At 68.7% G+C, this 56043-nt stretch carries 53 protein-coding genes, 3 tRNA genes and 1 other RNA gene (1 of these 57 only partly in view); 44 read left to right on the top strand and 13 right to left on the bottom strand.

Going from position 1 to position 56043, the window contains the following annotated elements:
• The 3 genes in view from F620_RS0109925 to F620_RS0109915 are tightly spaced (at most 18 nt apart) and all read right to left on the bottom strand, a layout consistent with a single transcriptional unit that may run on beyond the window.
• Positions 1-906, bottom strand: partial view of a calcium/sodium antiporter gene (locus F620_RS0109925; RefSeq protein ID WP_019570433.1) — the 5' portion only. 69 nt of this gene lie to the left of the window's left edge; 906 of the gene's 975 nt are visible here — the first part of the coding sequence; the start codon lies at positions 904-906; the stop codon falls past the left edge of the window.
• 18 nt (positions 907-924) lie between these two features.
• On the bottom strand, positions 925-1872 hold the full coding sequence (locus F620_RS0109920) for an NAD-dependent epimerase/dehydratase family protein (RefSeq protein ID WP_019570432.1): 948 nt from the start codon (positions 1870-1872) through the stop codon (positions 925-927).
• A 4-nt stretch (positions 1873-1876) separates the two neighbouring features.
• The gene (locus F620_RS0109915; protein ID WP_019570431.1) at positions 1877-2962 is read right to left on the bottom strand and encodes an LLM class flavin-dependent oxidoreductase; all 1086 of its coding nucleotides are present in this window, start codon (positions 2960-2962) and stop codon (positions 1877-1879) included.
• 99 nt (positions 2963-3061) lie between these two features.
• On the opposite strand from F620_RS0109915, the gene F620_RS0109910 reads away from it, so the two are divergent.
• The 11 genes from F620_RS0109910 to hisC all read left to right on the top strand — a co-directional run bounded on the left by F620_RS0109910 (position 3062) and on the right by hisC (position 12438).
• Positions 3062-3682 (top strand): hypothetical protein, encoded by a 621-nt coding sequence (locus tag F620_RS0109910; RefSeq protein WP_019021451.1) that lies wholly within the window; start codon positions 3062-3064, stop codon positions 3680-3682.
• Between the two features lie 103 nt (positions 3683-3785).
• A complete protein-coding gene (locus tag F620_RS0109905; protein WP_019570430.1) occupies positions 3786-4619 on the top strand; it encodes an ABC transporter ATP-binding protein in 834 nt (277 codons plus the stop codon).
• On the top strand, positions 4612-5394 hold the full coding sequence (gene mlaE, locus F620_RS0109900) for a lipid asymmetry maintenance ABC transporter permease subunit MlaE (RefSeq protein ID WP_018869845.1): 783 nt from the start codon (positions 4612-4614) through the stop codon (positions 5392-5394). The genes F620_RS0109905 and mlaE overlap by 8 nt, the downstream gene beginning before the upstream one ends.
• A gap of 17 nt (positions 5395-5411) precedes the next feature.
• Complete coding sequence (gene mlaD / locus F620_RS0109895; protein WP_018869846.1) at positions 5412-5870, top strand: outer membrane lipid asymmetry maintenance protein MlaD; 459 nt, start codon at positions 5412-5414, stop codon at positions 5868-5870.
• A 35-nt stretch (positions 5871-5905) separates the two neighbouring features.
• Complete coding sequence (locus F620_RS0109890) at positions 5906-6598, top strand: phospholipid-binding protein MlaC (RefSeq protein ID WP_019021449.1); 693 nt, start codon at positions 5906-5908, stop codon at positions 6596-6598.
• Complete coding sequence (locus F620_RS0109885) at positions 6595-6927, top strand: lipid asymmetry maintenance protein MlaB (RefSeq protein WP_018869848.1); 333 nt, start codon at positions 6595-6597, stop codon at positions 6925-6927. The genes F620_RS0109890 and F620_RS0109885 overlap by 4 nt, the downstream gene beginning before the upstream one ends.
• Before the next feature lie 99 nt (positions 6928-7026).
• The gene (gene murA / locus F620_RS0109880) at positions 7027-8286 is read left to right on the top strand and encodes a UDP-N-acetylglucosamine 1-carboxyvinyltransferase (RefSeq protein WP_019021448.1); all 1260 of its coding nucleotides are present in this window, start codon (positions 7027-7029) and stop codon (positions 8284-8286) included.
• 1 nt (position 8287) lies between these two features.
• Positions 8288-8938, top strand: coding sequence for an ATP phosphoribosyltransferase (gene hisG / locus F620_RS0109875; RefSeq protein ID WP_018869850.1), 651 nt, complete (start codon positions 8288-8290; stop codon positions 8936-8938).
• A gap of 11 nt (positions 8939-8949) precedes the next feature.
• The gene (locus tag F620_RS0109870; protein ID WP_019570429.1) at positions 8950-10017 is read left to right on the top strand and encodes a 3-deoxy-7-phosphoheptulonate synthase; all 1068 of its coding nucleotides are present in this window, start codon (positions 8950-8952) and stop codon (positions 10015-10017) included.
• 22 nt (positions 10018-10039) lie between these two features.
• On the top strand, positions 10040-11344 hold the full coding sequence (gene hisD / locus F620_RS0109865; RefSeq protein ID WP_019570428.1) for a histidinol dehydrogenase: 1305 nt from the start codon (positions 10040-10042) through the stop codon (positions 11342-11344).
• A 32-nt stretch (positions 11345-11376) separates the two neighbouring features.
• Entirely contained in the window at positions 11377-12438 is a 1062-nt protein-coding gene (hisC, locus tag F620_RS0109860; RefSeq protein ID WP_051081245.1) for a histidinol-phosphate transaminase, read from the top strand.
• Positions 12439-12479: 41 nt separating this feature from the next.
• Here the strand turns inward: hisC and F620_RS0109855 are convergent, their stop codons facing one another.
• The gene (locus F620_RS0109855) at positions 12480-13601 is read right to left on the bottom strand and encodes a trypsin-like peptidase domain-containing protein (protein WP_026331407.1); all 1122 of its coding nucleotides are present in this window, start codon (positions 13599-13601) and stop codon (positions 12480-12482) included.
• A 125-nt stretch (positions 13602-13726) separates the two neighbouring features.
• Between F620_RS0109855 and F620_RS0109850 the strand changes: the two genes are divergently transcribed.
• The 6 genes from F620_RS0109850 (at position 13727) to F620_RS0109825 (ending at position 18625) form a co-directional block, all read left to right on the top strand.
• Positions 13727-14473: a Nif3-like dinuclear metal center hexameric protein gene (locus F620_RS0109850; protein ID WP_018947391.1), complete on the top strand. Its 747-nt coding sequence runs from the start codon at positions 13727-13729 to the stop codon at positions 14471-14473.
• Between the two features lie 233 nt (positions 14474-14706).
• On the top strand, positions 14707-15312 hold the full coding sequence (gene petA, locus F620_RS0109845) for a ubiquinol-cytochrome c reductase iron-sulfur subunit (protein ID WP_026289008.1): 606 nt from the start codon (positions 14707-14709) through the stop codon (positions 15310-15312).
• On the top strand, positions 15312-16721 hold the full coding sequence (locus tag F620_RS0109840; RefSeq protein WP_019570425.1) for a cytochrome b N-terminal domain-containing protein: 1410 nt from the start codon (positions 15312-15314) through the stop codon (positions 16719-16721). Before petA ends, F620_RS0109840 begins: the two co-directional genes overlap by 1 nt.
• Positions 16721-17464 (top strand): cytochrome c1, encoded by a 744-nt coding sequence (locus tag F620_RS0109835; protein WP_019570424.1) that lies wholly within the window; start codon positions 16721-16723, stop codon positions 17462-17464. Before F620_RS0109840 ends, F620_RS0109835 begins: the two co-directional genes overlap by 1 nt.
• Positions 17465-17564: 100 nt before the next feature.
• Positions 17565-18191 carry a glutathione S-transferase N-terminal domain-containing protein gene (locus F620_RS0109830; RefSeq protein ID WP_019021441.1) on the top strand — a complete coding sequence of 209 codons (627 nt, stop codon included), beginning with the start codon at positions 17565-17567 and terminating at the stop codon, positions 18189-18191.
• Positions 18188-18625, top strand: coding sequence for a ClpXP protease specificity-enhancing factor (locus tag F620_RS0109825; RefSeq protein WP_018869860.1), 438 nt, complete (start codon positions 18188-18190; stop codon positions 18623-18625). The genes F620_RS0109830 and F620_RS0109825 overlap by 4 nt, the downstream gene beginning before the upstream one ends.
• A gap of 9 nt (positions 18626-18634) precedes the next feature.
• Here the strand turns inward: F620_RS0109825 and F620_RS0109820 are convergent, their stop codons facing one another.
• Genes F620_RS0109820 through F620_RS0109810 form a run of 3 tightly spaced genes read right to left on the bottom strand, consistent with a single transcriptional unit; the run spans position 18635 to position 22184 of the window.
• Positions 18635-20008, bottom strand: a complete 1374-nt coding sequence (locus F620_RS0109820; RefSeq protein WP_019570422.1) for an FAD-binding oxidoreductase — start codon at positions 20006-20008, stop codon at positions 18635-18637.
• Positions 20005-20361: a YraN family protein gene (locus F620_RS0109815; RefSeq protein WP_019570421.1), complete on the bottom strand. Its 357-nt coding sequence runs from the start codon at positions 20359-20361 to the stop codon at positions 20005-20007. Before F620_RS0109815 ends, F620_RS0109820 begins: the two co-directional genes overlap by 4 nt.
• Positions 20361-22184: a penicillin-binding protein activator gene (locus F620_RS0109810; protein ID WP_019570420.1), complete on the bottom strand. Its 1824-nt coding sequence runs from the start codon at positions 22182-22184 to the stop codon at positions 20361-20363. The genes F620_RS0109815 and F620_RS0109810 overlap by 1 nt, the downstream gene beginning before the upstream one ends.
• A 105-nt stretch (positions 22185-22289) precedes the next feature.
• On the opposite strand from F620_RS0109810, the gene rsmI reads away from it, so the two are divergent.
• The 19 genes from rsmI (at position 22290) to lpxC (ending at position 42489) form a co-directional block, all read left to right on the top strand.
• Positions 22290-23186, top strand: coding sequence for a 16S rRNA (cytidine(1402)-2'-O)-methyltransferase (rsmI, locus tag F620_RS0109805; RefSeq protein WP_019570419.1), 897 nt, complete (start codon positions 22290-22292; stop codon positions 23184-23186).
• 51 nt (positions 23187-23237) lie between these two features.
• Positions 23238-23592, top strand: an RNA gene (gene rnpB, locus F620_RS14670) — RNase P RNA component class A.
• Positions 23593-23866: 274 nt separating this feature from the next.
• Positions 23867-24307, top strand: coding sequence for a division/cell wall cluster transcriptional repressor MraZ (mraZ, locus tag F620_RS0109800; protein ID WP_019021436.1), 441 nt, complete (start codon positions 23867-23869; stop codon positions 24305-24307).
• Entirely contained in the window at positions 24307-25242 is a 936-nt protein-coding gene (gene rsmH, locus F620_RS0109795; protein ID WP_019570418.1) for a 16S rRNA (cytosine(1402)-N(4))-methyltransferase RsmH, read from the top strand. Before mraZ ends, rsmH begins: the two co-directional genes overlap by 1 nt.
• A complete protein-coding gene (ftsL, locus tag F620_RS0109790) occupies positions 25242-25526 on the top strand; it encodes a cell division protein FtsL (protein ID WP_019570417.1) in 285 nt (94 codons plus the stop codon). Before rsmH ends, ftsL begins: the two co-directional genes overlap by 1 nt.
• Positions 25514-27226, top strand: a complete 1713-nt coding sequence (locus F620_RS0109785) for a penicillin-binding protein 2 (protein ID WP_019570416.1) — start codon at positions 25514-25516, stop codon at positions 27224-27226. Before ftsL ends, F620_RS0109785 begins: the two co-directional genes overlap by 13 nt.
• On the top strand, positions 27223-28740 hold the full coding sequence (locus F620_RS0109780) for a UDP-N-acetylmuramoyl-L-alanyl-D-glutamate--2,6-diaminopimelate ligase (RefSeq protein WP_019570415.1): 1518 nt from the start codon (positions 27223-27225) through the stop codon (positions 28738-28740). The genes F620_RS0109785 and F620_RS0109780 overlap by 4 nt, the downstream gene beginning before the upstream one ends.
• Complete coding sequence (gene murF / locus F620_RS0109775; protein ID WP_018869870.1) at positions 28737-30110, top strand: UDP-N-acetylmuramoyl-tripeptide--D-alanyl-D-alanine ligase; 1374 nt, start codon at positions 28737-28739, stop codon at positions 30108-30110. Before F620_RS0109780 ends, murF begins: the two co-directional genes overlap by 4 nt.
• The gene (gene mraY, locus F620_RS0109770) at positions 30091-31173 is read left to right on the top strand and encodes a phospho-N-acetylmuramoyl-pentapeptide-transferase (protein WP_019021431.1); all 1083 of its coding nucleotides are present in this window, start codon (positions 30091-30093) and stop codon (positions 31171-31173) included. Before murF ends, mraY begins: the two co-directional genes overlap by 20 nt.
• Positions 31173-32525, top strand: coding sequence for a UDP-N-acetylmuramoyl-L-alanine--D-glutamate ligase (murD, locus tag F620_RS0109765; protein ID WP_019570414.1), 1353 nt, complete (start codon positions 31173-31175; stop codon positions 32523-32525). The genes mraY and murD overlap by 1 nt, the downstream gene beginning before the upstream one ends.
• A complete protein-coding gene (ftsW, locus tag F620_RS0109760; protein ID WP_018947373.1) occupies positions 32522-33730 on the top strand; it encodes a putative lipid II flippase FtsW in 1209 nt (402 codons plus the stop codon). The genes murD and ftsW overlap by 4 nt, the downstream gene beginning before the upstream one ends.
• Positions 33727-34824, top strand: a complete 1098-nt coding sequence (gene murG, locus F620_RS0109755) for an undecaprenyldiphospho-muramoylpentapeptide beta-N-acetylglucosaminyltransferase (protein ID WP_019570413.1) — start codon at positions 33727-33729, stop codon at positions 34822-34824. The genes ftsW and murG overlap by 4 nt, the downstream gene beginning before the upstream one ends.
• Complete coding sequence (gene murC / locus F620_RS0109750; RefSeq protein WP_019570412.1) at positions 34821-36245, top strand: UDP-N-acetylmuramate--L-alanine ligase; 1425 nt, start codon at positions 34821-34823, stop codon at positions 36243-36245. The genes murG and murC overlap by 4 nt, the downstream gene beginning before the upstream one ends.
• Positions 36242-37216 carry a UDP-N-acetylmuramate dehydrogenase gene (murB, locus tag F620_RS0109745; protein ID WP_019570411.1) on the top strand — a complete coding sequence of 325 codons (975 nt, stop codon included), beginning with the start codon at positions 36242-36244 and terminating at the stop codon, positions 37214-37216. The genes murC and murB overlap by 4 nt, the downstream gene beginning before the upstream one ends.
• On the top strand, positions 37213-38163 hold the full coding sequence (locus F620_RS0109740) for a D-alanine--D-alanine ligase (protein WP_019570410.1): 951 nt from the start codon (positions 37213-37215) through the stop codon (positions 38161-38163). Before murB ends, F620_RS0109740 begins: the two co-directional genes overlap by 4 nt.
• A gap of 47 nt (positions 38164-38210) precedes the next feature.
• Positions 38211-38939: a cell division protein FtsQ/DivIB gene (locus tag F620_RS0109735; RefSeq protein ID WP_026331404.1), complete on the top strand. Its 729-nt coding sequence runs from the start codon at positions 38211-38213 to the stop codon at positions 38937-38939.
• Positions 38940-38953: 14 nt separating this feature from the next.
• Positions 38954-40189 (top strand): cell division protein FtsA, encoded by a 1236-nt coding sequence (gene ftsA / locus F620_RS0109730; RefSeq protein WP_018869879.1) that lies wholly within the window; start codon positions 38954-38956, stop codon positions 40187-40189.
• A gap of 90 nt (positions 40190-40279) precedes the next feature.
• A complete protein-coding gene (ftsZ, locus tag F620_RS0109725) occupies positions 40280-41449 on the top strand; it encodes a cell division protein FtsZ (protein ID WP_019021424.1) in 1170 nt (389 codons plus the stop codon).
• Between the two features lie 119 nt (positions 41450-41568).
• Positions 41569-42489, top strand: coding sequence for a UDP-3-O-acyl-N-acetylglucosamine deacetylase (gene lpxC, locus F620_RS0109720; protein ID WP_081617416.1), 921 nt, complete (start codon positions 41569-41571; stop codon positions 42487-42489).
• Positions 42490-42495: 6 nt separating this feature from the next.
• On the opposite strand, the gene F620_RS0109715 is transcribed toward lpxC, so the two are convergent.
• Complete coding sequence (locus tag F620_RS0109715) at positions 42496-42939, bottom strand: DciA family protein (protein WP_019021422.1); 444 nt, start codon at positions 42937-42939, stop codon at positions 42496-42498.
• A 51-nt stretch (positions 42940-42990) separates the two neighbouring features.
• Here F620_RS0109715 and F620_RS0109710 point away from each other — a divergent pair, with 51 nt between their 5' ends.
• From F620_RS0109710 to F620_RS0109695, 4 genes are read left to right on the top strand one after another with little or no spacing between them, the layout of a single operon-like run.
• Positions 42991-43860 carry a M23 family metallopeptidase gene (locus F620_RS0109710; protein ID WP_019570407.1) on the top strand — a complete coding sequence of 290 codons (870 nt, stop codon included), beginning with the start codon at positions 42991-42993 and terminating at the stop codon, positions 43858-43860.
• A 58-nt stretch (positions 43861-43918) separates the two neighbouring features.
• Positions 43919-46723 carry a preprotein translocase subunit SecA gene (secA, locus tag F620_RS0109705; protein ID WP_019570406.1) on the top strand — a complete coding sequence of 935 codons (2805 nt, stop codon included), beginning with the start codon at positions 43919-43921 and terminating at the stop codon, positions 46721-46723.
• Between the two features lie 24 nt (positions 46724-46747).
• On the top strand, positions 46748-47965 hold the full coding sequence (argJ, locus tag F620_RS0109700) for a bifunctional glutamate N-acetyltransferase/amino-acid acetyltransferase ArgJ (RefSeq protein WP_019570405.1): 1218 nt from the start codon (positions 46748-46750) through the stop codon (positions 47963-47965).
• Positions 47946-48932: a Nudix family hydrolase gene (locus F620_RS0109695; RefSeq protein ID WP_026331403.1), complete on the top strand. Its 987-nt coding sequence runs from the start codon at positions 47946-47948 to the stop codon at positions 48930-48932. The genes argJ and F620_RS0109695 overlap by 20 nt, the downstream gene beginning before the upstream one ends.
• A gap of 28 nt (positions 48933-48960) precedes the next feature.
• Here F620_RS0109695 and zapD read toward each other — a convergent pair whose 3' ends face one another.
• Genes zapD through pilB form a run of 5 tightly spaced genes read right to left on the bottom strand, consistent with a single transcriptional unit; the run spans position 48961 to position 54242 of the window.
• Entirely contained in the window at positions 48961-49731 is a 771-nt protein-coding gene (gene zapD / locus F620_RS0109690; RefSeq protein ID WP_018869887.1) for a cell division protein ZapD, read from the bottom strand.
• A gap of 55 nt (positions 49732-49786) precedes the next feature.
• Positions 49787-50398 carry a dephospho-CoA kinase gene (coaE, locus tag F620_RS0109685; protein WP_019570403.1) on the bottom strand — a complete coding sequence of 204 codons (612 nt, stop codon included), beginning with the start codon at positions 50396-50398 and terminating at the stop codon, positions 49787-49789.
• A gap of 8 nt (positions 50399-50406) precedes the next feature.
• Positions 50407-51273 carry an A24 family peptidase gene (locus F620_RS0109680; RefSeq protein WP_019570402.1) on the bottom strand — a complete coding sequence of 289 codons (867 nt, stop codon included), beginning with the start codon at positions 51271-51273 and terminating at the stop codon, positions 50407-50409.
• A 22-nt stretch (positions 51274-51295) separates the two neighbouring features.
• On the bottom strand, positions 51296-52507 hold the full coding sequence (locus F620_RS0109675) for a type II secretion system F family protein (protein ID WP_018869890.1): 1212 nt from the start codon (positions 52505-52507) through the stop codon (positions 51296-51298).
• Between the two features lie 19 nt (positions 52508-52526).
• Complete coding sequence (gene pilB, locus F620_RS0109670) at positions 52527-54242, bottom strand: type IV-A pilus assembly ATPase PilB (RefSeq protein WP_019570401.1); 1716 nt, start codon at positions 54240-54242, stop codon at positions 52527-52529.
• Positions 54243-54502: 260 nt separating this feature from the next.
• Here pilB and F620_RS0109665 point away from each other — a divergent pair.
• The 4 genes from F620_RS0109665 to tuf all read left to right on the top strand — a co-directional run.
• A tRNA-Tyr gene (locus F620_RS0109665) sits at positions 54503-54587 on the top strand.
• 53 nt (positions 54588-54640) lie between these two features.
• Positions 54641-54714 (top strand) — tRNA-Gly (locus F620_RS0109660).
• A gap of 20 nt (positions 54715-54734) precedes the next feature.
• A tRNA-Thr gene (locus F620_RS0109655) sits at positions 54735-54810 on the top strand.
• 70 nt (positions 54811-54880) lie between these two features.
• On the top strand, positions 54881-56043 hold a 1163-nt coding region (gene tuf, locus F620_RS0109650), incomplete at its 3' end, for an elongation factor Tu (RefSeq protein WP_019570400.1).

Raw genomic sequence — 56043 nt, 5'->3', positions numbered from 1 at the left:
CCCGTGCCAGCGGGTGATGCGGCCGGCACCGAAGCGGGCGGCCAGCAGCACCGCCACGGTCAGGGCCAGCATCACCGGATAGTCACGGGTGAGCACTGCGGGTTCCACGGCCAGCGGCGCGATCACGGCGGGCACCGCCAGCACCGCCAGCAGGTTGAACAGGTTGGAGCCGACGACGTTGCCGAGGGCCATGCCGGTTTCGCGCCGCAGTGCGCTGGCCACGGTGGTGGCCAGCTCCGGCAGACTGGTGCCGATCGCGACCAGGGTCAGGCCGATCAGCAGTTCGCCGGCGCCCAGGGCGGTGGCGATCTCGACTGCCCCCCAGACCAGCGCCTGGCTGCTCGCCAGTAACGCCACCAGACCGCCGGCGAGCCACCACAGGGCCGCCGGGAGACCGCCGGGCGTGGCCGCCGGCGGGCGCGGGGTCAGCCCGGGGTCGGACTCCGGGGGCGCACCGGGGTGGCGGGCCGCGCGGATCATCCAGACCACGATCGCGATCAGACCGGCCAGCATGATCACCCCTTCCGCCCGCGCCAGGCGGCCGTCCAGCAGCAGCAACAGCACGCCCAGTGTGGCCAGCAGCAACAGTGGCAGTTCGCGTCGTACCAGCCCGTGACCGGCGATGACCGGGGCGATCAGGGCGGCCAGTCCGAGCACCAGTCCCAGGTTGGCGATGTTCGAGCCGATTGCGTTGCCCACCGCCAGCCCCGGCGCTCCCTGCAGGCTGGCCAGCAGCGAGACGATGATCTCCGGGGCCGACGTGCCGAAGGCGACTACGGTGAGGCCGATCAGCACCGGCGAGACCCCGAGCCCGCGCGCCAGGCCGGCGGCGCCGAACACGAAGCGATCGGCGCTGGCGGCGAGCAGTACGAGACCACCGACGACGGCGAGCAGCGGCAGCAGCATGCGCGGTCCGGTCGCCCCCTATCGATGGCCGGCCCGCAGGCGCTCGAGGCACTCCGGGGTCGTGACCCGGGGTTGCCAGTCGAGTTCCCGGCGTGCGCGGGTGCAGTCCAGGAGCAGCGGGCCGTCGAGTCCGCGCACCCAGCCCGGATCGCCGGCGCGCGCGCTCAGGCGCCAGGCCAGCGGGTGCAGTCTGCGGATGAGGCCGGCGGGCACCGGCAGGGTCAGGCGCCGACCGTGACGGGCCATGGCGCGCAGCGACCACACCGGTTCGGTGCCCAGGTTGAAGCAGCCCGGGGCACGGCGGGCGACTGCGGCGGCGATCGCTCGCGCGGCGTCCTCCTCCCACAGGATCTGCACCGGTGCGTCGATCCCGGCGGGGTGAAGGCGGCTGCGGGCGATCCGTTGCAGCAACGGGTGGGCATGTGGCCCGACCACCGCGGGCGGCCGCAGCACGGTGGTCACCAGCTCCGGATGCTCGCGGTCCAGAGCCTCCAGGGCCTGTTCGGTGGCGACCTTGTCCTCGGCATAGGGGAAGCGCGGGCGCGGCGGCTGGTCCTCGCCCAGGGGGACGGGCGAGTCCGGCCACGGGCCGTAGACCGCGGCGCTGGAGAGGAACACCACATGGCGGACACCGGCATGCGCGGCGGCCGCGAAGACCGAGCGCGACAGGTCCACGTTCTGCCGGCGCACCCAGTCGCGGTCGTGGCGCCGGCGTCCGCCGTGCCCGCCCATCAGCTGGAAGGCCAGGTGCACCAGGGTATCGGTCCCGGCGAGGTCTTCGGGCGTCAGTTGCGCCAGATCCTTCTGGCGCAGGTCGTAGCGGTCCGCCGGCAGGGTCGCGGCACCGGGGAAGTCGGCCGGTTCGCGATCCAGGGCAATGATTCGCTCGACCTCCGGGGTGTGCAGCAGTTCGGGCAGCAGGACCCGGCCGATGCGACCCGCCGCACCGGTGACGGCCACGCGCATGCGGTTATCCGGTCGGGGCGGGGCCATCGAGGAATTCCGGCATGACCTCTGCGGCGAAGCAGCGCATGGACTCCTCCGCCAGTTCGCGCGGCACGGCCCCGGCGCCGAAGGCCAGCAGCAGGTGGTCCACGCCCGACTCGCGCAGGGCCTCGATGCGCTCGCGGCATTCCTCGGGGGTGCCGACCAGCGTCATGCCCAGCATGTCGAGGATCTTCAGATTGATCCCGGCCTTGACCAGGTGGCGGAAGCGGCCCAGCGAGCGGTAGTAGTCGTAGCCCTCGATCAGACGTTCCAGCACCGGCAGGGTCTGCCGGAACATGTTGCGGTAGAACCATTCGAACGCGGGCTTGGCCTCGCGTCGGGCACGCTTGCCGTCCGGCAGGCACAGCACGCCGAGGGTCATGCCGACCCGGGGCGGGTGCGGGGTGTCGCCGGCGGCATGGGCCCAGCCCTCGCGATACAGGCGGATGTCCTCGCGGATCATCTGCCACGGCTTGAACGGGCCGGCCAGCGCACCGATGCCCTGTTCCGCCGCCCAGGTGAACGACTCGGGACTGACCGCGGCGGTCCACAGCGGCGGGTGCGGGTCCTGCAGCGTTGCCGGCATCACCGGGACGTCGTCGAGGTGGTGGAAGGGCCCGTGCTGGGTGATGCGGCCGGTGGCGAAGGCCTGGCGCAGGGCGTCCAGTCCGGCATCCACACGGGCGCGGCCTTCGCTCATCTCGGCGCCGAATGTGGCATATTCCGGCGGCGAGAAGCCGCGGCCGATGCCCAGCTCCAGGCGTCCCCCGGAGAGCTGGTCGAGCATGCCGACGCGCTGCGCGACCCGCAGCGGGTGGTGATAGGGCAGAGGCACGACCCCCAGGCCCAGGCGCAGGTTCCGGGTGCGCTGGCTGGCCGCGGCGAGCACGAGATCCGGCGCGGTGGAATGCGAGAACTCCGGCATCAGGTGGTGTTCCACCAGCCACGCGGTGTTGAATCCGAGGGTGTCGGCGAGATCCCACAGTGCCAGGGTGTCCTCGATCGCGCGGTGTTCGTCGATACCGAGGAATTCGGGGACCGAGATCTCGTGGAAGAGGTCGAAGTGCATCGGGAAACTGTGCCGCGCCACCGGGGTGCTGGCAAGTCGCAACGGGGGAGATACATGACGGCAGGAGATCCATCGGACGCGGCAACCGAAGGGAGGCGCGTGCAGCTTCAGCCGGCCGCGGTCGCCCGGCCGGGTACGCCGGCCTGGGACGGGTATTTCCCGGCCAGTCTGCCGCTGGACTGGCAGCTGGCCTATCTCGGCCATTTTCGTTCGCGGGTGTTCGTGCCCGGGGTGCTGGGGGCCGACGGGGCGCTCTCCGCTCCGTTCGGGGACTGGGACGACGCCGTGCCGCTCAACCTGCGCGTGACCGTCAGCTGGCCCGCGGACGTGCCCGCGGAGGCGGGGACCGCCGCTCTGGCCCGCCTCGCCGCGACCCTCGGCGAGCGTCTCGAGGGGGTCGCGTTCGAGCCGGGGGCGGCCGTCGAGGCGGCGGTTGCCGGGCTGCGGGGCGCGGGCCTGGAACGCCTGCAGGCGACAGGTCCGGGCGAATCCGTGGGGTTGCCCGGGGTGGACGAGGCGATCTGGTACCCGCAGCTCCATGCCGGCGAGGGGCCGGGGCTCTGGCGTCTGCGTCCTGCGGGCGAGCCGGATCCCGCCGGCTGGCGCGTGCTGGTGGAGGCACTGGCCGGATGCAGCCCCGCCGGGACGGTGCCGGTGTTCCTCGAGGCCTCGCCGGGCGTGCTCGACGATGTGCGCACCATCGCGAAACTGTTGACGTGATTCACGCTGGTTTGACGCACCGTGCGGCCGGGGCCAGACTCCGGCGTCCATGCCTGCGCCGCGCCGCGAGGGTCGTCGCGCCCGCATCCCGGGAGACTCGAATGTGAGCCAGTCCGCATCCGCCGAAACGCCGCACATCGTGGTGGAGGACCTGCATTTCCGCCGTGGCCGGAAGCCCGTGTTTGACGGGCTTTCGCTGGAGGTGCCGCGCGGGCGCGTGACCACCGTGATGGGCCCCAGCGGCAGTGGCAAGACTACGCTGCTGCGGCTGATCGGTGGCCAGCTGCGCCCGGATGCGGGACGCATCCTGGTCGACGGCGAGGAGATCGGGCGGCTGTCGACACGCCGCCTGTACGCGGTGCGCAAGCGCATGGGGCTGCTGTTCCAGACCGGGGCCCTGCTGACCGACCTGTCGGTGTTCGAGAATGTGGCCTTCCCGCTGCGCGAGCACACCGATCTGCCCGAGGATATCCTGCGTACCCTGGTGCTGATGAAGCTGGAGGCGGTCGGCCTGCGCGCGGCCCGCGACATGGACCCGGCCGAGCTGTCCGGCGGCATGGCCCGGCGCGTGGCGCTGGCGCGGGCGCTGGCGCTGGATCCGGAACTGATCATGTACGACGAGCCGTTCACCGGTCTCGACCCCATCACCATGGGCCAGATCGTGACCCTGATCCGGCGCACCAACCACAGCCTCGGGCTCACCAGCGTGCTGGTGTCGCACGACGTGAACGAGGCCATGAGTATCTCCGATCACGTGGTGCTGATCGCCGAGGGACGCGCGGTGGACGCCGGCCCGCCGGATGCGCTGCAGGCGCGGGCATCCGACTGGTCCGCCCAGTTCCTGGAAGGTCGGCCGGACGGGCCGGTGCCGTTCCATTATCCCGGGGACTCGTATCAGGACGACCTGCTGGACGCGGGAGGGCGCAACCATGATTGACGCGATCGCGTCGGTCGGGCGCTTCAGCCTGAATGCCCTGGCGGTGCTGGGGCGGGCCTCGATGTTCCTGCTGCGGACCTTCGCCGCGCTGGATGCGGTGGTGCGGCGCTTCGGCCTGACCGTGTGGCAGGTCTATTCGGTGGGCGTGCGCTCGCTGCTGATCGTGGTCGTCTCGGGGCTGTTCGTGGGCATGGTGCTGGGCTATCAGGGCTATATCACCCTGGTGGACTTCGGCGCTGCCGAGGCCCTGGGCGGGGTGGTCGCGCTGTCACTGGTGCGCGAGCTGGGGCCGGTGGTGACCGCGCTGCTGTTCGCCGGACGCGCCGGCTCCGCGCTGACCGCGGAACTGGGCCTGATGAAGACCACCGAGCAGCTCTCGGCGATGGAGATGATGGCGGTGAATCCCTACCGCAGGGTGTTCGCGCCGCGCTTCGTTGCCGGCTTCCTTTCCATGCCGCTGCTCGCCGCGATGTTCAGCGCGGTAGGCGTGATGGGCGGTTACATCGTCGGGGTCGGGCTGCTGGGCGTCGACAGCGGGGCCTACTTCTCGCAGATGCAGGCGGTCACCGACTGGAACGAGGATGTCCTCTCCGGGGTCATCAAGAGCATCGTGTTCGGCTTCGTGGTCACCTGGATCGCGGTGTTCCAGGGCGTGGACGCCTCGCCGACCTCGGAGGGCATCTCGCGCGCGACCACGCAGACGGTCGTGGTCTCCTCGCTGGCCGTGCTGGGGCTCGATTTCATCCTGACCGGCCTGATGTTCGGCGGGGACTGAGAAGTGGAGAAGCAATCATGAAGATGCGTTTCGTCGAGCTGGCCGTCGGGGTGTTCGTGCTCCTGGGCGTGGCGGCGCTGTTCTATCTGGCGGTGCAGGTCAGCAACATCACCGAATACCGCGACGGCGACACCTACGAGGTAACCGCCTACTTCTCCAACGTGGGCGGGCTGAAGGTGCGCGCGCCGGTCAACATCTCCGGGGTGCGGGTCGGCCGCGTGGCCGACATCCGCTACGACCCCGAGGCCTTCGAGGCGAAGGTAACCCTGGCGATTCGTTCGGAACACGACTACCTGCCGGCGGATACCCAGGCGAGCATTCATACTGCGGGCCTGCTGGGCGAGCAGTACGTCGCGCTGGAGCCGGGTGGCGACTACGATACCCTGCAGGACGGTGACCGGATCCTGTTCACCCAGTCGGCCGTGGTCCTCGAGAACCTGATCGGTCGGTTCATGACCAACATGGGGGATGACTGAGTCATCCCGGCCACCCAACCCCGAGGGAGTGTGCCATGCGTTTGTTGCCGAATTTCGTTCGTTCCCCGCGTACCGCGCCGGCATGGCTGGCCGCGGCGGCCCTGCTGCTGGCGACGCTGGCCCCGGCCGCTCAGGCCGAAAGCCCGGTGCAGATGATGGAGCGCTCGGTGAACGAGGTGTACGAGGTCCTGCGCGAGAACGAGGAGCGCGCGCAGGAAGAGCCCGAGTTCGTGATCGAGGTGCTGCGCGAGCGGGTGCTGCCGCATGTCGACGTGGACGGCATGGCACGGCTGGTACTGGCGCGCCACTGGCGCGATGCGTCCGACGAGCAGCGCAGCCGCTTCACCGAGGCCTTCACCACGACCCTGCTGCAGGTCTACGGGGTGCAGCTGGCGGATCACCTGGACAAGGAAGTGCGCATCATCGAACGGCGCTCGCGCGAGGACGACCGCATGGCGGTGGTGGCCAGCGAGATCGTGATGGGGTCCGGGCAGTCCAACCTGCAGGTCAATTACCGCCTGCGTCCGGTCAATGGCGAATGGAAGGTGTTCGACGTGGAGGCCGAGGGGCTGTCGTTCGTGGGCAATTTCCGCAGCCGCTTCGGTGACGAGATCTCCCGTGACGGGCTCGAGGAGCTGATCGTGCGCCTGGAGGATGGCGACGAGGAGCTGATCGAGGAGGCGGTGGACGACGTGGCCGAGGAGACCGGCGCTGCGGAGGACCGGTGAGCGACGCCCGGATTACCGCCGATGACGCGGGCCTGGTGCTGCGCGGTCATCTGACCTTTGTGACCGTGCCGGGGCTGGAACGCCAGGTGCGGCCGCTGTGGCAGGGCCTGCCCGAACATGCCCGGGTGGCGCTGGACGACACCGGGCGCATTGACAGTGCCGGTCTGGCGTTTCTGGTGACCCTGTGGCGCCAGGCCCGGCACCGGGGGCATTTCCTGGTGTTCGAGCCGGTGCCCGCACGGCTGGCGCCCCTGCTGGAACTGTACGACCTGCGGGGCGTGATCAGTGAATCCGCGGCGAAGGCGGCGGATCCGCCCGGCTGCCACTGACCGGCCCGGGGCGGGGCGCCGCGCGCCGGCGACGCAGTTTCGTTATCATTGCGGGTTTTGCCGGTCCGCTCCTGGCCCGGCGTGCGAACCGGGCAATACATGGACAAGCTCATCATCACCGGCGGCGAGCCCCTGGACGGTCAGGTCTGGGTCTCCGGCGCCAAGAACGCGGTACTCCCCATCCTGTCGGCGACGCTGCTGGCCGACAGCCCCATGGTGATCGGCAACGTACCGCACCTGCAGGACGTGACCACCACCATGGAACTGCTGGGGCGCATGGGCGTGAGCCTCACGGTGAACGAGCGCATGCGCATCGAGGTGGATCCCGCCACCCTGACCCAGTGCGTTGCGCCCTACGATCTGGTCAAGACCATGCGCGCGTCCATCCTGGTGCTGGGGCCGCTGCTGGCGCGCTTCGGCGAGGCCGAGGTGTCCCTGCCCGGGGGCTGCGCGATCGGTTCGCGGCCGGTGAATCTGCATCTGCGCGGGCTGGAGGCGCTGGGCGCCGAGATCGACGTCGATGGTGGCTACATCCATGCGCGGGCCGGGCGGCTGCAGGGCGCGCGGGTGGTGTTCGACCAGGTCACCGTCACCGGCACCGAGAACCTGCTGATGGCGGCGACCCTGGCCGAGGGCGAGACCCTGATCGAAAACGCCGCCCGCGAGCCGGAGGTGGTGGACCTGGCCGACTGCCTGACCGCGATGGGGGCCAGGATCCGCGGCGCCGGGACCGACACCATCCGGGTCGAGGGCGTGGAGCGCCTGCATGGCTGCGATTACGACGTGATGCCCGATCGCATCGAGACCGGGACTTTCCTGGTCGGAGCCGCGATGACCCGGGGGCATGTGTGCACCCGCAACACCCGGCCGGAGCTGCTCGATGCGGTGCTGGCCAAGCTGGACGAAGCGGGCGCCCGGGTGGAGACCGGTCCGGACTGGATCGATCTGGACATGCGGGGGCGTCGCCCGCGGGCGGTGAATCTGCGGACCGCGCCGTTTCCCGCGTTTCCGACCGACATGCAGGCGCAGATGATGGCGATGAACACGGTCGCCGAGGGAACCGGTTCGGTGGTGGAGACGGTGTTCGAGAACCGCTTCATGCATGCGCTGGAACTGCAGCGCATGGGCGCCCGGATCACCATCGAGGGGAACACCGCGATCGTCGAGGGTGTGGAACAGCTGGTGGGTGCGCCGGTGATGGCCACCGACCTGCGCGCCTCGGCCAGCCTTATCCTCGCCGGTCTGGTCGCTGAGGGCGAGACCGCCGTGGAACGTATCTACCATATCGATCGCGGTTATGAATGCATCGAGGAAAAACTGAGCCAGATCGGCGCAACGATTCGCCGGGAGCCTGCCTGACATGATGGACGCCAACACCCTGACCATTGCCCTGTCCAAGGGCCGCATCCTCGAGGACACCCTGCCGCTGCTGGCACAGGCGGGGATCGAGCCGCTGGAGGATCCGGACAGGACGCGCAAGCTGATCCTCGACACCACCCGCGAGGACGTGAAGATCGTGGTGGTGCGGACCACCGACGTGCCGACCTACGTGCAGCACGGTGCCGCCGCGGTGGGAGTGGCCGGCAAGGACGTGCTGATGGAGCACGGGGCCGCCGGGCTGTACGAGCCGCTCGACCTGGGCATCGCCCGCTGCCGCATGATGCTGGCGGGCCACCCGGGGCAGCAGCCGGACCCGGGCACGCGCCTGCGCATCGCGACCAAGTTCGTGAATATCACGCGCAACTATTTCGCCAGCCAGGGGCGCCAGGTGGAGATCGTCAAGCTGTATGGCTCGATGGAACTCGCGCCGCTGGTAGGGCTGGCCGACTACATCGTGGATCTGGTGGATACCGGCAATACGCTGCGCGCCAACGGCCTGGAGCCGCTGGAGGAGATTACCCCCATCAGTTCCCGGTTGATCGTGAATCAGGCAGCCATGAAGATGAGACATGGACTGATTCAAAATCTCATTGAGAACCTGCGCGAGGCCGTGACGCCCGCGACGACGTAACCGAGACTGCCATGACCGCCGATACCGACGACCTCAGGATCCGTGACATCCAGGAGGTGTCCGCTCCGGACACCGTGCGCGACGAACTGCCGATCACCGATGCGGCATCCGACACGGTGTACGAGGCCCGCCAGGCCTGCCATCGGATCCTGCATGGCGAGGACGACCGCCTGCAGGTGATCGTGGGCCCCTGCTCGATCCACGACGTGGATGCCGCGCTGGACTATGCCGACCGCCTCAAGCCTCTGCGTGACGAGCTCTCCGATGCGCTGAACATCGTGATGCGGGTGTATTTCGAGAAACCGCGCACTACGGTGGGGTGGAAGGGCCTGATCAACGATCCGGATCTGGATGGTAGCTTCCACATCAACAAGGGCCTGCGGGTCGCGCGCGGCCTGCTGCGGGATCTCGCGGTCAAGGGCATGCCGGCGGCCACCGAGTACCTCGACCTGATCAGCCCGCAGTACATTGCCGACCTGGTCGCCTGGGGCGCGATCGGCGCCCGCACCACCGAGAGCCAGGTGCATCGCGAGCTGGCCTCCGGGCTGTCGTGCCCGGTGGGCTTCAAGAACTCCACCGACGGCAGTCTGCGTGTGGCGATCGACGCGATCCGGTCGGCGTCGCGGCCGCACCACTTCCTGTCGGTGACCAAGGCCGGGCGCTCGGCGATCTTCTCCACCACCGGCAACGACGACTGTCACATCATCCTGCGCGGTGGCAAACAGCCCAACTACGATGCCGAGAGCATCGACCAGGCGTGCCGGGAGCTGCAGATGGCCGAGCTGCCCGAACAGGTGATGGTGGACTGCAGCCATGCCAACTCGCGCAAGGACCCGGCGCAGCAGACGGAGGTCGCGCGGGTGCTGGGCGAGCAGATCGCCGGGGGGGATCGGCGGATCATCGGGGTGATGCTGGAAAGCCATCTCCTCGGCGGGCGCCAGGATATCCTCCCGGGGCAGCCGCTGAACTATGGCCAGAGCATTACCGACGCCTGCATGGGCTGGGATGACTCCGAGGCCACCCTGCGCGGGCTGGCGGAAGCCGTGCGCGCGCGCCGCAAGCACAACACCCCGGCCTGACGCCCGGGCACGAGGACACGCCATGCCTTCGATCAAGCGACTCGATACGCGGGAGACCGGATTCGTAACCGAGCTGGAGCGCCTGCTCGCCTGGGAGTCGGGCGAGGAGGCCGGGGTGCGCGACGCGGTGCGCGAGATCCTCGACGCGGTGAAGGCCGAGGGGGACGCCGCGGTGCTGCGTTACACCGAGCGCTTCGACCGCCTGGAGCGCGACTCGGTCGCCGGGCTGGAAGTGCCGCAGCAACGCCTGCAGGCGGCGCTGGAGGCGATACCCGCTGCGCAGCGCGAGGCGCTGGAGACGGCCGCCGAACGCATCGGCGAATACGCCCGACACCAGTCGATGCAGGACTGGCAGTTCACCGACGCCGACGGCACGGTGCTGGGGCAGCGGGTGACGCCGCTGGACTCGGTGGGGCTGTATGTGCCGGGCGGCAAGGCCGCCTACCCGTCCTCGGTGCTGATGAATGCGGTGCCGGCGCGGGTCGCGGGGGTCGAGCAGCTGGTCATGGTTGTGCCGGCGCCGGACGGGGAGCTGAATGATCTGGTCCTGGCAGCTGCTGCGGTCGCCGGGGTGGACCGGGTGTTCACCGTGGGCGGTGCCCAGGCCGTCGGGGCGCTCGCGTTCGGAACCGCCACCATCCCCGCGGTGGACAAGATCGTCGGCCCCGGCAACATCTTCGTCGCCGCGGCGAAGCGGGAGGTCTTCGGCACCGTGGGGATCGACATGATCGCCGGTCCGTCGGAGATCCTGGTGGTCTGCGATGGCGAGACGGACCCCGAGTGGATCGCGGCCGACCTGTTCTCGCAGGCCGAGCACGACGAGCAGGCGCAGGCGATCCTGGTGTCCTGGGACCATGCCTTCCTCGATCGGGTGAACGAGGCGATGGACCGCCTGCTGGCGGACATGCCGCGGGCCGAGATCATTCGCACGAGCCTGCAGGACCGCGGCGCGCTGATCGCCGCGCGCGACCTGGATGATGCGGTTGCGGTGGCCAACCGGGTCGCCCCCGAACACCTCGAGCTGTCGCTGGCCGACCCGCAGGCGGCGCTGGACGCCGGCCTGCGGCACGCCGGCGCGGTGTTCATGGGCCGGCACACCTCCGAGGCCCTGGGCGACTACTGCGCCGGGCCCAACCACGTGCTGCCGACCTCGCGCACCGCCCGTTTCTCGTCCCCGCTGGGGGTCTACGACTTCCAGAAACGCTCCAGCATCATCCAGTGCTCGCCCGAAGGCGCGGCGCGGCTGGGGCGCACCGCTGCGGAGCTGGCCCATGGCGAGGGGCTGACCGCGCACGCACGCTCCGCGGAACTGCGGCGGGAATCGTGAGCGCGGGCCGCCACGACCGGCCGGAAGACCTGATGCGCCCGGAGGTCCTGGCGCAGCCGGCCTACGCGGTGGCGGACGCCACCGGGCTGCTCAAGCTGGACGCGATGGAGAACCCCTGGCCCTGGCCGGGCGAGCTGGAGGCCGCCTGGCTGGAAGCCCTGCGCGAGCCCGAGCTCAATCGCTACCCGGATGCCGCGGCCCGGGGGCTCGCGGCACGCCTGCGCGCGGCCGAGGCGGTGCCCGAGGGCGCCGGCCTGATGTTCGGGAACGGCTCCGACGAGCTGATCCAGATCCTGATCCAGGCGGTGGCCGGAAGCGGGCGGCCGGTGATCGCGCCGGAGCCCGGTTTCGTGATGTACGGCGTGCTGGCGCGCGCGCTGGGCGTGCCCTTCCGGGGCGTATCCCTGCGGCCCGATTTCTCCCTGGACCTGGAGGCCCTGCTGGCAGCGATCCGCGAGGAGCAGCCGGCGATCGTGTTCCTGGCCCATCCCAACAATCCGACCGGCCGTCTGGAAGACCCCGCGACGGTGCAGACGGTGATCGAAGCCAATCCCGGCATCACCGTGGTGGACGAGGCCTACGCGCCGTTCGCGGGGCACAGCTTCATGCCACAGGCCGGGAGTACCGCGGGCCTGCTGGTGATGCGGACGGTATCCAAGCTCGGCCTGGCGGGTACCCGGCTGGGTTATCTGGCGGCGGAGCCTGCCTGGATCGATGCGCTGGACCGGCTGCGTCTGCCCTACAATATCAACACCCTGACGCAGCGCAGCGTCCGCTTTGCCCTCGATCACCGCGATGTGCTGGATGGTCAGGCGCGGGCGATCGTGGCCGAGCGCGAGCGTCTGCTGCAGGCCCTGGAGGCGCTGGGCGGGGTCACTTCGGTGGTGCCCTCGCAGGCGAATTTCGTGCTGTTCCGCGTGCACGAAGGGCAGGGGCCGGCGGTGTTCGCCGGGCTGCGCGAGCGCGGGGTGCTGATCAAGGACGTGGGCCGTGCACATCCGCTGCTGGCCGACCACCTGCGGGTCACCGTGGGCCGCCCGGAGGACAACGACCGTTTCCTCGAGGCGCTGGAGGCCGCGCTGGGGCAGAGCTGAGGCCCCGAGGCCGCGGCACCCCGGAAGGGTGGCGGCCGGCGTCAGATGGGGCGCTGGGCGACTTCTGCTGCCAGGTCGTGGCGGTCGCCGGCGCGCTCGATGCGGATGCCCAGCGACTCGCCCGGCGCCGTGCGGGCGATGATGTCGAGGGCATCGCGCGGGGATTCCACCCGGTCACCGTTGAGGTGAGTAATCACGTCCCCGGGCTCGATGCCGGCCTGTGCGGCGGGTCCTTCGCGCAGCACACCGGCGACCAGCACCCCCAGGGCATCGTCGATACCGAACGAGCGGGCGAGGTCCGGGCTCAGGGACTGGACTTCGATCCCCAGCCAGCCGCGCGTTACATAGCCCTGTTCGATGATCTGGGTCATCACGTCACGGGCCAGATCCGCCGGGATCGCAAAGCCGATCCCGTGGGAGCCGCCGGAGCGGGAAAAGATCGCGGTGTTGATCCCCACCAGCTCGCCGTGCGCATTGATCAGCGCCCCGCCCGAATTGCCGGGATTGATGGCGGCATCGGTCTGGATGAAATCCTCGAAGGTGTTGATGCCCAGACGGTTGCGGCCGGTGGCCGACACGATGCCCTGGGTCACGGTCTGGCCCACCCCGAACGGATTGCCGATGGCGAGGACCACATCGCCCACCCGCAGATCGCTGGACCGGCCCAGGGGGGCGACCGGCGGCTCGTCGGTCTCCACACGCAGCACCGCCAGGTCGGTGTCCGGGTCGATCCCGATGATCTCCGCGGGCAGCGCCCGGCCATCGGGCAGGACCACCGCGATCGCCTCGGCTTCTTCGATCACGTGATGGTTGGTCAGTATGTGCCCCTGCCCGGTCATGATCACGCCCGAGCCCAGGCTGGATTCCTCGCGTTCGCCGGGCGGCGGGACCCGGCGGCCGAAGAATTCCTCCAGCAGCATGCCCGGGTCCGGCTCCACGGTGCGCGAGGCCATGATGTTCACCACGGCCGGGGCCGAGCGTTCCACGGCCGGCGCATAGGAAGCGGGCGCGGCTGTGGCATCCTCGGCCGGCGTTGCCACCCGGTCCACCGTCGTGCCGTCCTCGCCGGTACCGAGCCAGTCCGGGAAGAACACCGCGATCGCCACCGCGATCAGGACGCCGGTCGCCGCAGCTTGCAGGAAGAAGCGAGAAAAATTCACCATATGGGGCAGCTTAAGGAAACACTGGTCCATGTGCACGCCCGCCCGCGCGGATCATGTGATCCTGACACCCCCAGTCCCAACCCCTTGCCCGGGTCGTCGGCCCGGCCGGAACCGGAGTCCCTCCCATGCATCGTGACGAGCTGCTTGCGGGCCTCGACGCCAAACTCGAGCCTGCCCGGTTTACCGATTACTGTCCCAATGGCCTGCAGGTCGAGGGCCGCACCGAGGTGCGCCACGTGGTCAGTGCCGTGACCGCCTCTGCTGCCACCATCGAGGCCGCCGCCGAGCGCGGCGCCGATGTCCTGCTGGTGCATCACGGCTATTTCTGGAAAGGCGAGCCGCAGGTCATCACCGGCATGAAGCAGCGACGCATCCGTCGCCTGCTGGAGAGCGGAATGAACCTCGTCGCCTACCATCTGCCCCTGGATGCCCATCCGGAGGTGGGCAACAACGCCTCCCTGGCACGCGACCTGGGGCTGGTGGCCGACGGTACGCTGCGCGACGACGGCGTGGGCCTGGTCGGCGCGCCGGACGAGCCGCTCTCGGCCCCGGGGCTTGCCAGCCGCATCGCCACCGCCCTCGGACGCGAGCCCCTGCTGGTCACCGCCGGCGAACACCCCGTGCGCCGGGTGGCCTGGTGCAGCGGGGGCGCCCAGTCGTTGCTGCCCCGCGCCGCCGAGCTGGGCGCCGATGCCTACATCAGCGGCGAGATCTCCGAACAGACCACGCACGAGGCGCGCGAGCTGGGCGTGCACTACCTGGCCGCCGGCCACCACGCGACGGAGCGGGGCGGACCGCGGGCGCTGGGCGAATGGTGCGCGCGGACGTTCGACCTGACCCACGAATTCCTCGATCTCGACAACCCGGCCTGATACCCTGCGCCGCGGGCCGCAGCCGTCTGCTGCCGGCGGACGCCCCGGATCCTGCGACGCCGCGACGATCCGCGTCGTACTTGACCTTATTAGCGTGTTCGGGAATTCTATTACGATTTTCCTGCCCGCCCGTCGGGTCCGAACAAGAGAGCCACAAGGCTCCTTCGAGCAGGCTGCGCCCGGCGGGTGCATCCTCGCATCACGCTTTCAACACGTTGTTTGGAGAGACAAACATGGCAAACCAAGGCGTAAATCGAGGCCGTCGCCGGTTCCTCGTCGCCGCGACTTCGGTCGTGGGCGGGGCCGGTGTGGCTGCAGTCGCCGCACCGATGCTGGCGTCCCTGCAGCCGAGTGCGCGCGCCCAGGCGGCCGGCGCTCCGGTCGAGGTCGCCCTCGGCGAGATCGAACCGGGCCAGCGCATCTCCGTCGAGTGGCGCGGCCAGCCCATCTGGGTGGTCCGGCGCACGGACGAGATGATCGAAGGGCTGTCCAGGATCACGGACCGTCTGCGCGACCCGCACTCCGAAGTCGAGGAGCAGCAGCCTCCTTACGCCCAGAACGAACATCGTTCGATCGATCCCGAGTTCCTGGTCGTGATCGGCATCTGCACCCATCTGGGCTGCTCGCCGACCTATCGTCCCGAAATCGGTGATCCCGAGATGGGGGCCGCCTGGCAGGGCGGCTGGCTGTGCGGCTGCCACGGTTCCCGCTTCGACATGGCCGGACGCGTCTACTCCAACATGCCGGCGGCCACCAATCTCGTGATCCCGCCGTACAAGTACCTCACGGACGACGTGATCCTGGTGGGCGAAGACGACGAAGAAGGAGGGACCGTCTGATGGCCAGTAATCCGGACGAAAAGATCCAGGGCGGCTTCCTGGGCTGGGTGGACGCACGCTTCCCCCTGTCTCAGATGTGGAACGACCACCTGGCCAAGTATTACGCGCCGAAGAACTTCAACTTCTGGTATTTCTTCGGCTCGCTGGCCCTGCTGGTGCTGGTCATCCAGATCGTCACCGGCATCTTCCTGACCATGTTCTACAAGCCGGACGCGGAGCTCGCCTTCTCGTCCGTCGAGTACATCATGCGTGACGTGGAATGGGGCTGGCTCATCCGCTACATGCATTCCACCGGCGCCTCGATGTTCTTCGTCGTGGTCTATCTGCACATGTTCCGGGCGCTCCTGTATGGCTCCTACAAGAAGCCACGCGAGCTGATCTGGATCTTCGGCATGCTGATCTATGTCGTGCTGATGGCCGAGGCCTTCGCCGGCTATCTGCTGCCGTGGGGCCAGATGTCCTACTGGGGCGCGCAGGTGATCGTGAACCTGTTCCAGACCATCCCGTACATCGGGCCGGAACTGGTGACCTGGATCCGCGGTGACTTTCTGCTGTCGGACGCCACGCTGAACCGCTTCTTCGCGCTGCACGTGGTGGCCCTGCCGCTGGTGCTGATCCTGCTGGTGGCCGCGCACATCATCGCGCTGCACGAGGTGGGCTCGAACAACCCCGACGGCGTCGAGATCAAGGCGCACAAGGACGAGAACGGCCTCCCGAAGGACGGCATCCCGTTCCACCCGTACTACACGGTGAAGGACATCGTGGGCGTGGGCGTGTTCCTGATCGTCTTCTTCGCCATCGTGTTCTTTGCGCCCGAGGGCGGGGGCTACTTCCTCAAGGCGGACAACTTCATCCCGTCCGATCCGCTGGTGACCCCCGACCTGATCCCGCCGGTCTGGTACTTCACCTCGATGTACTCGGTGCTGCGTTCGATTCCGGACCCGTTCCTGGGCGTGGTCGCGATGGGTGCCGCGGTGGTGATCCTGTTCGTCATCCCGTGGCTGGATCGCAACCCCGTGAAGTCGATGCGCTATCGCTCGTTCGCGGCCAAGTTCAACCTGGCGGTGTTCGTGGTGGCGTTCGTGATCCTCGGCTGGCTGGGCCTGCAGCAGGCCACCACCGCGGTGAGCGACATGAGCCTGCGCTTCGCTCAGGTGTACTTCCTGTTCTTCTTCCTGCTGTGGTTCCTGTCGCGGGAGCGTTCGGCCGGGTTCAGCATCCTGGCGTTCCTGGTACTGGTCGCGATCTACACGTTCTACGACGTGGTCCGCTTCGATCCGGACGAGGCCTCCCTGATCATGTGGGGCTGGCTCATCCCGACCGTTTATCTGTTCGTGACCATGGTGGCCCCCGTGTTCGCACGTGGTCTGGGCCGTGACCGTGCCGTTCCGCAAAGGGTGACTTCGTGATGAAAAAGCTGATTGCTGCAACCTTCGTGGGCCTTGCGGCCCTGCTGACGATGCCGGCGGCTTCCGCCGCCGGCTACGATGGCGACCTGATGTCGGCCAACGTGGACATCTCCAACCAGAACGCGCTGCAGCGGGGTGCCCGCCTGTTCGCGGACAACTGCATGGGATGCCACTCGACCAAGTACGAGCGTTACAACCGGGTCGGCAAGGGTATCGGCCTGACCGAAGAGCACATGGAAGAGCACTTCATCTTCGTCACCGACGAAGAGGGTGAGCCGGTAGGTGTCGGGTCGCTGATGGAGATCGCCATGGAAGACGACTATGCCGAAGAGGCCTTCGGCGTCGTCCCGCCGGATCTGACCCTGACCGCCCGCATCCACGGCGAGGACTGGCTGTATACCTTCCTCAAGTCGTTCTACCGCGACGAGTCCCGTCCGCTGGGCGCTAACAACACCATCTTCAGTAATGTCGGCATGCCGCATGTCCTGTGGCACAAGCAGGGCTGGCAGGATCTGGTCGAGGACGAGGATGGCAACGAACGCCTGGAACTGGTCGAGAGCGGCAGCATGAGTCCGACCGAATACGATCGAGCGGTGCGCGACATCGTTACCTATCTGTCGTACATCGGCGAACCCGTGCAGCTGGAGCGCCAGCGGATCGGGGTCTTCGTGATGATCTTCCTCGCCTTCTTTACCGTGCTGGCGTACTTCTTGAAAAAGGAATACTGGAAGGACGTACACTAGGCGGGACGAGCCGTAGTCGGCGTGCCCCGGAAGACCGGGGTGCGCCGGCATCCTGTACCGTCGACCCGGCGGAACCCCATGCCGGGCTAGGGAGAATGCCATGGCGCTGGTCGCCAACCGCCGTTCCGTTATGACGCTGTTTTCTGCACACGACTGCGTGCGCTGTCACCGGGTGCGCATCATCCTCGCCGAGAAGGACATCGCGGTGGACGTGGTCAATCTCGGGCCCGACGACATGCCCGAAGATCTCTCCGACCTGAACCCGTACAACGAGGTCCCCACCCTGGTGGACCGGGATCTGGCCCTGTACGGGACCCATGTCATCACCGAGTATCTCGACGAGCGCTTCCCGCATCCGCCACTGATGCCGGTGGATCCGGTCTCGCGCGCGGCCGCGCGTCTGGCGCTCTATCGCGTCGAGCGCGACTGGTACGAGGGACTGGACAACCTCGCGAAGGCTTCGGGTTCCGGTATCAGCAAGGCCCGCAAGGTGCTCAAGGAGAGCTTTATCGCGTCCGGCGAGATCTTTGAACTCAAGCCGTACTTCCTGAGTGACGAGTTCAGTATCGTGGATGCGGCCATCGCCCCGGTCATCTGGCGGTTGCCGGCCGTGGGCATCGAACTGGAAAGCCTGCCGCAGGCGATCCAGGACTATGCCGAACGGGTGTGCCGGCGCGAATCCTTCTCCATCAGCCTGACCGAAGCCGAACGGGAGTTGCGGCTTTGACTTCTTCCCGCCCCTATCTGTTGCGTGCCCTGTGGGACTGGATCACCGACAACGGCATGACACCGCACCTGCTGGTGGATGCCACGGTGGACGGTACGGTCGTGCCGGACGCCTTCGTCGAGCAGGGCAAGATCACCCTGAATGTGGGCCCCACGGCCGTGCAGGGGCTGGAGCTGGGGGACGAGTACGTGTCGTTCTCGGCACGGTTCGCCGGCAGTCCGATGGATGTCTTCGTGCCGCAGACCGCGGTGATGGCGATCTACGCGCGCGAGAACGGTCAGGGGATGATGTTCGGCAGTGAGCCCGGGCCGGATCCGGACCCCGGTCCCGGAGACGGCCCGCCGGATGACGGCGACGACGCGGGTGATGGCGGCGAGGGCGGCGACGAGGCGCCCCGGCGCAAGGGCGGCCCGTCCCTGACCGTGGTCAAGTAAGGACGCGCGTCACGGCGCGGGCGGCGCCTTCCCCGGATTGAGGATCCCGTCCGGATCGAACACCGCCCGCACCCCTTCCATCAGCGTCAGTGCGGCCGGATCCAGTTCGCGATCCACGAACGGTCGCTTGACCAGTCCCACACCATGTTCCCCCGACAGGCTGCCGTCGAGCGACAGGACGAGGCGGAACACTTCATCCAGACACACTTCGGCCCGTTGCATCTCTTCCGGATCGTCCGGATTGACCAGCAGGTTCACGTGGATGTTGCCGTTGCCGGCGTGGCCGAAATTGACGATGCGGATGGCATGCCGCTCGGCCAGTTCCTCGAGGCCGCCGATCAGGGCGGGGATCCGCGATACCGGCACCACGACATCTTCGTTGATCTTCTTCGGGGCAATGGTCCGCAGCGCCGGTGACAGGGCCTTGCGTACCTGCCAGAGACGCTCCATCGCCTCCGGTGTGTCCGCGACATCCACGCTCAGCGCCCCTTCGGCGGCCGCCCCGCGGATCCCGTCGGTCCGGGTCTCGATGATCTCGGCGGGACCGTCGGCCTCGATCATCAGGATGGCTCCGGCGGCTTCCGGCAGTTCCACCCCGCCATAACCGCGGATCATCCCGATAGCCGAGCGATCCATGAACTCCAGCGCCGAAGGCGACTCCGCGCGCGCCATCAGTCTTGCGACTGCCCGGGCCGCCGCATCGATGGTCGGGTAGACCGCCTGCAGCAGGCGGGTGCACTCCGGACGGGGTGTCAGCTTGAGGGTCGCCTGGGTGATGATCCCCAGAGTTCCCTCCGAGCCGATCAGCAGGCGGGTGAGGTCGTAGCCGACCACACCCTTGGTGGTGCGTACGCCGGTGCGAAAGTATTCCCCGGTGCCCGCGACGGCCTCCAGACCAAGCGTATTGTCGCGCGGCGTTCCGTACTTCACCGCGTGCGGCCCGGCCGAGTTGTAGGCGAGATTCCCTCCCAGGGTGCAATACGCGGCACTGGTCGGGTCGGGGGGCCAGAAGAAACCGTGTTCGCCTGCCGCGGCCTGAATCTCGGCGTTGGTGACCCCGGGTTCCGCAATCAGCCAGCGATTCGCGGGATCCACATCCACGATGCGGTTCATGCGCTCCAGGGACAGCACCAGTCCTCCGCGGTCGGGAACCGCCGCGCCGGTTGTGCCCGTGCCCCGGCCGCGCGCCACCAACGGCGCCCCGAGGCGCCGGCACAGGCGGACGAGTTCGACGACGGTCTGACTGTCGCGGGCGAACGCCACGGCTTCGGGCGGGGCGTGCAGCCGCGAATTGTCGGCGCCATAGGCCCAGCAGTCCGCCGGGTCCAGCAGGCGGTCCTCCGGCGGCAGCAGGCGTTCGATCTCGCGCGCGAGATCGCTCATGAGTCGTCCGCCCGGATCGCGTCCACGATCCATTCCACGCCGCCATCACCGTCCAGCGCCACCACGTCGAAGCGCGCCGGGCCGTTCCAGTCTTCCTCCAGCATCCAGGTTTCCGCCATGCGCACCAGCTTGCGGCGCTTGCGCCGGTCGACGCTCTCCAGTCCGCCTCCGTAATCCTGATTGCTGCGCATGCGGACCTCGACAAAGACCACGGTGTCCCCCTCGCGCAGAATCAGGTCCAGTTCGCCCCAGGGCCGCCGGACATTGCTGGCGACCAGCCGCAGTCCGCGATCCTGGAGATAGCGCGCGGCGCGTTGTTCGGCCTGCTGGCCGGATTCTCCCGGACGGAACATCAGTCCGAGGGAGTCGCGGCGTCCAGCCGCCGGGGTTCACCACGAACGAACCGCGCCCAGGCCGGCGTCCGCTGCCAGTCACCGGTCAACGGGTTGAGTTGCCACTCGCCGGCGGTACCGACGAGCGTCGTATGCGGGGCCGCGTAGCTAGTGCCGGCGCGTACGGCCAGGCGCCGGGCGTCCATGCCCAGGGCATAGAAGCGCGGCAGCCCGGATTGTTCCCGCAGCGGCTCGGCTCCGGTGTTCCCGAGCGCGGCGATTTCAGTGAACAGCCCGGGCGCATCCGGGAACGCGATCCCGTTGAGATCGCGGTCGCGCGAGGCGTCGGGACGGCCCGGATAGACATGTGGCGTGGACATCATCGGCAGGCGCGACGCCTGGTGGAAATGCAGATGCGGGGCGATGCGGCGTACGTCGGCAGCGCTCCCCGCGACGAAGATGTAACCGACATCGGCGCGAATCTGCGGGTCGCCTTCGAGACCGAGTCCGAGGCGCCGGGACACCGACGCAATGCGCTCGCGACTGCGATCAATCCCGACGTGGGCGGCGATGCGGTCGTTGAGGTCCCCGGCGCGGGTGTCCACCCGCGCCACATCCCGCGGTGGTTCCCCGTGTTCCTCGGCGGCCAGTGACCATGCGGACGCCAGGCGATCACCGAAGGCCCCCTCGGCGATGATGCCGAGGCCGGCGCCCCAGCCGGTGCGAGCCGCGCGGTCGGCAACGGCACGGGCGTCGGCCTCGGGATCCAGCGCCAGTGCGGTCACGCCGCGCGGCAGCGGGTTGGCAGTGCGGTTGAGGAGCACGCCGGGGCGATGCTCCTCGAGGTCGGCCACCGCGGCGACGGCATCGCGCTGCAGCGGGCCGATAATGTGATCGGCACCTTCGAGGACTGCATCCCGGTAAAGGGCAACGGCCTGGCGTGGATCGCCCCGGGTATCGCGCACCCGCAGCTGCCCCTGGCCGTCGGCATAATGCGCCCGGGTGATGCCGTCGAGAACCGCCTCTCCAAGGCCGGCCAGATTGCCCGACATTGGCAGCAGGACCACCGTATCTCCGGCCGGGTCCGCGCTGGCGGGCGACGCCGCGAGCAGCTCCGGGAGATGGCTGTTCGCGGGATGCCGGGGGAAGGCTTGCTGCCAGCGTTGGGCAAACGTTTCCGCTGCGGCGGCATCGTCTGCCCGGCCAAGTCCCCGGAACAGTTGGTGCCAGCCATCGGCCCCAACGATGTTCTCGCGCCCGAGTCGTTCCCGCTGGGTCGGGCGCAGGGCGGCTATCAGGCCCCAGATCCGCTCATGGTTGGCGGTCTGCAGATCGGGTTCCAGGGTCAGCAGCGAATCCAGCCGAAATCGCACATTCAGGGCCTGATACCATTGCTGTTCCCATTCCAGCAGCCGGGCATGCAGCTCCATCCCGCGCCGATGGAATTCCGGGGTGCGTGTCGGATCGTCCGGATCGTCAGCCCCCAGGCGCTCGGCCGCGAGGTCGGCCTCCCCGCGGTGCCAGGCCAGCCAGCCGCCGCGCACGCGGTCGGCAAGCGGGCGTGGCTCCGCGTCGGGCAGGTGGTTCCAGGCCGCCTCCGCGCGTTCCAGCAGCGGTTCCGGGACCGGGTCCAGTGCCAGCACCGCGTCGACCGCGGCCCGCAATTCCTCCGGCTCGGCCTGCTCGTCCGGCAACGCCTCGATTCGCTCGAGCCGATGCTCGGCCAGCGGCTCCGGGGCCAGCTCGATCTCGGCCGGGATTTCGGGGTCCGGGTCCGGTGTCGGCGCGGGATCCGGTTGCGGCGCAGCGCAGGCGGCCATCAGGCCGGCCGCCAGCAGTACCATGAGCGGGCGCGTCAGGCCCGGGCCCGGCACGGAGCGGTGTAGCGGGCGGAGGGGGAGCGGGAGTCGGTTCACGGCAGACATCGGATTGGCGATAAGGAGTCAGTATTGGAAGCCCGCGAAACAGTGTCAACGCAGGGCGGAACCCTGTGGGTGGTGGCCACCCCGATCGGCAATCGGGCCGATCTGGGACAGCGCGCCCGGGATGTATTGTCGCATGTCTCGCGCATCGCGGCGGAGGATACGCGTCACAGCCGCGCGCTGCTGGCGCCGCTGGGTATCGACACGCCGCTGGTCAGTCTGCACGAACACAACGAAGAACAGCGCGTCGCGGGGCTGCTCGCGCAGCTGGCCGCGGGCGAAGATGTGGCGCTGATCTCGGATGCGGGCACCCCGCTGGTGTCGGACCCCGGGTTTCGCCTGGTCCGCGGGGCCCGCGAAGCCGGCCATGCCCTGCGCGCCGTGCCCGGCCCGAGCGCCCCCCTGGCCGCGCTGGCGGTATCGGGGATGCCGAGCGACCGGTTCTGTTTTGACGGTTTCCTGCCGCACGCCGCCGGCGCGCGCGAAAGACGCCTGGCCGAACTGCTGGCGCGTCCGCAGACCGGCATCGTGTTCGAGTCCGCGCATCGCATCCTTGCGGCGGCCCGGGAGCTGGCCGCGCAGGCGCCGGACCGCTCCGTGTTCCTCGGGCGCGAGCTGACCAAGCAATACGAGGAACATTATTACGGTCCGGCCGGCCGTCTGCCCGAATGGCTGGAGGCGGATGCCTGGCGCACGCGCGGGGAATTCGTGCTGGTGCTGGCCCCGGCGCCGGCCGTCGACGCAGACGGCGACGCGCTGTCGGGCGAACATGAACGGCTGCTGGCCGGCCTGGTCGCCGAGCTTCCGGTCAAGCGGGCCGCGCGCCTGCTGGCGGATGCCACCGGGCTGCCGCGCAACCGGCTCTACGCCCGCGCGCTGGAGCTGCAGCAGGCGGACCGCGAAGAGGGCGATGATCCCGCCTGACTGCCCCGGATATCCTTGCATCCGGAGCAGGGCGCGGGTAAAAGGGGAACGGGAGTCGGCCGGGCGGTCGCTGCGCCCGCGTGGCGTGGAGGAAAGTCCGGGCTCCGCAGGGCAGGACGCCAGGTAACACCTGGGCGGCGCGAGCCGACGGAAAGTGCAGCAGAAAACATACCGCCGATGGCCCGGCTCGTTCGGGCACAGGCAAGGGTGAAATGGTGCGGTAAGAGCGCACCGCACGGCTGGTAACAGTCCGTGGCAAGGTAAACCCCGTCCGGAGCAAGGCCAAATAGGGGTGCATGGTGTGGCCCGCATCGCACCCGGGTAGGCTGCTTGAGGCGTCCGGTGACGGACGTCCCAGATGAATGATCGTTCTCGACAGAACCCGGCTTACAGGCCGGCTCCCACTTTTCCCCACCATTGTCCCCGCGTGTCTCGCGCGCCCCGGCCGGGTGCTCGCGAAATCATCAAGTAATTTCTCAAGAGTGATCGCCAGGCTGCTGGTTTTGAACGGTCCGTTCCGGTCCTCTCCCGTCGCATTGACCGCGTCTCGTAAGTCTCTGTGATGCAAGGCTTATTTTTCTCGTGCAAGCCCGTTTTTCCTTGACCCTCAACAGGGGTGTACCTATAGTGGATTCAAGTGGGGAAAAGTGGGAGAAGGTGGGATTCCACCGCCAGCGGCCATGTTTCGAGGCGTCAGTCAGCTCAATCTGGATGCGAAAGGACGCCTGGCCATGCCGGCGCGTTATCGCGATGAGCTCGTGGCGTCCTGCGACGGCCAGCTGGTGGTTACGGTTCACCCGGATCGCTGTCTTCTGGTGTATCCGCGCCCGGAATGGGAGCGGGTCGAGCAGAACCTGATGTCGCGCCCCAACCTGAAGCCGGCCGTGGTCCGCCTGCAGCGCCTGCTGGTCGGGCATGCCTCCGACTGCGAGCTTGACGGCAACGGGCGCCTGTTGCTGCCGCAGCCGCTGCGCAAGTTTGCCGGCATGGACAAGCAGGTCGCCCTGCTGGGTCAGGGCAAGAAGTTCGAGATCTGGGATCAGGCGACCTGGGATCAGCGCTGCGAGGAGATGTTCGAGGATGGCATCGATACCGAAGAACTCGAGTCGATCTCGCTGTGATGCAGGAACCGCAACAGGCCCATGTCCCGGTCCTGCTGGACGCCGTGCTCGAGGGGCTGGCGGTGCGCGCTGACGGTTTCTACGTGGACGGTACCTTCGGAAGGGGCGGGCACAGCCGCGCCTTGCTTGACCGTCTGGGGCCGGACGGTCGCCTGCTGGCGATGGACCGGGATCCCGAGGCGGCCGAGGCCGCCTCTTCGTTTCTGGGGGACCCGCGTTTCGCGTTCGAGTCCGCGCCGTTCTCGTCCATGGCCGAAGTGCTGCGGCAGCGCTACCCCGATCGCCGGCCGGATGGCGTGTTCCTCGATCTCGGGGTGTCATCGCCGCAGCTGAACGATGCCGCGCGCGGTTTCAGTTTCCAGCATGACGGCCCGCTGGACATGCGCATGGACCCGTCGTCCGGCGAAAGCGCGGCCGACTGGCTGGCGCGTGCCGAGGAAAAGGAGATCGCGGACGTGATCTATCAGTACGGCGAGGAGCGTTTCTCGCGGCGCATCGCCCGCGCGATCGTGCGCGCCCGTGCCGAAGGTCCGATTACCCGCACGGCGCGCCTGGCGGAACTGGTGCGTGCCGCGGTGCCGCGCCGCGAGCCCGGCAAGCACCCCGCGACGCGCACCTTCCAGGCCCTGCGCATCCAGGTGAACGCCGAGCTGCGCGAGCTGGAGACGTGGCTGGAAACCATCCCCGAGGTTCTGCCGTCCGGGGCGCGCCTGGTGGTGATCGCGTTTCATTCGCTGGAGGACCGCATGGTCAAGCGGGCCTTCCGCGGGGACCGTGACGATGCCCCCCGCATCCCGCGCGGGCTGCCGGTCATGCCGGAGGCGGCACCGCGCCCGTTGCGCCCGCTGGGCAAGCCGGTGCGGGCGGATGCCGGGGAACAGCAACGCAATCCGCGGGCACGCTCGGCCGTGCTGCGCGTGGCGGAGCGCAACTGATGGTCTGGCGCGGGCTCGCGATCGTCGCGCTGTCGGTGGGCGCGTTTGCGTCGGCGATTGGCGTGGTGGTGGCGCGCCACGAGGCGCGTCAGGCGTTCGTTGAGCAGCAGGCGGTGCTGGCCGAGCGCGACCGCCTCAACCTGGAATGGACCCGGCTGCAGATCGAGCAGTCCACCTGGGCGACGCCCGGGCGTATCGAGCGTCATGCACGCGAGGAGCTGGGCATGTCGCGCCCCGATGCGGATCGCCTGGTGGTGATCGGGAGGGACGCATGGGCGCGCTGAAACGCGAAATCTCGATGGGCCGTCTGCGGGCGCTGGTGGTCCTGCTGGTCCTGATGCTGATCGCGCTGGTACTGCGCGCCGCCGATCTGCAGATGTTCAAGAGCGAGTTCCTGTCCGCCCAGGGCGAGGCGCGCCAGGTGCGCACGCTGACCGAGACCGCCCACCGCGGTGCGATTACCGATCGCCACGGCGAACCGCTGGCGATCTCGGCACCGGTGCAGACCGCGTGGGCGCATCCGGGGGCGCTGCTGGAGGCGCGCGAACGCTGGGGCGAGCTGGCCGCGGCCCTGGACATGGACCGCGAGACCCTGGCGGAGCGCATCGAAAATCGCGCCGACCGCGAGTTCGTCTATCTGCGTCGGCACATGCTGCCGGCCCGGGCCGAAGCGGTGGCCTCCCTGCGCGTCCCCGGGGTGTCCCTGACGCGCGAGTTTCGCCGTTACTATCCGCATGGCGAGGCGGTCGCGCATGTGCTGGGTTACACCGACATCGACGACCAGGGCCAGGAAGGGGTCGAGCTCGCGTTCGACTACTGGCTCTCCGGGCAGCCGGGCGCCAAGCGGGTACTGCGCGACCGGCATGGTCGTACCATCCGCGACGTCGCCAGCATCCGTCCGGCGCGCGAAGGCAACCCCCTGCGGCTGACGCTGGACGCACGGCTGCAGTTCCTGGCCTACCGCGAACTCAAGGCCGCGGTGCAGCGCCACGACGCGCGCGGCGGATCGGCCGTGCTGCTGGATGCGCGCAGCGGCGACATTCTCGCGATGGTCAATCAGCCCGGTTTCAACCCCAACAATCGCAGTTCGATCCGCTCCGACCGCGCTCGCAACCGGGCGGTCGTGGACGCGTTCGAACCCGGCTCGGTCATCAAGCCGTTTACCGTCGCGGCGGCCCTGGATGCCGATGCGGTCGACCCTCACGTGACCCTGGACACCGCGCCCGGCACGATGCAGGTGGGACGTCTGACGGTCCGTGATCTGCGCGACTACGGCACCATCGACCTGACCACGCTGATCGCGCGGTCCTCCAACGTGGGCGCAACGCGTCTTGCCCTGGACACCGATCCGGCCGATTTCTGGCAGACGCTGCACCGCGCCGGTTTCGGGCAGGCAACCGGCCTGCATTTTCCGGGCGAGGCGCGTGGCACCCTGCGCGACTTCACCGCCTGGCGCGAGGTCGAGCAGGCCACGCTCGGCTACGGTTACGGGCTCGCGGTCACGCCGCTGCAGATGGCTGCCGGGTACACGGCCTTTGCCAATGACGGACGTCGCCTGCCGGTGCGCCTGGTCGAGACCGCCGATGATGCCCGCGAGCCGCAACGGGTGATGAGCGCGGACACCGCCGGACGCCTGCGCGCGATGATGGAACATACCGTGGGCAGCGAGGGCACCGCGCGCCAGGCCGTGATCGACGGATATCGGGTCGCCGGCAAGACCGGCACCGCGCGCAAGGCGGTGCGCGGCGGTTATGCCGAGGACCGTTACTACTCCAGTTTCGTCGGTCTGGTCCCGGCATCCGAGCCACGGTTCGTGATGGCGGTGGTCGTGGACGAACCCGCCGACGTGCATTACGGCGGGGCGGTCGCGGCACCGGTGTTCCGCGAGGTAACCGCCTCGGCACTGCGCATGTACAACGTGCGCCCGGACGCGATGCCCGAGATCCCGATGCAGCTCGCCATCGGCGAGGAGGCGCAGCCATGACCGCCGCGGCGACCGATCCACGGGTGGCCGGGGTGGATCTGCACGCGCAGTTCCCCGAGGCCCTGGAGGGCCACGGCCCGCTGGTCGTGACCGACCTTGTGCAGGACAGCCGCGCGGTGACCCCGGGCGCCGGGTTCGTGGCTCTCCGGGGAACCCGCGAGCACGGCCTGGCCCACGCCGAGGATGCCGCGGCGCGCGGCGCCGGCGTGATCCTGTGGGACGAGGCCGATGCGGGGCTCTCCGTCGACTCGACCGGGGTGCCCGGCGTTCATGTCCCGGGGCTGCGTGCCCTGCTGCCGGCCATGGCGCAACGGGTATTCGGCGCCTGGCCGGAGGCCGCACCGATCGTCGCGGTGACCGGCACCGACGGCAAGACCTCGGTGACGCATCTGATCGCAGCGGCACTCGAACGTCTGGGTACCCCGACCGGACTGGTTGGCACCCTGGGCGTCGGGCGCCCGGGGCAGCTGCGCCCGGCCGGGCACACGACCCCGGGCGTGCTCGAGCTCCATCGGCATCTGGCCGGGCTGGCGCGCGAAGGCTGCGAAGCCGCGGCGCTGGAGGCCTCTTCGCACGGGCTCGTCCAGGGGCGTCTGGACGGGGTTCCGGTGCGCGTCGCGGTGCTGACCCGCCTGGGCACGGATCATCTGGATTTCCATGGCAGCCAGGTCGCGTATGCCGAAGCCAAGTCCATGCTGTTCGACCGCCCGGGACTGCGCACGCGGGTGATCAACGCCGATGACGAGCTCGGTCACGAGCTTCTGCGCCGTCCGGTGCCCGAGGGCGTCACCGACATCACCTGGGGTCTGGAGTCTTCCGCAGCGATGGCGCGTGCCGAGGCGATCCAGGCCGGCCCGGAGGGACTGCACTTCGTGCTCGTTGCCGACGGGCGGCGCGTGCCGGTGCGGTCGCGGCTGTACGGACGGTTTCAGGTCGAGAACCTGCTGGCCACTCTGGCCGCCCTGCATGCCCTCGGACATGCCTGGGAGGCCGCCGCGGACGCGGTGGCCGAGCTGCCCGGGGTCCCCGGGCGCATGGAGCGTCACGATCTGCCGGGCGGAGCCCAGCTGGTGGTCGATTACGCCCACACCGCGCAGGCCCTGGAGGCCGCATTGAGTGCGTTGCGTCCGCATGTGCGCGGCCGCCTGTTGGTGGTCTTCGGCTGCGGCGGCGATCGCGACCGGGGCAAGCGTCCGGCGATGGGGCGCGTGGCCATGCGTGCCGCGGACCGGGTGATCGTGACCGATGACAATCCGCGCCACGAGGATGCGGCGGCCATCCGTCACGCCGTGCTCCAGGGCTGTGACGATCCCGCGCGCTGCCGCGAGATGGGCGATCGCGAAGCCGCGGTGCGTACCGCGGTCGCCGATGCCGGGCCGGGCGACATCATGCTGCTGGCGGGCAAGGGGCACGAAACCACCCAGCAGATCGGTGACCGGTTTCATCCATTCAGTGATCGCGAGCTGGCGGCCCGGCTGGCGCGCGAGGGGATTTCCGGGGAGGGGGAGCGATGATCCGGATGACAGCCGGAGAACTGGCGACCGCCGTGGGCGGGCGCCTGCAGGGGGACGCCGGGGTGGCATTCACCGGCGTGTTCAGCGACACGCGTACCCCGCGCGAAGGCGGGCTGTTCGTCGCCCTGCGCGGTCCGAACTTTGATGCCCATGACCATCTGCACGCCGACTTGCCGGCACCGGTGCTGCTGGTTCGCCGCGCCCGCGAAGACCTGCCGCAGACCCAGGTGGTGGTGCCCGACACCGGCGAGGCCCTGGGGCGACTGGCCGCGACCTGGCGCAGGCGGTGCCATGCGCGGGTGATCGCGCTGACCGGCTCCAACGGCAAGACCACCACCCGCGAGATGCTGCGCTCGATCCTCGCGCGCATGGGGCGGGTGCATGCCAGCGAAGGCAACCTGAACAACGAGATCGGGACACCGCTGACCCTGCTGGCGATGCCGGAGGATACCGATTTCGCGGTGATCGAACTGGGTGCCAACCACGCCGGCGAGATCGGCCGCATGGCCGCCTGGACCCAGCCGCACGTCGCCATGATCACCAACGCCGGTCATGCCCACCTCGAAGGTTTCGGCAGCCTGGAAGGCGTGGCGCACGCCAAGGCCGAGATCTATTCGGGGCTGCCGGCCCAGGGCGGAACCGCAGTGGTGAATCTGGACGACCCGTTTGCCGACTACTGGCTCTCGCTCAACGAGCACCATCATCTGCAGCGCTTCTCCCTCGAGGGGGGCGGCGAGGTCGAGGGCGTGTGGGTCGCCCCGGATCGCCTGCGCCTCACGATCCTCGGGGCCAGCCGCGAGATCCGCCTTGCCGGTCCCGGCCGCCATGTCGCGGCGAATGCCGTGGCGGCCGCTGCCGCCGCCAATGCCGCGGGCGCCGCGATCGACATCATTGCGCAGGGACTGGGCGACTGGCGCCCGGTCGCCGGTCGCCTGCAGGCACTGCAGCACGCCGGCGGTGCCCGCATCTGGGACGACAGCTACAACGCCAACCCCGATTCCCTGCGGGCCGGCCTGGAGGTGCTGGCGGCGGTGCCCGGTCGGCGCATCCTGGTGCTGGGGGAAATGGGCGAGCTGGGCGGCGACGCCGCGGCCCTGCACGCGGCCACCGGGCAGGAGGCCCGCGCAATGGGGATCGATTTCTGCCTGGCGCTCGGCGAGCTGGGCCGCGAAACCGCCGATGCCTTCGGCGAGCAGGGCGAGTGGTTCCCCGATCATGCCGCACTGGTCGCGCGGCTGCAGGGGTTGCTGGACGAGCGAACCACCGTGCTGGTCAAGGGTTCGCGCAGCCAGCACATGGAATCCATCGTGGAGGCGCTGGACGCGCAGCCCGTGAATCCGGAGGCGGCGGATGCTGTTCGCACTGACTGAATATCTCGCCCAGTTCCATTCCGGGTTCACGGTCTTCCAGTACCTGACCCTGCGCGCCATCCTCGGGGTGGTGACGGCGCTGGCGATCGCGCTCCTGATCGGTCCCTCGGTGATTCGCCGTCTGACCCTGGGCAAGGTGGGTCAGAACATCCGCGAGGACGGCCCCGAATCGCACCTGAGCAAGGCCGGCACGCCCACCATGGGCGGTGCGCTGATCCTGGTGGCCGTGGCGGTGGCCACCCTGCTGTGGAGCGACCTGACGAATCGTTTCGTCTGGATCGTGCTGCTGACCACGCTGGCCTTCGGCGCCGTCGGCGGCTGGGATGACTACCTCAAGCTGCGTTACGGCAACAGCCAGGGGCTGTCGGCGAAATCCAAGCTGCTGTGGCAGACCCTGTTCGCCCTGGTGGCCGCCGGGGTGATCATGCTCACGGCCCAGGATCCGGTGGAAACCACCTTTTATCTGCCGGTGTTCAAGGACATCGAGTTCAGTCTGGGCTGGCTGTTCATCCCGCTGGTGTGGCTGGTGGTGGTCGGCTCGTCCAATGCGGTCAACCTGACCGACGGGCTCGACGGCCTGGCCATCATGCCGGCGGTGCTGGTCGCCGGCGCGCTGGGCATCTTCGCCTATGCCGCGGGCCACGCGGTGTTCGCCGACTATCTCGGCATTCCCGCGGTCCCCGGGGTTGGCGAGGTGGGCATCTTCGCCGCCTCGCTGGTGGGGGCGGGGCTCGGGTTCCTGTGGTTCAACACCTATCCCGCGCAGGTGTTCATGGGCGATGTCGGGGCCCTCGCCCTGGGCGCGGCGCTGGGGATGATGGCGATCTTGACCCGCCAGGAGATCGTGCTGCTGATCATGGGCGGCGTGTTCGTGCTGGAGACCGTCTCGGTCATGCTGCAGGTCGCCTCGTTCAAGCTGACCGGACGGCGGATGTTCCGCATGGCGCCGCTGCATCACCACTTCGAACTCAAGGGCTGGCCGGAGCCGCGCGTGATCGTGCGTTTCTGGATCCTGACCGTGGTGTTCGTCCTCATCGGTCTGGCGACCCTGAAGGTGCGCTGATGGAACGGGTGCGAGGCGACAACCTGATCGTCGGGCTGGGCGCCACCGGGCAGTCGGTGGCGCGCTACCTGCTCGCGCGCGGGATGTCGTTCGCGGTCACCGATACCCGTCGCGAGCCGCCGGCCTGTGCCGATCCCGAACTGGCGCGGATCCTGAACGAGCGTTGGGTCGGCCCGCTGGACGGCCTGGATGCGAGCGGGGTGCGTCGCCTGATCGTCTCGCCCGGGGTGGCCCTGGAACACCCGGTGATCGCCGCCGCCAGTGAGGCCGGTGCCGAAGTCACCGGCGACATCGACCTGTTTGCCCGCGAGGCCGGAGCCCCGGTGATCGCGATCACCGGTTCCAACGGCAAGAGCACCGTGACCGCGCTGGCCGGCGAACTGCTGGATGCGGCCGGCTACGCGGTGGCGGTGGGGGGCAACTACGGGACCCCGGCGCTGGACCTGCTGGAACGCGACCCGGAGGTGTTCGTGCTGGAGCTGTCCAGCTTCCAGCTGGAACGGTGTCACGAGCTTGCGCCCGCTGCTGCCGTAGTGCTCAACCTGTCGCCGGATCACCTCGATCGCCATCCCGACATGGCCGCCTACCTGCGCGCCAAGCAGCGGGTGTTCCGCGGCGCGCGGCGCGGACTGCTCAATCGTGACGACCCGATGGTGGCGGAGCTGACCACCCCGCCGGGCATGGCGCGCGAGACCTTCGGTCTGGGCGCGCCGGCGGCGGACGCCGACTGGGGCGTGTGTGTCGGCGGCCACGGGGAGGGACCGCACCTGTGTCGCGGCGGCCAGGCCCTGCTGGAGACCGCGCGCCTGCGCATGCGCGGCCAGCACAACTGGGCCAACGCCCTCGCCGCACTGGGCCTGGTCTGGCCGTGGCTGGACTCGGCCGGACGCCGGGCCCGGGCCCTGGCGGCGCTGGCCGATTTCCCGGGGCTGCCGCATCGCTCGCAGTGGATCGCCTCGGTCGACGGCGTGGACTGGATCAACGATTCCAAGGGCACCAACCTCGGTGCCACCCTGGCCGCACTGCGCGGCACGCCCGGGCCGCTGGTCCTGATCGCGGGCGGGCAGGCCAAGGGGCAGGATTTTGCCCCGCTGGCCGATCAACTGGCCGGCAAGGTGCGCGGCGCGGTGCTGCTGGGCGAGGACGCGCCGTTGATCGCGCGTGCCCTCGCCCCGGTGGTGCCGGTGCAGCGGGTCGACGACATGGATGCGGCGGTGGCGCATGCCGCGGAATGGGCGCAGCCGGGAGACACCGTGCTGCTGTCGCCCGCCTGTGCCAGCCTGGACATGTATCCGGACTATCGCGCCCGGGGTGATGACTTCGCCCGGGCCGTGCGGGAGCTGGCGGCATGAGCGCCCCGGTCAGCCAGCCGACTTCGCCCATGGTTCGGCGCCTGCAGCAGGAGGTGGACCTGCCGCTGCTGGCGCTGACCGCGGCGCTGGTCGCGCTGGGGCTGGTGATGGTCGCTTCGGCCTCCATGGAGATGGGCGCGCGTGATTTCGGCAACGCCTGGCACTTCCTCCAGCGTCAGGTGCTGTTTGCCGCGCTGGGTACGATGGCCGCGGTGGCGGCATGGAACGTGCCGCTGGCGCGCTGGGAGCGCGCCGGCCCGTGGCTGCTGGCGCTGTTCCTGCTGATCCTGGTGGTGGTCCTGCTCCCCGGCGTCGGACGCACGGTCAACGGGGCAACCCGCTGGATCCCGCTGGGAGCGTTCAATCTGCAGGTGGCCGAGCTGGCCAAGCTGCTGGTGGTGATGTACCTGGCGGGCTACATCGTGCGTCATTACTCCACCCTGCGCCTGCAGCTGGCCGGGTTCGTGCGTCCGCTGGTGGTGCTGGGGGCCGGTACCGTCCTGCTGTTGCTGCAGCCGGATTTCGGCGGGGCCGCGATCATGCTGGCGATCGGCATGGGCATGCTGTTCCTCGCCGGCGCTCGCCTGTCGCAGTTCCTCGCGCTGGGGGGCACGATCGCGGCGGGCATGGCGGTCGCCGCGGTTGCGGCGCCTTACCGCATGGCTCGCCTGACGGCCTTCATGGACCCGTGGCAGGACCCGTTCGCGAGCGGTTTTCAGCTGACCCAGTCGCTGATCGCGATCGGCTCCGGCGGGGTGACCGGGTCGGGGCTGGGCGGCAGCGTGCAGAAGCTGTTCTACCTGCCGGAGGCGCATAACGATTTCCTGTTCGCGGTGTTCGCCGAGGAGTTCGGTTTCTTCGGCGTGCTGGTGCTGATCGCACTGTTCGCAGGACTGGTCTGGCGCTGCCTGCGCATCGGCCTGGAGGCCCAGCGCAGCGGTCATGCCTTCGGTGCCCATCTGAGCTTCGGCGTGGCGATCTGGCTGGGCCTGCAGGCGGCCCTGAACATGGGCGTGAACATGGGGCTGCTGCCGACCAAGGGGATGACCCTGCCGTTTTTGTCCTACGGCGGCAGTTCGCTGATCGTCAGTATGATTGCGGTCGGTCTGGTACTGCGGGTGGCCCGCGAGGCGCGGACCCCGGCGCCGGCCCCGGTGCCTCGCCGGCGTTCGCGCGCCGCCCGGCAGAGCGGAGGTGCGGCATGACGGCCCCGCGCGTGCTGATCATGGCCGGCGGTACCGGCGGCCATGTCTTCCCCGGGCTGGCGGTGGCCGAGGCCCTGCGCGAGCGCGGGGTCGAGGTGGTCTGGCTGGGGACTCGTGCGGGCGTGGAGGCGCGCCTGGTGCCGCAGGCCGGGATTGACCTGCATACCCTCCCGATCACGGGCCTGCGTGGCAAGGGGCTGCTCGGGCTGGCCTTCGCCCCCTGGCGCCTGGGGCTGTCGTTGTGGGCGGCCCTGTTGCTGCTCCGGCGCATTCGCCCGCATGCGGTGATCGGTTTCGGCGGGTTTGCCGCGGGACCCGGCGGGCTGATGGCCGCGGCCCTGGGACGCCCCCTGGTGATTCACGAACAGAATGCGGTGGCCGGCCTGACCAATCGCTGGCTGGCGAAGGTCGCCGACCGCGTGTTCGCCGGTTTCGACGGTGCGTTCCCGCCCGGGGTCCGCGCCACGCGGGTTGGCAATCCCGTGCGCTCCGCGATCGCGGCCCTGCCCGCCCCGGGCGAGCGCTACGCCGCCCGCGGCGGGCCGCTCAATATCCTGGTCCTGGGAGGCAGCCTGGGCGCGCGTTCGCTGAATCACGCGGTGCCCGCCGCGCTCGGCCTGCTGCCGTCGGAACAGCGCCCGCAGGTCCTACACCAGGCCGGCTCGCGCACCCTGGAAGAAGCCCGCGCGGCGTATGCCGACGCCGGGGTGGAAGCCACGGTCACCGAGTTCATCGCGGACATGGAGGCGGCCTGGGCCGAGGCGGATCTGGTGATCTGTCGCGCCGGAGCGCTGACCGTAGCCGAAGTGGCGGCCGCCGGTGTGGCCGCGGTGTTCGTGCCGTATCCGCATGCGGTGGACGATCACCAGTATGCGAATGCTCAGGCCCTGGTGGACGCCGGGGCGGCCTGGCGTTTCCGCGATGCCGAGCTGGAGCCGCAGGCGCTGGCGAAGCTGCTGGGCTCGCTGGACCGCGAGACCCTGCGCGACCGTGCCGAACGCGCGCGGGCGCTGGCCTGCCCCGACAGTGCCGCGCGCCTCGCCGATGTCTGTGTGGAACTGGCGGGGCCGGGCCCCGCGGGGGAGGGATCATGAGCCACGCGCGCCTGCCGGAACATGCGATGCGCCGCATCCGCCGGATCCACTGCGTGGGGATCGGCGGCTCCGGGATGAGCGGCATCGCGGAGGTGCTGCATCAGCTCGGTTACCGGGTCTCGGGTTCCGATCTCGGCCGCTCGCCGATGATCGACCGCCTGGTGGAGATGGGCGTGCGCGTGGTCGGCGAGCACCGGCCGGAGAACGTGGCCGAGGCCGACGTGCTGGTGGTGTCTTCGGCCATCGATCCGTCCAACCCCGAGGTCGCCGCGGCGCGCGACCGCGGTATCCCGATCGTGCGGCGTGCCGAGATGCTGGCGGAACTGATGCGTTTCCGCTTCGGGATTGCGGTCGCCGGGACCCATGGCAAGACCACCACGACCAGTCTGGTGGCCAGCGTGCTGGCGGAGGCGGGGATGGATCCGACCTTCGTGATCGGCGGCCGACTCAATTCCACCGCCAGCCACTCGAGCCTGGGGGCGGGTGACTATCTGGTGGCAGAGGCGGACGAGAGCGATGCCTCGTTCCTGCATCTGCAGCCGCTGCTCGCGATCGTGACCAACATCGATGCCGATCACCTGGGGACCTATGGCAATGATTTTCGCCAGCTGCACGAGACCTTTCTCGAGTTCCTGCACCATCTGCCCTTCTACGGGCTGGCGATCCTGTGCGCCGATGACCCGCAGGTGCGCGAGCTGATGCCGGAGCTGGAACGCCCGCGGCTGACCTACGCGATCGATGCCGACGCCGATGTGCGCGCCCTGGATGTGCGCCAGGAGGGCGTGCAGACGCGTTTCCGCCTGCAGCTGCCGGAGGCCGGCGAGCCGTTCCCGGTCACCCTCAATCTCCCGGGGCGGCACAACGTGCTCAACGCCCTGGCCGCGGCCGCCGTGGCCTGGGAGCTGGAGGCCCCGCGCGAGGCGATCGCCACGGCGCTCGAACGCTTCCAGGGCATCGGGCGGCGGTTCCAGGTCCACGAGTGGGCGGGGCCGGCCGGGCCGGTGACGCTGGTCGACGATTACGGCCATCACCCGCGCGAGATCGCCGCGACCCAGGCCGCGGCGCGGGATGCCTGGCCCGGTCGCCGGCGGATCACCGTGTTTCAGCCGCATCGCTACACCCGCACCCGTGACCTGTTCGAGGACTTCGTGGAGGCGCTGTCGGAGACCGACGTGCTGATCCTGCTGGAGGTGTATGCCGCGGGCGAGGCGCCGATCGCCAGCGCCGACGGGCGCAGCCTGGCGCGGGCCATCCGTCTGCGCGGCCAGGTCGAGCCGATTTTCGTGGAACAGGCCGCGGACGTGGCCGGCGTGCTGGAGGGCCTGCTGCAGGCGGACGAGGTGATCATCGCCCAGGGGGCGGGCGACATCGGTCGCCTGGCGGCCCTGCTGCCGCAAGAGCTAACCGGAGGTGGCGCATGACACCGCTGGACCCTGCCCTGGCCGCGGCGCGTCATCTGCACGAGCTGCAGCCACGCGGCGAACTGCAGGCGCGGGCACCGCTGGCACCGCTGACCTCATGGCGTGCCGGCGGGCACGCCGACTGGCTGTTCCGCCCCGCGGACCGCGAGGATCTCGCGAACCTGCTGGCGCAGGTCGCCCGCCTCGCGCCCGACCTGCCGATCACCTTCCTCGGGCTCGGCAGCAACGTCCTGGTGCGCGACGGCGGCGTTGCCGGGCTGGTGGTGCATCTGCAGGGCGTTCTGGCCGAGCGCGAACGCCTGGACGGCGACCGGGTGTTCCTGGGTGGCGGGCTGGCCTGTGCCCAGGCGGCGCGCTTCTGTGCCCGCGAGGGCCTGGTGGGGGCGGAGTTCCTCGCCGGCATCCCCGGCACCGTGGGCGGCGCCCTGCAGATGAACGCCGGGGCCTGGGGCGGCGAGACCTGGCCCCTGGTGGAATCCGTGGAGGTGATCGACCGTGAGGGCCGGCTGGAAACCCGCCGCCCGGATGCGTTCCGGGTCGGTTACCGCCGGGTCCAGGGGCTCGATCCGCGCGAGCGTCTGTGGTTCACCGGGGCGACCCTGCGTCTGAGCCCGGGCGACCCGGAGGCCGGTACCCGGCGCATCCGCGAACTGCTGCGCGAACGCTCGGCGAAACAGCCGCTGGGTCAGCCGTCCTGCGGCTCGGTGTTCCGCAACCCGGAAGGCGATCACGCCGCACGCCTGATCGAGGCCGCCGGGCTCAAGGGCCTGCGCGCCGGCGCGGCCGAGGTGTCGCCGGTGCATGCCAATTTCATCACTCACGACGGTACGGCGCGGGCGGAAGACATCGAGCGCCTGATCGACACGGTGCGCAACACGGTGGAGCAGCGGTTCGGCGTCCGCCTGGAGCCGGAGGTACGCATCCTGGGCCGGTTCATCGACCCGGGCGACGACAGCGAGGGAACGGCATGAATCGTAACGACGCAGAACCCCGCGACTATGGCCGGGTGGCGGTATTGATGGGCGGCTGGTCCGGAGAGCGCGAGGTCTCGCTGGCCAGCGGCAACGCCGTGCTGGCGGCCCTGCGACGTCAGGGCGTGGATGCGCATCCGGTGGACCTCACGCGGGCGCACATGGGGCATCTGCACCTCCCCCTGGAGGGGTTCGACCGGGTCTTCATCGCGCTGCATGGAGAGTGTGGCGAGGACGGGGCCCTGCAGGGCTGCCTGGACCTGGCCGGCATGCCTTACACCGGCACCGGCGTGCTGGGTTCCGCCCTGGGGATGGACAAGCTGGCCTGCAAGCGACTGTGGACCGGGAGCAACCTGCCCAGTGCGCCCTACCGGTTGCTGAACCCGGGGTTCGACCCGGATGCGGTGGCCGAGGCGCTGGGGCTGCCCCTGATCGTGAAGCCGGCCCGCGGGGGCTCGAGCCTGGGCATTACCCGGGTGGATCGGGCGGCCGATCTCCCGGCCGCCTGGGAGGCGGCGCGCAGACAGCCCGGGCAGGTCTTCGCCGAACAGTGGATCGAGGGCCACGAATACACCGTGGCCATCCTCGACAACCAGCCGCTTCCGGTGGTCGAGATCCGTGCCGACGGCGGGTTCTACGACTACCACGCGAAATACGAGTCGGACCGCACCGGGTATGTCTGCCCGCCGCCGCTGGATGAAAGCTCGTTGCTGGAATTGCAGTCACTGGCGCTGGGTGCGTTTGCCGCGCTGGAAGCCTGCGGCTGGGGACGGGTCGACATCCTGCAGGACGAGCACGGCGACAACCATCTGATCGAGATCAACACCGTGCCCGGCATGACGGATCACAGCCTGGTGCCCAAGGCGGCGGCCGAGGCGGGGATCGATTTCGACACCCTGTGCCTGCGCATCCTGGACTCCAGTTTCCAGTGCGGAGGGCTGCGATGAATCGCCGGCGCACCCCGCCGGCAGCGCGCTTCGCGCGGCTGCGCAGCGTGTCCGGCCCGGCCCTGCGCCTGCTGGCCGGAATGGCGCTGGCCGCGGCGATCGTGCTGGTCCTGCTGGCGACGACCCGCTTCGAGCCGGACGCGCTGGTGCCGGTGGAGAGCATCGAGATCGCCGGCGAGCCGCGCTACGCGGACGTGGAGCGGGTGCGTGAACTCGCGCGTCGCCACGCGCCGGGGTTCATTACCGCCGATCTGGCGGCGCTGGAACGTTCGCTGGTCGCCGAGCCCTGGATCGATGGCGTGCAGCTGCGCCGGCAATGGCCGGGGACGCTGGTGGTCGAGGTGCGCGAACCGGTGCCGGTGGCGCGTTGGGGCGAGGACCAGCTGGTCGATCGGCATGGCCGGGTGTTCGGGCCGGTGGATCAGGCCGAGTGGGACTACCTGCCCGCGCTGGAGGGGCAGGACGGGCGCCAGGTGGTGCTGATGCGCCGTTACCTCGAGGTGTCGGCACGTCTGGCGGATGCCGGCCTGGAGGTGGCCGGCGTGGCCGAGGGGCGTCGCCATGACTGGACCATCCGTCTGGAGTCCGGGGGGCGGATCCTGATGGGGCGGGACGCCGATGCGGCCCGCCTGAATGCTCTGGTACGGGCGGCCGACGTCGTGCGCGAGCGTCGCGCCGCGCCGGTGGAACGCTGGGACCTGCGCTATCCGCATGGCATGGCGGTGGCCTGGGCCGAAGAAGACGGGGACGCCGCCGGCGATCCCGGGACACAGTGAAAGGACGCGGGGAGATGATGGCAAAGAAGGCGGAATCGGGTCTGATCGTCGGGCTGGATGTCGGGACCTCGAAGATCGAGGCCATCGTCGGCGAGCTGAAGGATGATGGCGAGATCGAGATCATCGGCATCGGCTCGTCGCCCTCGCGCGGACTGAAGAAGGGCGTGGTGGTCAACATCGAGTCCACCGTGCAGTCGATCCAGCGCGCGGTGGAGGAGGCCGAGCTGATGGCCGGCTGCGAGATCCACTCGGTGTACACCGGTATCGCCGGGAGTCACGTGAAGAGCTACAACTCGACCGGCGTGGTGGCCATCAAGGACGGCGAGGTGGGGCCGGGCGACGTCGAGCGGGTCATCGACGCCGCGCGGGCCATCGCGATCCCCGCCGACCAGCGCATCCTCCATGTGCTCCCGCAGGAATACATCATCGACGAGCAGGAGGGCATCCGCGAACCGGTGGGGATGTCCGGCGTGCGCCTGGAGGCCAAGGTCCATCTGGTCACCGGCGCGGTGTCGGCGGCGCAGAACATCGTGAAATGCGTGGAACGCTGCGGCCTGCGGGTGGACGACATCATCCTCGAGCAGCTGGCGTCGTCGTATTCGGTGCTGACCGAGGACGAGAAGGATCTGGGGGTCTGCCTGGTCGATGTCGGGGGCGGCACCACCGACATCGCGGTGTTCTCCCACGGCGCCATTGCGCACACCGCGGTGCTGCCGATCGCCGGCGACCAGGTCACCAACGACATCGCGGTCGCGCTGCGCACGCCCACGCAGTACGCCGAAGAACTGAAGATGAAATACGCCTGCGCGCTGCGCTCGCTGGCCGACCCCGGGGAGTCCATCGAGGTCCCGGGGGTGGGCGACCGCGAAGCGCGCCGGCTGTCGCGGCAGACCCTCGCCTCGGTGGTGGAGCCGCGTTACGAGGAGCTGCTGCAGCTGGTTCAGGCCGAACTGCGCCGTTCCGGGACCGAGGAAATGATTGCCGCCGGGGTGGTACTGACCGGCGGGTCGTCGCGGATGGAAGGTGGGGTGGATCTCGCCGAGGAGGTCTTCCACATGCCCGTTCGCCTGGGAGTCCCGCAGCACGTGACCGGGCTGCTGGACGTGGTGCGCAACCCGGTGCACGCCACCGGGGTGGGCCTGCTGCTGTATGCCCGCGAGTCACGGGCCCTGCAGGAGGCCCGCCCGGTGGAATCCGGGTTCCAGGGGATCTGGGCGCGCATGAAGCGCTGGTTTACCGGCCAGTTCTAGGCCGGACCGAAGGGCCGGACCGAAGGGCCGGACCGCTCTCCGGCTACCGAGAAGGAAGGACATGTACACACGAAACAAGAGGACGCAATCATGACGTTCGAACTGATGGATACCTTTAGCCAGAGCGCCACGATCAAGGTCGTGGGCGTGGGTGGCGGCGGCGGCAACGCCGTACAGCACATGGTTCATTCGCAGCTGGATGGCGTGGATTTCATCTGCGCCAATACCGATGCCCAGGCGCTCAAGAGCCTGGATTCCAAGACCCTGCTGCAGCTGGGCGGGGACATCACCAAGGGCCTGGGCGCCGGGGCCGACCCGTCGGTGGGCCGCGAGGCCGCACTGGAGGATCGCGAGCGGGTGCAGGACCTGCTGCACGGCGCGGACATGGTGTTCATCACCGCCGGCATGGGCGGCGGCACGGGCACCGGCGCGGCCCCGGTGGTGGCACAGATCGCCAAGGAGATGGGCATCCTGACCGTGGCCGTGGTGACCAAGCCGTTCCCGTTCGAGGGCAAGAAGCGGATGCAGGTCGCAATGTCCGGGATCAAGGCGCTGACCGAGCAGGTGGACTCCCTGATCACCATCCCCAACGAGAAGCTGCTCACGGTGATGGGCAAGAACACCACCCTGCTGGATGCCTTCAAGGCCGCCAACGACGTGCTGTTCGGCGCGGTGCAGGGCATCGCCGAGCTGATCACCCGTCCGGGCCTCATCAACGTCGACTTCGCCGACGTACGCAACGTGATGCGCGAGATGGGCATGGCGATGATGGGTACCGGCACCGGTTCCGGCGAAGACCGTGCGCGCCAGGCCGCCGAGGCCGCGATTGCCAGCCCGCTGCTGGAGGACATCGACATCTCCGGGGCCCGCGGCATCCTGGTCAACGTGACCGGCGGCATGGATGTCGGTATCGGCGAATTCGAGGAAGTCGGCGAAGCGGTGAAGGCGCTGGCCTCCGAGGACGCCACCGTGGTGGTGGGTACCGTCATCGATCCCGAGATGAGCGACGAGATGCGGGTCACGCTGGTGGCCACCGGCCTGGGCGCGCAGACCGAGCAGCCCGAACGCCCGCAGGTGCGCGTGGTGGATGCCCAGCCGCAGCAGGCGGCGGCGGGTTCCGACGTGGATTTCGACCGCCCCACGCACCAGCGTCAGCGCCGCGGCCAGGACGAGGTCGCGACCGATTACGGCAGCGGTAACCAGCAGTCGAACATCGACGTGCTCGACATCCCGGCTTTCCTGCGCAAGCAGGCTGACTGAGGGACTTGACATGCAGGAGGAGCGGAATCCTGCAATAATGGAGCATTCGTTGTGTGCATGAACGGAGCCCGGGAGGGCCCGGGCTCCCCTCCATGCGCTCTCGCAGAAGAGGCAGTGCGTTGATCAGGCAAAGAACGCTCAAGAACAGCATCCGGGCGACCGGAGTCGGGCTCCATACGGGCGAGAAGGTCGTCCTTACGCTGCGTCCGGCCCCCCCTAATACCGGAATCGTGTTTCACCGCGATGACCTCGACCCGCCGGTGGAAATCCCCGCAAGGGCCGAGAACGTCGGGGACACGCGGCTGTCGACGACCCTGGTCAACGGCGATGCGCGGGTCTCCACCGTGGAACACCTGCTGTCGGCGGTGGCCGGTCTGGGCATCGACAATCTCTTCGTCGACGTGAGCGCGGCGGAGGTCCCGATCATGGACGGCAGCGCGGGACCGTTCGTGTTCCTGCTGCAGTCCGCGGGTCTCAAGGAGCAGGATGCTCCCAAGGAATTCATCCGGGTGAAGCGCAGCGTGGAGGTTCGCGACGGCGACAAATGGGTGCGCTTCGATCCCTATGAAGGGTTCAAGGTCGGCTTCTGCATCGACTTTGAACACCCCATGTTCACCGACGGGAGCCAGCGCGCCGAGCTGGATTTCTCGTCCACCTCGTTCGTGAAGGAAGTCTCGCGCGCCCGGACCTTCGGGTTCATGCGCGACATCGAGGCCCTGCGTGCGAATCAGCTGGCACTGGGCGGCAGCCTGGACAATGCCGTGGTGCTGGACGACTTCAAGATCCTCAACGAAACCGGGCTGCGCTACGACAACGAGCTGGTCAAGCACAAGATCCTCGACGTGGTCGGCGATCTCTACCTGCTGGGCCACAGCCTGATCGGGGCCTTCACCGGGCACAAGTCCGGCCATGCCCTGAACAATCAGCTCATCCGTCAGCTGGCCGCGGACCGGACGGCCTGGGAAAAGGTCACCTTCGAGGATCCCTCCGAGCCGCTGCCGATCTCGTTCGGGCAGCTGGAGCCGGGCGCCACCGGCTGAGGGACGTCACTCTCTGTCGTTCCCCGCATCGCGGGGACGGGCGCGGGCCAGCCGCCGCAGTGCTCCCGCCAGGCGGGGATCGTCGACCTCGCCGGCCGTCTGTTCCAGGGTCTGGCGGGCGCTGTCCGGGATCGGCGGACGGCTGCGCACCGGATCCGGTTCGGTGGAGCGGGCCGCACCGCCCAGGGCGACCCGCACGCGCTCCACTTCGGGGTAGCCGGCCGCCTGCAGGGTCTTGAGGATCTCGCGCTGCTGGAAGCGCATCTCGGTGCACAGGGCACGGTCGCGGCAGACCGCCACCAGGGTGGTGTCGTGGCGCACCAGCTGGAGGCGCCCGCTGGCGACGTGCGTTCCGACCAGCCCGGCCAGCGCCCGTTCCAGTGCCCGGTCCGGGGTGACGTGGCTCTGCCACGCGGCGCGGATGTATCGGCCGATGCGGGGCGGCGTCATGGCTGACATGGCGCCTCCCGCTCGAGTCTTGCAGGAATCAACGGAGGTTGCATGGACCTGATGCTACTACGAGCCGGCGGTGTCTGTACCCGGATCCCGCTGTGGCTGGTGGTTCCGATGCTGCTGGGGGTGCTGGCCGCGGTCGTGACCGCCGGCTATCAGCTGGGCCAGCAGCAGCGTGACGTGGTCGAAATCCCCGTGCTTCCGACCGTGGGCTCGCCCGATCTCGAACTCGCGGAACGCGAGCTCGCGCGCGAGGGGGTGGAGTCGCTGGCGTCCCGTCTGGTCGAGCTGGAAAACCGCCAGGCGCGTCTGGACCTGCGCATGTCTGGTCTGGGCGACGCCCTGGATCTGGACCCGGAGGCGCTGGAACCGGAGACCGGCGGTCGCGGCGGACCGGCGCCGCCGGACTCCGCGGCCGCGGTGGACCGTCGCATCGCCGCGCTGGATCACCTGCTGGGGCGGCGCGACACGACGGTCGCGCGCCTGGACGAGGCGGTGCGCGGCGATGCCCGGGACGAGCGCATGCGCCCCGGCGTGCGGCCGGTGGAATCCAAGGCCTGGGTCAGTTCGGCCTATGGATACCGCGACGATCCGTTCACCGGCGAGCGGCGTTTCCATTCCGGCATCGACTACGCCGGACGCGAGGGCTCCGAAATCCGGGCGGCCGCGGACGGGATCGTGGTGCGGGCGGACACCAACGGCGGGTTCGGGCGCAGCGTCGACATCGTTCATGCCGACGGATTGCTGACCCGTTACGCGCATAATTCGGAGTTGCTGGTCGATCCCGGGGAACGGGTGGAAGCGGGCCAGCCCATCGCCCGCATGGGCAGTACCGGACGGGCGACGGATACCCATCTCCATTTCGAAGTCCACGGTCCCGGCGGGCCGGAAAATCCGGCCGACTACGTCCATCGCTGAGCGTGACCTCCGCGGATCGTTTATCCTAGGTCGGTTTCAGCCAATCTTCCGGATCCCCATGAAGCAGCTCGTACGCAAGTTCTTCGGCAGTCGCAACGACCGCATCATCAAGCGCTACGCGAAAAAGGCCGAGCGCATCAATGCCCTGGCCCCGGCCATCGACGATCTGCCGCAGGAAGAGCTGCGGCACAAGACCGATGAATTCCGCCGGCGGCTGCAGTCGGGCGAGGACCTGGATGCGCTGCTGCCGGAAGCCTTCGCGGTCTGCCGCGCGATGAGCGACCGCGTACTGGGTCTGCGCCACTTCGATGTCCAGCTGATGGGCGGGATGGTCCTGCACGACGGACGGATCGCGGAAATGCGTACCGGCGAGGGCAAGACCCTGGTCGCGACCCTGACGGCCTATCTCAATGCGTTGCCGGGCGATGGCGTGCACGTGGTGACCGTGAACGACTATCTCGCCCGCCGCGATGCGGCCTGGATGGGACGGCTCTACCAGGCCCTGGGGCTGACGGTCGGCGTCATCAACTCCTCCGGCGGGCAGTCGGGCGGTGCGTCCTCGTTCGTGTTCGACCCCGACCATGTGGCGGGTGAGGACGGCATGGACGGCCTGCGGCCGGTCACCCGTACCGAGGCCTACGCGGCCGACATCACCTATGGCACGAACAACGAGTTCGGTTTCGACTATCTGCGCGACAACATGGCCTTCTCGGCCGATCAGCGCGTGCAGCGGGGCCTGAACTACGCGCTGGTCGACGAGGTGGACTCGATCCTGATCGACGAGGCGCGCACGCCGCTGATCATTTCCGGCCCGTCCGGTTCGGACTCCGAGCTGTACGAGCGCATGAACGCGATCCCGCCGCAGCTGACGCGGCAGGAAGACGAAGAGAGCGAGGGCGACTACTTCGTTGACGAGAAGGCCAAACAGGTATTCCTCAGCGAGGACGGCCACGAGAAGGCCGAGGCCCTGCTGCGCGAGGCCGGCCTGCTGGAGGAGGACCAGTCGCTGTACGACGCCGGCGCGATCGCGGTCCTGCACCATCTGAACGCAGCGCTGCGCGCGCATGCCCTGTTCCATCGGGATGTCGACTATCTGGTGCGCGACAACCAGGTCCAGATCATCGACGAATTCACCGGCCGCATCATGACCGGTCGGCGCTGGTCCGAGGGGCTGCATCAGGCGATCGAGGCCAAGGAGGGCGTGCCGATCCAGCGCGAGAACCAGACGCTCGCCTCGATCACCTTCCAGAACTACTTCCGCCAGTACGACAAGCTGGCGGGCATGACCGGCACCGCGGATACCGAGGCCTACGAGTTCCAGACCATCTACGGCCTGGAGGTCGTGGTGGTTCCCGGGAACAAGCCGCTGATCCGCGAGGACATGCAGGATCTGGTGTACCTGACCCAGGACGAGAAGTACGACGCGATCGCCAAGGAGATCCAGTGGTGCGTCGAACGCGGCCAGCCGGTGCTGGTCGGCACGGCCTCGGTGGACAGCTCCGAGCGGCTGGCGAAGTCCCTCAAGGAGAAGAGCATCGAATTCGAGGTGCTCAACGCCAAGCAGCACGAGCGCGAGGCGCACATCATCGCCCAGGCGGGACGTCCGGGGGCCGTGACTCTGGCCACCAACATGGCCGGGCGCGGTACCGACATCGTCCTCGGCGGCAGTCTCGACGCGGAACTGGCCGGTGTCGATCCGAACGACGAGCAGCAGCGCGAACGCATCCGCGAGGACTGGCAGAAACGTCACGACGACGTCATCGCCGCCGGCGGCCTGCACATCATCGGCTCGGAGCGGCACGAATCGCGGCGCATCGACAACCAGCTGCGCGGGCGTTCGGGGCGCCAGGGTGACCCGGGCTCCAGCCGTTTCTTCCTGTCCCTGGAAGACAACCTGATGCGGGTGTTCGCGTCCGAACGGGTGAAGTCCCTGATGGGACGCCTGGGCATGAAGGAAGGCGAGGCGATCGAGAACGCCTGGGTCTCGCGCGCTATCGAGAACGCCCAGCGCAAGGTCGAGGCGCACAACTTCGATATCCGCAAGCAGCTGCTGGAATACGACGACGTCGCCAACGACCAGCGCCAGGTCATCTACGAGCAGCGCGCGGAACTGCTGACCACCGAGGACATCAGCGACACCATCGATGCCCTGGTGGCCGACGTGATGAATGCGCAGATCAGCGAGTACATCCCGCCCGGCAGCATCGAGGATATCTGGGATCCGGAAGGGCTGGAGCAGGCGCTGCGCAACGAATTCGGCCTGGAACTGCCGGTCAAGCAGTGGCTGGATGACGAGGACGACCTGCACGAGGAGCCGCTGCGCGAGCGCATCATCGAGCGGGCGCGCGAGGCCCTCAACGGCAAGCGCGAACAGCTGGGCGATGCCACCATGAATCGCCTGCAGCGCGACGTGATGCTGCAGGTGCTGGATTCGCAGTGGAAGGAACACCTGGCGGCGATGGACTATCTGCGCCAGGGGATCGGCCTGCGCGGGTATGCCAACCGCAATCCCAAGCAGGAATACAAGAAAGAAGCGTTCGCGATGTTCCAGTCGCTGCTGGAGCGCATCAAGCACGACGTGATCAAGATGCTGCTGCGTATCCAGCTGCGTTCCGCCGAGGACGCCGAACAGCTGCAGCCGGAACGCCAGGCACCGGACACCGGGGCCATGAATTTCCGCCACGAGAACCCCGACAGTCCGCTGGCCGCGGACGAGGACGACGGGGGCGCCGCGGAAGATGACGCGCGCAAGGTCGCCGGTGGTGACGAGACGTACCGGCGGGAGGAGCCCAAGCTCGGACGCAACGAGCCCTGCTGGTGCGGTTCCGGCAAGAAATACAAGCACTGCCACGGCCGTCTCTGACGGCCGGTCCGGGGAGACGCGCTGATGGCCGTGGGACTGCAGGAACCGTCGGCGCCGCCGGCCGTGCCGGGCATCCGTCTGGCAGCCGGGGCGGCCGGCATCCGGTATGCCGGTCGTGATGACCTGGTGCTGATGGACGGTGGCGAACACGCAGTGGTCGCCGCGTTGTACACCACCAGTGCCTTTCGCGCTGCGCCGGTGGAAGTCGCCCGACGGCATCAGGCGGAGGGGCGTCCCCGCTGGCTTCTGATCAACGCCGGGAACGCCAACGCGGGTACCGGTGAGCCCGGGCTGCGCGCGGCCGAGGCGAGCTGCACGGCCCTGGCCCGGCTGGTCGACAGCGAGGCCTCGGCGGTGCTGCCGTTTTCCACCGGGGTGATCGGCGAGCCGTTTCCGCTGGAGCGGCTGGAGGCGGCCCTGCCGGGGCTCTACGACGGACTCGTGGAGGATGGCGAAAGCTGGCTGCGGGCGGCGCGGGCGATCATGACCACTGACACGGTGACGAAAGTCGCGAGCCGCGACGTCCGTCTGTCCGAAGGGCGCGTGCGACTGACAGGCATGGCGAAGGGATCGGGGATGATCCATCCCGACATGGCGACGATGCTGGGTTTTGTCGGCACGGACCTGGCCACCGATGCGGACGAGCTGGACGCGCTGCTGCGCGAGGCGAACCGTGACAGTTTCAACGCCATTACCGTGGATGGCGATACCTCGACCAATGACGCGCTGGTCTGCATGGCCAGCGGGGCCAGCGGTGTCCGCCTGGCCGGCGATGCCGACCGCACCGCGTTCGCGCAGGCTCTGGGGTCACTGTGTCTGGAACTGGCGACCGCGATCGTGCGCGACGGGGAAGGGGCGACCAAGTTCGTGACCGTGGAGGTGACGGGCGCAAGCGAGCGGGCGGAAGCCGAGCGCGTTGCCGAGACGGTCGCGTTGTCCCCTCTGGTGAAGACCGCGCTGTACGCCAGCGACCCGAACTGGGGGCGCATCCTCGCGGCCGTGGGACGGGCCGGCGTCAGCGATCTCCGGATCGAGGGGGTCACGGTGGACATCAACGGTCTGGCGATCGTGCGCGCTGGCGGCCGCGCGCCCGAATACCGCGAGGAAGACGGCCAGGCCGCCTTCGCGGCCGACGAGATCACCATCGCCATCGACCTCGGACGGGGCGATGCGCGGGCGCGCAAGTACACCTGCGATTTCTCCCACGAGTACGTGCGCATCAATGCCGAATACCGCTCCTGAGGCGGCACCGCTTGATGTGGCGCTGGGCGTGATCGAGGACGGGGCCGGCCGGGTCCTGGTTGGTCAGCGCGGGGCCGGGCAGCATCAGCCGGGCCGCCTCGAATTCCCCGGCGGCAAGCTGGAGGCGGACGAGTCCCCGGTCGCGGGCCTGGTACGCGAGATCGGGGAGGAGACCGGCCTGGGGGTCGAGCAGGCCATCCCCTGCCTGCGGCTGGAGCACGACTACGGCGACCGCCGCGTCAGGTTGCACGTGTTCCGGGTGCCGCACTGGAGCGGCGAGGTCCGGGAGTGCGAAGGACGCGCCCTGTGCTGGCGCGAGGCGACCGCGCTGGATCCGGCGGATTTCCCGGCCGCCAACGGCCCGATTCTGCGCCTGTTGCAGCTCCCCGATTTCCTTCTGGTGACGCCCGATCCGGCCGGGTCCGACGGCATCGCCGCCGTGGTGGACCGTGTGGCGGCCCGCCTCCGGCACGGGGATGTGGGGCTGTTGCAGGTCCGTGCGCCGGGGCTGGCACGGGACGACTATCTCCGCTTTGCCCGGGATCTGGTGGCGGTGGCGCAGTCGCTAGGTACCGAAGTGCTCCTGAACGCGCCGCTGGACTGGCTCGACGAGCTGCCGCCGGCCGGGGTGCATCTGCCGGAGCGGCGCTGGCGGGCGCTGTCCCGGCGGCCCGCGGTGGCCGGGCGGATCAGCGTGTCCGCGCACGATGTAACGGGTCTCCGGGAGGCGGGGAGGCTGGCGCCCGATCTGGCCGTGGTCGGTCCGGTCCGGCCGACCCGGACGCACCCGGGGGCGACGCCGCTGGGCTGGGACGGTCTGGCGCTTCTGACCGCGGCGAGTCCGGTGCCGGTCTACGCCCTGGGGGGGCTGGACGCGGGCAGCCTCGCGCCGGCCCGCGCCGCCGGTGCCTGCGGGATTGCGGCCATTCGTGGTCTGCTCGGAGACCCGCCGGGCGGCGGGGAGTGACGCCACGGGCGGTGCCGCCCGGTCCTAACTACAGGGCGCAGCAGCAAAGGCCGAACGTCACATCCTCGCGCACCGGATTCGGGCGCGAGCGGAAATCGCCGGGATCCATGAAGCGCACGGTGAAGCGCTGACGCCCGCCCGAGATCTCGGGGTAGATGCCCAGCTGCGGGTCCACGCTGACCCGGATCATCTGCCAGGCGTGCTGGCTGTCCAGGGGCTGTTCCAGGAATCCCTCCTCCGCGGTGACGCTGCGGTCGTTACCGGATCCGCGGATATAGCGCAGCACGTGCTGCGTGGCCTCGGTCACGCTCTCCAGCGGCCGGAACCACTCCAGCAGCAGCTCGGTGCGTGCTTCCACGGGCTGTGACAGCCAGTGGTGGTAGATCGGCAGATCGAAGTCGAAGGCTCCCCCGGGCAGGGCCATCCGCTGGCGCACACTGTTGAAGAATTCGTTCTCGCGGACCGCCCCGTCCAGCGCCCCGGCCTGCTCTTCGAGTGCGGTATGCAGGCGTCGCTGGTCGTCCATCGTGCTTCGGAAACGGCTGGCGTCGATCCCGGGCTGGTCGGCCAGCCGCTGCAGATTGGCGGTCTGGCGTTCGATCTCGCCCATCAACTCGCGCTTGATGTCGACGCGCGTGACCAGCGCATAGATGTCGACCAGGGAGACCAGGGCTTCGTGATGGTCGTAAGGTTGCCCTGCCTGCAGGGCGTCACCGAAACGTTGCGTGAGCGCCTCCAGCCGGAGCAGGAGGCGGATCCGTTCGTGGAGGGGCTGTTCGAAGATCAGCGGACGGGTCACGGCGGCGCCATTGGATTGAAGATCCTGCAGTATCGAACATTGGGGGGCATGGTTTCTACCCGTCGGAAGTGAGGGAGCGCAATTCGCGGTCGATGGTCAGTACCTGTTCACGAAGCCGGGCATCGTCCACGCTGTCCCGGTTGTCGATCCAGGCGTCCGCCCGCCGGCGCCGTTCGTCGGACCCGAGCTGACGCTCCATGATGGCGGCGACGTCTTCCCGGGTCCGGTCGTCGCGCCGGGTGACTCGTTCGATCTGTTCCTCGGGCGTGCATTCGACGGTGATCACCCGAACAAAATCGTCCTCCCAGCCGGCCTCGAACAGCAGCGGGACCACGATCAGGGCATACGGGGCATCCGTGTCGTATTGCTCGAGTCGGGAATGGATCTCCCGATGGACCCGGGGGTGAACGATGGCTTCCAGCGCTTCGCGCTCGGCCGGGTCGGCAAACACGCGCGCGGCCAGCGCACGGCGATCGAGGTGGCCGCGCGGATCGAGCACCCCGGGGCCGAAGTATTCAACGATGGCCCCGTGCAGGGGGTGGCCGGGTTCCTGCAGTTCGCGGGTGACGCGGTCGGCATCCAGAACCGGTACCCCCAGTTCCGCGAACAATGCCGCCACCCGGGTTTTCCCGGATCCAATGCCGCCGGTCAGGCCCGCCCGTTCCATACCTCCGATTATAGGCCGTGCGGGAAATAGATGCGCAGCAAGGCGTCGCCCGTGATCAGCGTCAGCCAGCCGGCGGCGGCGAGGTACGGGCCGAAAGGAATGGGGATGTTGCGGTCGCGCCCGCGCAAGGCGATCAGCGCGATCCCGACCGCTGCGCCCACCAGTGACGCGAGCAGCAGGATGACGGGCAGGGCCTGCCAGCCCAGCCACGCCCCGAGGGCAGCCAGGAGTTTGAAATCGCCATAACCCATCCCTTCCTTCCCGGTGAGCAGGCGGAAGCCGTGGAAGATCAGCCACAGGAGCAGGTAACCCGCCATGGCCCCGAACACCGCGGACTGCAGATCGGTGAACAGCCCGAAGCTGTTGACCAGCAGGCCGAGCCACAGCAGCGGGAGCGTCAGCTGGTCCGGCAGCAGGGTGGTCCGGGCGTCGATGCCCCCGGCCGCGATCAGGACGGCCGTCAGGATCAGGGCCATGCCGGCTTCGATGCCCGCCCCGAAATACCAGACGGTGACTGCGAACAGGATCCCGGTGAGCAGTTCCACTGCCGGATACTGCCAGCTGATGCGCACACCACAGCCGGGACAGCGGCCACGCAGGAACACAAAGCTGAGCAGCGGGATGTTCTCGATCGCGCGGATGGCGCGCTGGCAGTTCGGACAGCGCGAGCGGGGACGGATCAGGTCGAAACGTTCCGCGGTGGCATCCGCTGCGGGTTCCTCGCCATCCAGTACATAGCGGGCCTCGGCCTGCCACTCCCGTTCGAGTATCACCGGCAGCCGCGCAATGACGACGTTGATGAAGCTGCCGATCACGAGCCCGAGAACGGCGGCGACCGCGATCGCGATCGCCGGATTGGCCAGCAGGTCACTCATTGCCGTCGACCGCGGGTGGCCGTCACAGGACCTGCCCCATGTGGAAGATCGGCAGATACATGGCGATGACCAGGCCGCCGACCAGCACGCCCAGCACGACCATGATCAGCGGCTCGAGCAGGCTGGACAGGCTGTCCACCGCGTTGTCGACCTCTTCTTCGTAGAAGTCGGCGACCTTGCCCAGCATGGTGTCCAGCGAGCCGGATTCCTCGCCGATCGCGACCATCTGCACCACCATGTTGGGGAACACGGCGGTATTGCGCATCGACCATTGCAGCTGGCCGCCGGCCGCGGTCTCATCGCGCATGCGCTCGGTCGCTTCGCGATAAACGGCGTTACCCGTGGCGCCGGAGACCGAGTTGAGGGCGTCCACCAAAGGCACGCCGGCGGCGAACATGGTGGACAGCGTGCGGGCGAAACGGGCCACCGCGGCCTTGCGCAGGATGGGCCCGAATGCCGGGGCACGCAGGATCGCGATGTCGAGGAAGCGATCGAATTTCGGGAGACGCTGGCGTGCCTGGACGAAGAGGAAACCGGCCAGAACGGCCCCGCCAAGCAGGGCCCACCACCAGGCCTGCACGAACTCCGACATGTTAATGACCATGCGGGTGAACACCGGCAGGTCCGCGCCGAAGCCCTGGAACAGGGATTCGAACTGCGGCACCACGTAGATCAGCAGGATGGCCGTTACCACGATGGCCACCACGATGACCGCCGCCGGATAGAACAGGGCCTTGCGGATCTTGGCCTTGAGGGCCTCCGTTTTCTCCTTGTAGGTCGCGATCTTGTCGAGCAGCGTCTCCAGGGTTCCGGACTGCTCGCCCGACTCGACCAGATTCACCACGAGGTCGTCGAAGTGCTTCGGGTGCTTCGACAGGGCGGTGGCGAAGGTGTCGCCGCCCTCGACGTCGGTCTTGATCTGCATGATCAGATCGCGCATCGAGGCCTTTTCGTTGCCCCGTCCCACGATTTCGAAGGCCTGCACCAGCGGCACGCCCGACTGCAGCATGGTAGTCATCTGCCGCAGGAAATATGCGATGTCGGCGGGGATGATCTTCTTCTGCCCGCCACCCAGAAGGGGCTTCGGCTTCTTCTTGATCTTCAGAACGTTGACACCGTTCTTGCGCAGTTCGGCGCGCGCGGAGGTCTCGTTCTCCGCGGGCACTTCGCCCTTGACGCGGTCCCCGTTCTTGTTGAGGCCTTCCCAAGTATAGATCGTGCCGGAATCGGCCATTCCCTGTCCCCCTTAGCCGCTAGTCGATGGTCACGCGGTTGACTTCTTCCAGGCTGGTCAGCCCTTCGATGACCTTGTGCAGGCCCGCCCGTCGCAGGTCCTTGATGCCTTCCTTTTCGGCCTGGCGGGCGAGTTCGGTGCTGTTGCCATTCTCAAGGATGATTCGTTCGAGTTCCTCCGAGATCGGCAGAACCTGGTAGATCCCGACCCGGCCCTTGTAGCCGTTGGTGCACTGATCGCAGCCCACCGGCCGGTACACCGTGAAGCCCTGTTCGAGCTCCTCGTCGGTGAAGCCCTCGTCGCGCAGCGTTTCCTCCGGCAGATCCTCGGGTGCCTTGCAGTTGGGGCACAGACGGCGCGCCAGTCGCTGCGCGATGATCAGCAGGATGGACGAGGCGATGTTGTATGGCGGGACCCCCATGTTGGCCAGGCGCGTCAGGGTTTGCGGCGCATCGTTGGTGTGCAGGGTGGAGAGTACCAGATGCCCGGTCTGGGCGGCCTTGATGGCGATCTCGGCGGTTTCCAGGTCGCGGATCTCGCCGACCATGATTACGTCGGGGTCCTGGCGCAGGAAGGCGCGCAGTGCGCTGGCGAATGTCAGTCCGACCTTGGGGTTGATGTTGACCTGGTTCACCCCGGGCATGTTGATCTCGGACGGGTCTTCCGCAGTGGAGATGTTGCGGTCGGACGTGTTGAGGATGCCCAGACCGGTGTAGAGGGAGACGGTCTTGCCGGAGCCGGTCGGTCCGGTCACCAGGATCATTCCGTACGGGCGGCCGAGGGCCTCCAGGTACTGCGCCTTCTGCTCCTCCTCGTAACCGAGCTGATCGATGCCCATCGATGCCGAGCTCGGGTCGAGGATTCGCAGCACGATCTTTTCGCCGAACAGCGTGGGCAGCGAACTGACCCGGAAATCGATCGCGCGGGTGCGCGAGAGCTTCAGCTTGATGCGCCCGTCCTGCGGAATGCGGCGCTCGGCGATGTCCATGCGCGACATGACCTTGACGCGTGCAAGGATGCGCGGGGCCAGCGAGGTCGGTGGATGAGCCACCTCGTGCAGCACGCCGTCGATGCGGAAGCGCACACGGAAATCTTTCTCGAACGGCTCCAGGTGGATATCCGACGCCTTGCGGTTGATGGCGTCCATCAGGAGCTTGTTGACGAAGCGAACGACCGGGGCGTCGTCGACTGCGTCGCCTTCCTCGGATGCGTTGTCGGCGTCGGAATCCGCCTCGACGTTCAGGCTGTCGAGTTCGTCGTCGCCCAGGTCTTCCATCAGCTGCGACGCCGCGTTGAGCGCGTTGTCGATCGCCCGGTCCAGTTTCTTCGGTTCCACCAGCACTGCCTCGACGGGCATTCCGGTGGCGAACTTGAATTCGTCGGTGGCCACCAGGTTGGTGGGATCGGACACGGCGATGAACAGCCGGTTGCCGCGCTGCATCAGAGGCAGGGCATGATGCTTCTGGATCAGCTTCTCGTTCAGGTGGTCGCGCGGGATGACTTCCTCGTCAAAGGCCGCCATGTCCAGCACCGGAAGGCCAAACTCCTCGGCCGCCGCCTCCACCAGTCGCGGTTCCGGCACGTCGCCCTTGTCGGCCAGCAGCGCCATGAGGGGGGTCTGTTGGGTCCGCGCCTGTTCGACCAGCTGCTGGGCGATGTCCTGTGCAATCAGCCCGTTGTCGACGAGGCGTTTCGCCAGCCCCGGCAGGCGGGGCGTCGTGTTGCTGTTGGCCATGGGTGTTCGCAGACGTTATTGGGGATGATCCACACTCTACGTGGTGCGGTCCGGAATGAAAACGCATGTCCGGGCCGGCGCCGCGGCCGACCCGTGCATTCGCTCGATATTAGAGCGGTTATTCGGCGGATTACAAGGATGGGTGCAAGGTTTTTCGCCGTCAGCGCCGTCGATGCGGGCCGATCGAAGGTTTTGCGAACGGCTTCTCGCGCGGGGTTGACTTGCCCTGATCTGTCTCTCAGAATGCACGGCTTGGTTCAGGAGGGATACCCAAGCGGCCAACGGGGGCAGACTGTAAATCTGCTGGCACAGCCTTCGGAGGTTCGAATCCTCCTCCCTCCACCACCCAGTTTCATGCCAGCGACCCGAGCGGGCGATGGCGAGAAAGCCAGGGTTCTGCGGGTGTAGTTCAATGGTAGAACCTCAGCCTTCCAAGCTGATGATGTGGGTTCGATTCCCATCACCCGCTCCAGATTCTGGCTTGCAGGTCAGGCTCATGTAGCTCAGCAGGTAGAGCACTTCCTTGGTAAGGAAGAGGTCACCGGTTCGAGTCCGGTCATGAGCTCCATTTTTTCAGGCACGTAGCAGCGTCAGTGCTGCCGTCGTAACGACAGCGTCACGATCCGGGGAAGCGAGATATGTCCAAGGAAAAGTTCGAACGCAAGAAGCCGCACGTGAATGTGGGGACGATTGGTCATGTGGACCACGGGAAGACGACGCTGACGGCGGCGTTGACGGTGGTTCAGGCGAAGAAGTACGGCAGCGATGCGCGTGCCTTTGACCAGATTGACAACGCGCCGGAAGAGAAGCAGCGCGGTATCACGATTGCGACGGCGCACGTGGAGTACGAGTCGGACACGCGCCACTACGCGCACGTGGACTGCCCGGGTCACGCGGACTACGTGAAGAACATGATCACCGGTGCGGCGCAGATGGACGGTGCCATTCTGGTGGTTTCGGCGGCGGACGGTCCGATGCCGCAGACGCGGGAACACATCCTGCTGTCGCGCCAGGTGGGCGTGCCGCACATCGTGGTGTTCCTGAACAAGGCGGACATGGTGGACGATCCGGAGCTCCTGGAGCTGGTGGAGATGGAAGTCCGCGATCTGCTGTCGAGCTATGATTTCCCGGGTGACGACACCCCGGTGGTCACCGGTTCGGCGCTGAAGGCGCTGGAAGGTGACGAAAGCGAGATGGGCGCCCAGGCGATCCACAAGCTGGTGGACGAGATGGACCGCTTCATCCCCGAGCCGGAGCGCGCGGTGGACGGTGCGTTCCTGATGCCGGTGGAAGACGTGTTCTCGATTTCCGGTCGTGGCACCGTGGTCACCGGTCGCGTTGAGCGCGGCGTGGTGAAGGTCGGCGAGGAAGTGGAGATCGTGGGTCTGCACGACACGCAGAAGACCACGGTGACCGGCGTGGAGATGTTCCGCAAGCTGCTGGACCAGGGCGAGGCCGGCGACAACGTGGGCGTGCTGCTGCGCGGCACCAAGCGTGACGACGTGCAGCGCGGTCAGGTGCTGTGCAAGCCGGGTTCGATCACGCCGCACACCCAGTTCGAGGCGGAAGTCTACATCCTGAACAAGGAAGAGGGTGGTCGTCACACGCCGTTCTTCAACGGGTATCGGCCGCAGTTCTATTTCCGCACGACGGACGTGACGGGATCGGTCGAGCTGCCGGAAGGCACCGAGATGGTGATGCCGGGCGACAACGTGAAGATGACGGTGTCGCTGATCAGCCCGATCGCCATGGAAGACGGTCTGCGTTTCGCGATTCGCGAAGGCGGCCGCACCGTGGGCGC

The organism is Thioalkalivibrio sp. ALE11, assembly GCF_000381205.1.
Lineage (GTDB): Bacteria > Pseudomonadota > Gammaproteobacteria > Ectothiorhodospirales > Ectothiorhodospiraceae > Thioalkalivibrio.
Note: the sequence above shows the minus strand (reverse complement) of the source record. Positions and strands in the feature narration are given on the sequence as shown.

Excerpts from the sequence above, each read along its gene's own strand:
- murA (WP_019021448.1), top strand. The coding sequence starts at position 7,027 with ATGGACAAGCTCATCATCACCGGCGGCGAGCCCCTGGACGGTCAGGTC.
- murG (WP_019570413.1), top strand. The coding sequence starts at position 33,727 with ATGACGGCCCCGCGCGTGCTGATCATGGCCGGCGGTACCGGCGGCCAT.
- pilB (WP_019570401.1), bottom strand. The coding sequence starts at position 54,242 with ATGGCCAACAGCAACACGACGCCCCGCCTGCCGGGGCTGGCGAAACGC.
- F620_RS0109815 (WP_019570421.1), bottom strand. The coding sequence starts at position 20,361 with ATGTTCCGTCCGGGAGAATCCGGCCAGCAGGCCGAACAACGCGCCGCG.
- ftsL (WP_019570417.1), top strand. The coding sequence starts at position 25,242 with ATGGTCTGGCGCGGGCTCGCGATCGTCGCGCTGTCGGTGGGCGCGTTT.
- murC (WP_019570412.1), top strand. The coding sequence starts at position 34,821 with ATGAGCCACGCGCGCCTGCCGGAACATGCGATGCGCCGCATCCGCCGG.
- hisG (WP_018869850.1), top strand. The coding sequence starts at position 8,288 with ATGATGGACGCCAACACCCTGACCATTGCCCTGTCCAAGGGCCGCATC.
- hisC (WP_051081245.1), top strand. The coding sequence starts at position 11,377 with ATGCGCCCGGAGGTCCTGGCGCAGCCGGCCTACGCGGTGGCGGACGCC.
- F620_RS0109840 (WP_019570425.1), top strand. The coding sequence starts at position 15,312 with ATGGCCAGTAATCCGGACGAAAAGATCCAGGGCGGCTTCCTGGGCTGG.
- F620_RS0109835 (WP_019570424.1), top strand. The coding sequence starts at position 16,721 with ATGAAAAAGCTGATTGCTGCAACCTTCGTGGGCCTTGCGGCCCTGCTG.
- F620_RS0109915 (WP_019570431.1), bottom strand. The coding sequence starts at position 2,962 with ATGCACTTCGACCTCTTCCACGAGATCTCGGTCCCCGAATTCCTCGGT.
- F620_RS0109780 (WP_019570415.1), top strand. The coding sequence starts at position 27,223 with ATGACCGCCGCGGCGACCGATCCACGGGTGGCCGGGGTGGATCTGCAC.
- secA (WP_019570406.1), top strand. The coding sequence starts at position 43,919 with ATGAAGCAGCTCGTACGCAAGTTCTTCGGCAGTCGCAACGACCGCATC.
- F620_RS0109850 (WP_018947391.1), top strand. The coding sequence starts at position 13,727 with ATGCATCGTGACGAGCTGCTTGCGGGCCTCGACGCCAAACTCGAGCCT.
- F620_RS0109855 (WP_026331407.1), bottom strand. The coding sequence starts at position 13,601 with ATGGTGAATTTTTCTCGCTTCTTCCTGCAAGCTGCGGCGACCGGCGTC.
- F620_RS0109890 (WP_019021449.1), top strand. The coding sequence starts at position 5,906 with ATGCGTTTGTTGCCGAATTTCGTTCGTTCCCCGCGTACCGCGCCGGCA.
- coaE (WP_019570403.1), bottom strand. The coding sequence starts at position 50,398 with ATGGAACGGGCGGGCCTGACCGGCGGCATTGGATCCGGGAAAACCCGG.
- F620_RS0109675 (WP_018869890.1), bottom strand. The coding sequence starts at position 52,507 with ATGGCCGATTCCGGCACGATCTATACTTGGGAAGGCCTCAACAAGAAC.
- F620_RS0109830 (WP_019021441.1), top strand. The coding sequence starts at position 17,565 with ATGGCGCTGGTCGCCAACCGCCGTTCCGTTATGACGCTGTTTTCTGCA.
- mraY (WP_019021431.1), top strand. The coding sequence starts at position 30,091 with ATGCTGTTCGCACTGACTGAATATCTCGCCCAGTTCCATTCCGGGTTC.
- rsmH (WP_019570418.1), top strand. The coding sequence starts at position 24,307 with ATGCAGGAACCGCAACAGGCCCATGTCCCGGTCCTGCTGGACGCCGTG.
- mraZ (WP_019021436.1), top strand. The coding sequence starts at position 23,867 with ATGTTTCGAGGCGTCAGTCAGCTCAATCTGGATGCGAAAGGACGCCTG.
- murD (WP_019570414.1), top strand. The coding sequence starts at position 31,173 with ATGGAACGGGTGCGAGGCGACAACCTGATCGTCGGGCTGGGCGCCACC.
- F620_RS0109820 (WP_019570422.1), bottom strand. The coding sequence starts at position 20,008 with ATGAGCGATCTCGCGCGCGAGATCGAACGCCTGCTGCCGCCGGAGGAC.
- petA (WP_026289008.1), top strand. The coding sequence starts at position 14,707 with ATGGCAAACCAAGGCGTAAATCGAGGCCGTCGCCGGTTCCTCGTCGCC.
- hisD (WP_019570428.1), top strand. The coding sequence starts at position 10,040 with ATGCCTTCGATCAAGCGACTCGATACGCGGGAGACCGGATTCGTAACC.
- argJ (WP_019570405.1), top strand. The coding sequence starts at position 46,748 with ATGGCCGTGGGACTGCAGGAACCGTCGGCGCCGCCGGCCGTGCCGGGC.
- ftsZ (WP_019021424.1), top strand. The coding sequence starts at position 40,280 with ATGACGTTCGAACTGATGGATACCTTTAGCCAGAGCGCCACGATCAAG.
- F620_RS0109870 (WP_019570429.1), top strand. The coding sequence starts at position 8,950 with ATGACCGCCGATACCGACGACCTCAGGATCCGTGACATCCAGGAGGTG.
- F620_RS0109920 (WP_019570432.1), bottom strand. The coding sequence starts at position 1,872 with ATGCGCGTGGCCGTCACCGGTGCGGCGGGTCGCATCGGCCGGGTCCTG.
- F620_RS0109715 (WP_019021422.1), bottom strand. The coding sequence starts at position 42,939 with ATGACGCCGCCCCGCATCGGCCGATACATCCGCGCCGCGTGGCAGAGC.
- murB (WP_019570411.1), top strand. The coding sequence starts at position 36,242 with ATGACACCGCTGGACCCTGCCCTGGCCGCGGCGCGTCATCTGCACGAG.
- F620_RS0109785 (WP_019570416.1), top strand. The coding sequence starts at position 25,514 with ATGGGCGCGCTGAAACGCGAAATCTCGATGGGCCGTCTGCGGGCGCTG.
- murF (WP_018869870.1), top strand. The coding sequence starts at position 28,737 with ATGATCCGGATGACAGCCGGAGAACTGGCGACCGCCGTGGGCGGGCGC.
- F620_RS0109710 (WP_019570407.1), top strand. The coding sequence starts at position 42,991 with ATGGACCTGATGCTACTACGAGCCGGCGGTGTCTGTACCCGGATCCCG.
- F620_RS0109695 (WP_026331403.1), top strand. The coding sequence starts at position 47,946 with ATGCCGAATACCGCTCCTGAGGCGGCACCGCTTGATGTGGCGCTGGGC.
- F620_RS0109740 (WP_019570410.1), top strand. The coding sequence starts at position 37,213 with ATGAATCGTAACGACGCAGAACCCCGCGACTATGGCCGGGTGGCGGTA.
- F620_RS0109810 (WP_019570420.1), bottom strand. The coding sequence starts at position 22,184 with ATGGTACTGCTGGCGGCCGGCCTGATGGCCGCCTGCGCTGCGCCGCAA.
- ftsW (WP_018947373.1), top strand. The coding sequence starts at position 32,522 with ATGAGCGCCCCGGTCAGCCAGCCGACTTCGCCCATGGTTCGGCGCCTG.
- ftsA (WP_018869879.1), top strand. The coding sequence starts at position 38,954 with ATGATGGCAAAGAAGGCGGAATCGGGTCTGATCGTCGGGCTGGATGTC.
- mlaD (WP_018869846.1), top strand. The coding sequence starts at position 5,412 with ATGAAGATGCGTTTCGTCGAGCTGGCCGTCGGGGTGTTCGTGCTCCTG.
- mlaE (WP_018869845.1), top strand. The coding sequence starts at position 4,612 with ATGATTGACGCGATCGCGTCGGTCGGGCGCTTCAGCCTGAATGCCCTG.
- F620_RS0109680 (WP_019570402.1), bottom strand. The coding sequence starts at position 51,273 with ATGAGTGACCTGCTGGCCAATCCGGCGATCGCGATCGCGGTCGCCGCC.